Below are 42,269 nucleotides of genomic sequence, written 5' to 3'. Positions count from 1 at the left end.
TCTGAGCCATGATCAAACTCTTCAATTAAAAGTTTTGTTGAAACCCTTTACTAGAAAGTGTTTCGTGCTCATTGAATTCTGATTTTGATTTCTTTCGAAATCGAATTGACTGTGCTGAAACAAGTAAACTTGTTTCCGTTGGTCACTCAGTTTCTCCTAAGAGAAAATCAATTGAGACTCTAATTTTTTTGCGTCGCTTCAATCTAAGAAAGAAGGTTCGCTGTTAGAACTCAATCTGTACGAGTGCCCACACAGATGATTGCTTCATATTTTTAAAGAACGTTGCGATGATTAAGCGCTTTGCTTTATCTCGCTAGGGCTGCGCATGTTACGCTTTCCTATTTTTTTGTCAACACTTAATTTTAAACATTTTCTTAAGTGAAAAGCTAAACTAAGTTTTACTTGACGCTGACTCGTTTCAGTTTGCTTTTCAGCGTGTTGCTCCGTGTCAGTGGGGTCGCATTATAGGGAGATGGATAAAAAGCGCAAGCGTTTATTTGAAGAAAAGTGATAAAAACACTATTTAATGATAAAAACGTGTCGAAATGACCATTTATGACACTTTTACGTTCAAAAAACACTCAGAAACGTTATTTTAAAGACCAAGCAGCATCTTTTGAAACAAGAAGGCTGAACACAACCTACAGATTACTATGATAAATCATACGCCTTACGGCACCTTTTCACCTCATCCATATGACAGGTTAAATGAAAGGCAGAGAATGGCGCTTTACCTACCTTTCAATCAATGACTTATGATTTAATCTTTATAACCCCACGGTGCACTTGGGACCGTGATTGGCTTCGTTAAGTCAAAATCTACTCTAAACTCACGACCTTCACGTACAAGTCGATAAGTAAACTTTTCATCATATATGTACATTTGCCAAGTATTCCCCATTGATTGAGGGATCCCTTGACGAGCAAAAGACTCTTTTGAATACTGATCGGCAGGGAACGACTGTACATTCGCAAAACCTGCATCGATTGTGTGGCCACCATACATGGTTGAATCATCATCGGTCCCATCTTTATGACGATGGTCATGTTTAAGACTTAAGCCACTGCCTGTTTTAGTGATCAACCAAGTCCGTGACGCATCGCTACCGACATGAAAAGGCACTTGCAATTCACGTTCATTACATCGACGTACATGCATTACTAGCTTTTTGCCTGCAAATGAATTTGGACCCGTTACATTATCAACGGTGATTTTTCCTTCATACGCTTTACCACAGTGTGCTGCGATATTATCAAAGAATGCGTCATGAGAAGGAATAGAGACCAAAGGTGCAGGACGAGCGAAAGCCACACTGCTCACTAAGGACAGCGCTGTTGCAACCACAAATTTCATAGTAATGTTCCCAAAAATTAAAAACCAAAGGGTAGCTAGCCCTTTGGTTGTTTGCAATTAAATGCGCTTAACTCACCGCGCGATATGATGGGCCGCTTAAAGTAGTATTACTGCCAAGGACGTTCTGACCTCAATGTATGCTCAAATGCATTAATCGCCTCATTTAACTGCTCAGTTTCGCCAATAAAGTCTAAGCCACTTAATAGTCGTGCTTTAATGTCTGCGCGAACTTCAAAGTTAATTGCATCAAAATAAGGGCTGCGTAACTGTTGTTGCACCAAGTCCACTTCAATTTGAATATCATCATGTTGTTCAGCAATTACGAATAACGACTCTAACGTGTCAGCCTCTAGCGCAATACAGAGCATTTGATTGTTACCACAGTTATTAAAGAAAATATCGGCAAAGCTTTCAGCGAGTATAATACTGAAACCATATTGTTTTAGTGCCCATGGTGCATGCTCTCGAGAGGAGCCGCAGCCAAAGTTATCACGGGTTAGCAAAATTGATGCACCTTTATAGCAGGCTCGATTTAAAACAAAATCAGGGTTAGGGGCACCATCGTCTAAATAGCGCCAATCATAAAAAAGCGCTTTATCAAAACCATCACGGCTCGTCGATGTCAAAAACTGCTTAGGAATGATCTGATCGGTATCGACGTTATTTTTATCCAGTGGTGCTAACAGCCCTTGGTGATATGTGCTCATGATATCTCCCCTCTTATATCCGTGAAGTGACCAGCAATGGCCGCCGCGGCCGCCATCGCTGGACTGACCAAGTGTGTACGCCCACCACGACCTTGTCGCCCTTCAAAGTTTCGGTTTGACGTTGAGGCACACCGCTTACCAGCACCTAGTTTGTCATCATTCATTGCCAAACACATTGAACAACCAGGTTCTCGCCACTCAAAACCCGCCGCTTTGAAAATCTCTGCAAGACCTTCTTGCTCAGCTTGCTGTTTAACCAAGCCTGATCCCGGCACTATCAAAGCTTCAACACCGTGCGCAACTGTTTTACCTGCAACCACGGAGGCCGCAGCCCGTAAATCTTCAATACGGCTATTAGTACATGAACCAATAAATACTGTATCTACTTTTGCATCTGTTAATTTTTGCCCAGCTTCAAGCCCCATGTACTGCAAAGCACTGCGAATAGCATCTGCTTTAATTAAATCGCTCTCTTGCTCAGGGTTAGGGACAACTTCATCAATACCAATCACCTGTTCTGGGCTGGTGCCCCACGTCACTTGAGGCTGAATGTCTTGCGCATTCAGCTCAACCACTCTATCAAATTGCGCCCCTTCATCAGAGTGAAGCGTACGCCAATATGACACAGCTGCTTCAAACTCTTCTTCACTAGGGGCAAATGGACGACCTTTTAAATATGCATACGTGGTATCGTCTGGTGCAATTAAACCCGCCTTAGCACCCATTTCAATACTCATGTTGCACAACGTCATTCTCGCTTCCATCGACAAGGCTTCAATACCTTCCCCGCAAAATTCAGCCACATAGCCTGTGCCACCAGCAGTCCCTAACACACCAATGACTGCCATGATCAAATCTTTTGCTGTCACGGTTGGACGCAATACGCCGTTGATCTGTACCTTTAACGATTTAGCTTTTTTTTGCTGTAAAGTTTGCGTTGCTAATACGTGCTCAACCTCAGAAGTGCCAATACCATGTGCCAACGCGCCAAACGCGCCATGGGTAGAGGTGTGGCTGTCACCACAAACAATGGTCGTGCCAGGCAAAGTGATCCCTTGTTCAGGGCCCATAACATGGACAATCCCTTGGTTTATCGAATTTAAGTCATATAGCACAATGCCAAACTCTTTGCAGTTTTCGGCAAGAGCCATTAACTGATTTTTTGATACTTCACTGGCGGCATCTAAAGATCGGCTTTTAGTGGAAACATTGTGATCCATTGTTGCGAAGGTTTTTTCAGGGCAACGCACCGGACGGTTTTTCTCGCGTAAGCCTGAGAACGCTTGCGGTGACGTTACTTCATGGACTAAATGTCTGTCTATATAGAGTAAGTCTGTTTGTTTGTTGATCTGTGCAACCACATGCGATTGCCAAATTTTGTCATATAAGGTTTGAGCCACGTGCTACATCCTCAAATAAAGCGGTAACCTGACGGAAATCACCGCATTGGTTGCAATTAAATTCGCGATACGATGGCTTGTGCCACATCTTGCGTGGTGTAACCACCCTCAGGGTATATGTCCGGTGTACCGACACCTGCTGCAACAGCCTCAGCAACGGCCTTTTCTATTGCACGGGCAGCTTCATCTTGGCCTAGCGAATAACGTAACATTAAGGCGGCACTTAGAATTTGCGCTATTGGGTTAGCAATGCCTTTACCGGCAATATCCGGCGCAGAGCCACCAGCAGGCTCATATAAACCAAATCCTGATTGATTTAAGCTTGCAGAAGGCAGTAAACCCATGGAGCCTGTGATCATGGCGCACTCATCAGATAAGATATCGCCAAATAAGTTATCGCATAGCAGCACATCAAACTGACTTGGCTGTTTTACGAGCTGCATCGCCGCGTTATCAACATAAATATAATCTAGTTGTACTTCGGGGTAATCTTTACTCACTTCAGTGACCACTTCACGCCATAGCACGCTCGATGCCAAAACATTCGCCTTATCTACCGAGGTCACATGGCTGCTGCGTAATTTTGCAGCTTCAAATGCGAAACGCGCAATCCGCTCTATCTCTTTACGAGAATAACGCTGGGTATCAAATGCCGCTTCGTGCTCTCCTTCCCCTTCTCGGCCTTTTTCACCAAAATAAATTCCACCGGTTAACTCTCGCACACACAGAATATCAAAGCCTTGCTCACTAATATCTGCACGTAATGGAGATGCACCACTTAATGCGGGTAAGAGTTGTGCAGGACGTAAATTACAAAACAAGCCAAAATGTTTACGTAGCGGTAATAAAGAAGCACGCTCCGGTTGCTCGCTCGGGGGTAAGTGCTCCCACTTTGGCCCACCAACCGAACCAAACAAAATAGCATCTGCAGCTTCACACGCTTTAAGCGTTGCTTCAGGTAATGCTTCACCGCATTCATCAATGGCGGCACCGCCAATGGCGTGGGTTTGACGATTTAAGGTGAAGTCAAATTTTTCACTCACCGCATCGAGTACTCTATCTGCTGCGGCCATGACTTCTGGGCCAATGCCATCTCCGGCTAATACGGCAACTTGGTAACTTGCTTGGCTCATCCTGCTTTCCTTTGTTGTTTCAAATCAGAGACTTTTTGCGCTCTGTTAATAAGATTATAAACACGGACCATAGCCCGTACCGATGCTTCAACAACATCAGCAGCAAGACCTGCACCGTGATATTGCCGTCCGTTATATTTTGCGATGATATCGACTTGTCCCAGCGAGCTTGCCCCCTGACCGGTCGCATCTAAGTTGTATTCAATGACTTCAACAGACATCCCAATAATTCGCTCAATGGCTAAAAAAGAGGCCTCTACTGGCCCATTACCTGTTGCCGCTTCTTGCTTGGATTGTCCAGCGACCGTCATACCAATGGTAGAGCTGGCAACCGACTGTGAATTAGATGTTGAGTTAACAAATTCAAGTTTAAATTGGTCGTCCTCATCATCCATTTGATTAAAGTGGATCATCGCCTCAAGATCATAGTCATACACGGTGCCCTTTTGGTCTGCTAATGCTAAAAAGCTCGTGTATAAGCTATCCATATCGTAATCAGATTTTTGATAACCCAATTCAGATAAACGATGCTCTATGACATGGCGGCCTGAACGAGAGGTCATATTTAGTTGATTGTTTGGCACACCCACACTTTCTGGTGACATGATTTCATAAGTATTCTGCGCTTTTAAAACGCCATCTTGGTGGATCCCTGAGCTGTGAGCAAACGCATTTTCCCCCACAATCGCTTTGTTTGGCTGCACCGACATATTACAAATTTTTGCAACTTGGCGAGATGCTCGGTAGATTTCCTCACTGCGAATATCGGTATGTACTTTTAGGTAGTCTTGGCGCATCTTCATGATCATGGCCACTTCTTCTAATGAACAATTACCTGCGCGCTCTCCAATACCATTAATGGTACATTCGATTTGTCTTGCACCCGCCTGTACCGCGGCTACAGAGTTGGCGACCGCCAAGCCTAAATCATTGTGACAATGCACACTTAACCGTGCTTTATCTATGTTCGGCACATGGTTCATTAAATGACGGATCATGGCAGAGTATTCATCAGGCGTAACATACCCTACGGTGTCTGGTAAATTAATGGTTGATGCACCCGCGTTAATCGCCGATTCTACAATACGGCATAAATCTGCATGTGGCGTACGCCCCGCATCTTCACACGAAAACTCCACGTCATCAGTATAGTTACGCGCTAATTTAATTGATTTAACTGCCATGGTTGTCGCATCGTCTAAGCTCATACGTAGCTTATGCTCAAGGTGCAAAGGGCTGGTAGCAATAAAAGTATGAATACGACCGCGCTCAGCAGGGCGTAATGCCTCGCCACACGCCTCAATATCTTTGCTTACAGCGCGTGCCAAACCACAAATAACCGGATTACGTACTTCGGTCGCAATGCGCTGCACAGCTCTGAAGTCAGCCGGGCTCGATACTGGAAACCCAACTTCCATAACATCCACATTTAATCGGCTGATCGCATGCGCAAGTTGTAACTTATCATCTTCAGTGAGACTGGCCTTTAACGCTTGTTCACCATCTCGCAATGTCGTATCGAAAATCCAAACTTTATCCTGCATACCCTGTTCCTCGGCCCAAAAAATAAAAAACCCCGCAATGTGCGGGGTTGAAAAGTAGTTGCTCAGTTGCGCGCACTACACCCCGCTCTTACATTTAATAAGTAAGAGGTTAAGCAGTAGTGACAAACGTGTTATTTTTTTCATTGAGCAAAGTCGTCCTGTTGATGGATTAATTATGTTTTATCATGTTGGAACACCGTAATGCAAGAATAAAAATTCCAAAAACAATGATTGAAACGCAAGGTTATAGACTAAAAAATTCAAAAACGCACGATATATAGAATATAAAAAACAAAAAACCTGAGAAGTTCAGGATTAAAAACCAATCATCTCACCCATGCCTGATTAGAATAACTTTTTACCTATTTGTTACGAATGAGCATGAGGTTTGTGCACGACCTCCTGCACTCATGAATAAACAAGTCAGCAATAAAATTGTGTAGTAGAAGACTATAAAGAGGTGGCACTGCCACCTTCGCCGCCTGATATTATTTACTTATGAGCATTGTGCTAACCAAGGAGATGTCATACATACACTGCGAATACCTTCCATGTCACTTAACAAAATGGTCGCTCGCTCTACTTCCAATTGCGCAGCGTCAAGTTCACCGTCATTTGCAATCGCCAAAAATGCCCTCGCTCGCTCTAAACGCCTAACGGCTGCACCATATCGACTTTCTATTTTTTGCCAGATAAAGTCATATTGCGGTTCAGTTTTTATACTCTGGCTCTGTAAAGCATAGTGACCTGACTCTTCATAGGAACGTGTTGTAATCCCTCTTGGAGCCTTCTCCATTAATTTTAGGTCTTTGGCCAACCCTGAGTTTCCAAAAACATAATCAGACAAACGCTGCAACGTCGTTAAACATGGCGTAATATCACTCCCTCGACAATGCTGTGTATTGTTATTCAGCAAGCTGGTTAATTCTGCTGGTAAAGGCGCGCTTGAATTCGCGTCAATACTTAATACCGCATTCGCTGCATACTTCTCTATTAGCTTGACCTTGGTGATCGTTTTTTTGAAAAAGAGTAACCGTATCTTAATTTTCGTTACAAAACGTTTGTAGTCAGCCTCTGAGCGAAAATGTAATCGGGTATTGATAAACACATCTCGGCCATAATCAAGCTGATATATAAACGAATTACCACAGTCGTTATTTTCATACCCTGCCACTACCTGGCGATTTTCCAACGTGCTATACCCTTCATCGAATTTCAGGTGCAATTGTGACGTTAAGCTCAATTTATCGGTCGAATTACGGTGAGTGATCGATGTAGAAACACTGCCAGCAATAATAAATAAGTTAACACCGCCATGCACTTCACCAAACGTTCTGCGACGCACTTGCGTTGCATTTAACCGCTGTAAATAGTCAAGCTCACCTGACATTGCGCTATGATAACGGACTTGCCCTGTTACACATTTAGCATCAGGGGTATGCGACTGCTGGTTAAAGCCTCTCCCCAAATCGGCTTGAGTATACGACTCAGTATAATAACGCTGGGAAAACACACTAAATGAACAACACAGTATTAATAGGCTCACTAATATTCTCATGCCTACTCCTTAGCATGGGCCAAAGCCATTCACTTTGGCCCAAAATTGTTAGTAGTCAGATTAAAACGCTGTGCCATACGTGCTTAATGCACCTTCACACAAACGCCAGTTTAGAATACCAACCGCTGGGGTTTTGGCATTTATAAAAGTAGGTGCCCAGCGCATATTGCGATATTTAACACTCTCATCTTCAGCAATCACACCTGCTCTTACGGCTTCTTGACGTGCGAGCTCACACTGCTTCCAGTCAAGTCTGTCTGAAGAAGGCAATTGTAGTTGCGTTACATCATAACCTGCAGGGCACGTTTTGCCGCGGCGAGTACAATCATCTCTCATTTTTTGAACTTCAACCTCGCATGACGTACCAAATGGATTGTCACGACAAAATTGCGCTGCATTGAATAAGAACCATGCATTGTCATATGCCAGCTTTTGAATTTGCTCTACTGCATTACTCTGAGAGTCAGGTAAATAGGCGTAATAGCTGGTCAATAGGCTTGTTGCACGTTGCTCATCAAGTACCGCTTGTTTAAAATCATCTTCAAGCTCACTGATCAGCCACTTAGTCGCATTTCTAACGGGTTGATAATTGGCTACCAAAGGTCTCACAGCTAAAGAGGCACTGTCATAACGTGTCGTATAATACCTCACCACGTTATAGTCACTTAGTGAGTTTAACTGTGCTCTAAAACCATCTTTAGAATACTTAACAGCCTCATAAAACATATCAAAACATGGCTTGGGATTATCCAGTGAACACGTAATGATATTATTCGGAATAATGCTCAGTAACTGTTTTGGGTCGCCCCCATGCTGAATAGCGCGCACCGTGATCTTCACCGATGATTTGGTATCGTCTTGTAGGTATTTTAACTGACCACCCACGTTGAATATGCCACCATATAAATCCACATCAAGGTATCCACCAATTTCAGACTTGTCACGGTTACTGCCGTAATCGATTTTTAGGTTCACCATAATATTGGCGCCATACTCAATACCGCTGACAAACTCATCCCCAGCTAATTGCTGTAAACGGGCTTGATGTTTATTCGCAATTTCGCTTCCTGCGGGCGATAAGGTATAACCTATGTTGCTGTCCTCAGGTAAAAACAATCGTTTCTTCGGGGTACTGGTTGCACTGAATGTATATGAACTAGAGTAAGTACTTGAGGCCATCTCTTTTGCTAATGATGCACCCGCTGATACACGTACCACGGGAAAGTTTACATCAATATCGACACTGCCATTTAATGTGCTCAGCAAGTCGTCATAGCTCATGTCGATGCCCGTTTTAAACTTAACTTCTGTGTTACCAAAAGTTTCATCCACACGGCCCGCTATCGGCTGTACATTCAAAAATCGATTCGTCTGACTATCATACGCCGTGCCAATCGCCACGTGATCATTGATCAACCCGGAAATGGTAGAGCCTGAATTCGTAGACACTTGATTATCTACGCTTGGTGCTTTTGCTAGTGCGTAGTGACTAGCCATGCTCAGTAGGAGCACTGTAGAATATAATGGTTTCATAATTAGTCCTTAACGAATTGTCACCAGGTAGTCTTCAACTTCACCATAATGAATACGGTTACACGCATCATCAGAGCCCCCGCCTGCATCTGTCGCTACGCGCATTAACGTCACACCATCTAACTGCTCTGCAGGCACATTGACTGCAAATTTGAATATGCCGTCTGATGCTGACTTAAACACCATCTCAGATGTTGAGAACTGTCCATTTTGGTCCCAATCAATCCATACCCTCGCGGCAACAAATGATGGGTAATCAGGTTCTTTGTTTCCAGGAGTAATAGTCATTGATACCGTACGACCAGCAGGCAGAGTCACAACTTTGCCAGATACCGCCGTGTAGTCTCGGCCGACTGATTCATGAGTAAAGTTATCAATGGATACTTTAGATACCCATTCCCACTCATTATCAAATGCAGCATTTTCGCAGTATTGATGGGCCAATATCGTCGTTTTTAATGCAACAGGCACATATTCTGGCGGCATAGTGCTACAGGCATCTGTCGCACTATTACCAGCATGCCAATCATAAGGGTTGGTAAAGTCAGTATTCGCAAATGTCAGGTATTGTGCTTTGCCTTGTGCAAGGCGCTGCGGAGAAAGCCATAGCGCTTTAAGCTGGTTTAGCTTCTCTTCTTTACTGATAATTTGCGTGGTGTCGAACGCGCGCTCCCACACTTCCACTAACAAACCGTCGTAACACTTTTCTAGCCATGCGAAACGACCTTGTGCCTGCGAAGCCGTGAGTAAATCGCCTAATTCATTGTAATTTGCAGTCTGTTCAAGCTCCGTGTTTGCCAGTGCACTTGATGCAACGCACAACACAGACGATGCTGCTAATAATTGTTTTATCATGGTCATATCCTTATTTTAAAACTGCACTAAAGCTGCTGTAATCTCGGTAATAACTGAGGTTTTGTGCCTCATACTCAATACAGTAATTGCCTTCAGGATTTTGCTCACAATAATCCACCATGTCGGCAAATAAATTTGCATTACTGCGGCTTGATGTCTCAATTTCGCGAAGTTGTTCTAGTTCAGAGGTAGAAAACTGTGATGCGTAGTAACGCTGTAAATTTTTCGCTCTACGATAGGTAAGGCGCTCTTCAATCCAGCGACTGGTTAATTCTTTTACCACTAACTTTGTTAGGTAATTAACCGCAACGTAACCCTGAGCAGGCACAAGTTGTTGTAACTGCGGGCCAGAATCTTGGTAATCAGCTAAGTAGGTCTCTGTCACGTTATAATCATCTAGCGAGTTAAACTGATTGATGTAGTCTGTTTTAAGGTATTTAACAGCCGATTCAAATAATGCGAAGCAAGGTTCTGGGTTTAATAACGTACAGCGCATAATGCCATTAGGGATAATGCTTAATAGACGATTAGGATCGCCACCACTTTGATAACCACTCACAGAAATCTTTATCGACTGACGTTTACTGTCATCTAATTTCTGTAATTTACCATCCACCTTCACTTTACCGATCCAGTCAACACTTAAATACCCGCCAATGGTCCGCTTATCTGATTCGTTGCGATAATCAATCTTCATATTGATCACAACATTAGACCCATAAGCAAACCCATGCACAAATCCATCGCCTAGATTCTTCGCTTTATTGCCGGGCTGTGCCACAGCTAAGTCTAGCGCGGCCTGTGTTGGCAGGTACCCTGTCGTCGAAGACGGCATTAACATGCGCGCTTTGGGTTTTACCGATGAATAAACCGTATAAGTACCGGTATACTTATCAGCACTGATGTCTTTAGCATAATTCGCACCTGCATCAACCCGTACCGCAGGAAACTTAAAGCCTGCATCCACTTTACCATCGATCAGCTTTAACGCCTGCTCATAACCTAAATCAACACCGACTCTAAAGTCGATTTTAGAGTTACCTAAATCTTCAACTTCAGCCCCTATAACCGACTGCAAGCCAAGAAATACATTGCCTTTACTTTTATATGCCGTCCCCAGTGGTACCGTATCAACATTATCAGTTCCTTCAGATGAGATAGTTACATCCGTCGCTTTATCAAATGATGGGACCATGGTTGCAGCAAAACTTGATGTACTCATCAGTGCCAATAATATAGGGGTATAAACAAAAACTTTCATAATGTCCTCCTTGTACGGCCCCGTAGGGCCGCCATCATTTATCGAATGCTATTTAGGTAATCTTTGTGCCAAGGTTCTGGCAAACGATTTAAGACATCTTGTTGCGTTTCAACTTCATTCTTAAACTCATTATCACTTTGCATACCTAGATCACCGACTTGGATGCCATTGGCAAACATACTGAATGTTTCACCCTCTATTTGAACATCATCGCGTTTGCTACGTTTCAAGCGCAAGTTGTAAACCTTTCCGTCAAACTTTACTTCATCTATTTTGGTAATGAATTCTGTTTTACCCTTAGTATGAATACGCTCACCTAACTCTAAGTCTTTTGCCCAAACTGATTTACCTGACTGAGTAATGACTGGGTGAGACTCAGTTAACAGTAACTTCTTCCCCTCACGCGTGGTAAGTTGGATCATTGGAATCGCTTCAACCCCAATTGAGATGTCAGAAATCTCAAGGTCTAAGCGTTGCGCTGGATTAAATTGACTAGCCCCCACAACAGTGTCACCTACTTGTAACATTTCTATCGGTAATTGCTTACCTCCAGGCAGTGCTATCAGGCTACCTTCTGCCAAACAGCTATATACTACTTGCATTTGTGGGTAATCTGTTTTTTCCCAAGATGAATTGTGTCCAGATGATCCAATCACATGTACCTCTGGTCTTGGTGCTTGTCCTGGCCTTATTTGATTATCTAATGCAAGGTTCATGATCCAGTTAGCATCTTGGTACCGACCATATAATGAAGCATCACCAAAAACGCCTTGGTTACGCGGAATATTCCACGAAATTTTGGTTTTAGTGCTTCTTCCTGTACCAATATATTCAATATTTAAACTGTCCGCGAAAAAGTTTTTAATGTCAGTATATTGATGCCCAGAAATCGTTGATGCACCACCACCCTCTTTAGTTTGCACAAAGATATTTGTGCCAAAGTCAACAATAACTGGCTTATCAATTTTCCCTCCAGGAATCAATTTTGTAGTGCCATCACCGTTTTCTTGAATATCTAGCACCGTCCAATCTGGTCTATATATGCGTGAAACTTTACCGCGCATTACATACTCACCCACAAATGGAATCTTTAGTTTCAATTGATCATTTGGCGTATTGACTGGGTAAATATTTTCATAATCACAATCACCATAATTGCGATTCAAACACACAATTATTTTTTGGTCTGGTATAGTCGCACCAGCTTTAGAGCGCACATCTTTCGGGTGTACTATTGAGACACTATTACCAAACAAAATGCTACTGTCTGCCACTTTATCTGTACTTAGCTCTGCTTTTGATGAAAATTCAGGGGCAACATATCCGAGTAGTGCAAGTATTGCATCTTTAGAATATTCCACTTTGGAGTTGCGATCTTCAACGACTTCATTACCACTGGCATCAGTTGTTACCACCGTCACCCAAGCATCTGCATACACTCGCTCAACGGTTTTTAACTTAGCGAGAACATCCGCCACCTTCGCCGAGGAATAAATTGATTTCCGCTTATTTTCAGTCCCATCTCCGAAGTACTCGGCATAACGTGATAAGGTTAGTGCTGAGCCTTTCTCATCGACAAGCGTAATATCAATAAAGGTATAATCGGTCGCCGTAATTTCACTATTTAAAGCAGATATAACCAAATGTTCTTCGTTTGTGCCCGGCTTAGTTAACACTTCATAACCCATATGCTTGAAAAAAGTACAAAGACTCGTGTGATGTGCATCACAAACCGTCGCATTGACATCAGTCATCTTTTGACTTAACTGTGTATCAACTTGATAGCCTTTGTTTAACTGTTTACTTATGAGAGAAAACAAGTGCGGCCTATTATGCTTGTTTAAACCATATTTATTTAACCTGTCTTTTAAAGCTTGGTTGTTGCTTTTATCGGCTAAATTGGCTTTTTCAAACCCTTGAGCAATATTGAAAGGTGCAGCGGTTTGTGTACTTAACTCTGATTGAGTTGCATACGCTGAGATAGACGCACTCCCTAGTGCAAGCGCAATTGATAAACTGAGGACTTTCATCACTTTTCCTTATTATTTTGTAACTAATCAAATTGAATTTTGAGCACATGCCCAGGGTCCTCATATCTTTGATATGAGGACCTTACTGCTGTAAGTTGGTTAAAAACTAAATGGGTGGATTAACTGCCGTTGACTGTGAATTCAATATCTTCAACTTCGCCATAATCAAAGTTGCGACATCCATCGCCACCATGTTCTACGGTTGGGTGCTCTTCTAAACGTGCTCGCAGCACATATTTCCTACTTTTCCACCACGAGATCCATGGTAGGCGAATAGACTGACTGGCTTTAATACGGCACTCACCATTACGGCAGTCTTTAGTGTAATTACTATTCACATCGTAGTAATTCGCTTCACCGACTTGAAATGACTCATCACGGTCTCCATCGAGCCAAATTGTAAAACGCACATCACGGTTATCACGACTCAATAAATTATCAATTGTGCCTTCATCAAGTACATTACTGCGGATATCAACATTCAACTCAAGGCTATCTTCAAACTCTAGATTAGTTTGATGCTTCACATAGCCATTGCCATTGGTGCCCGCAGAGCCTGCATTAAAATGGCGTGAATGAATCGAGGTCCAAAGGTGCATTTCATCGATATAAATTGTTTGTGCATTAGCTTGGTTATTTATACCGATTTCACATTGTGCAGGAGCACTCAAAGTAATTTGCTGCGAAAGTTCATCAAAATGACCACTACCATCTTGATAATCAACGCGTAAATAGACGGTATAACTTCCATCCACAAGTGGGTATTGCACCTCATTAGGTTGCTCTTTTGAACTTCCTTGGTTATCGAAACCAAAACGCCATGTATAACTAGGCTGCCTAATGGCATTAACTTGTGAGGTATTGGTAAATGTAACGCGGTTATCGGCAGAGATTTGGTATGTAAAACCCGCTTCAAGTGGCAACTCTGGTATCTCTATCCTCGCTTTTAAATCAACTACCTGTGACGACTTCACATAACCACACGTATCATAAAATGCATATTGTCCGCCCAATGAAACCCGCATTAACCCAATACCCGCTGAGGTACTATCTTTGAGCTTAAATTTAACTTGCCCATTATTGATGGTTTGATTGGATACCATCATTTCACTTTCTGAGAACAAGCCATCTCGGTTATTATCTAATAGTACCGACACCAACTTACCATTGAGCGAACTATCAAACTTAATCACTTGCTGAACGTGTTTATTTAACACATGCGTGTCAGTTAGCACACTTTGATATGGCTGAGTGTTTAATGGTATTTGCTGATCATTCACCGTAATCGAAGACAAACTAGATTGCCCTTGAGCCTGTACTGGCGGGCACGCAGCTTGCACCGCTCGACTATAATAATGTCTGTACCCGACCAATTCAGTGTTGTCAGTTTTTAACACGGCCAGTTTAAACCGGATTAAGTCGTCAGTATTTACTAAGCGTTCTCGCTGTAAAAATGCATGAATTGCAGAGGCGCTATTGTTTTGCCAACGCTCAATTGTTCCATCCCCCCACTCAACAGTAATGGCTTTGATTTGATTTGCTGGAACAGAGCTTACCGTATAACTTACAACGTCATATTGAATAGAGCCGTCGAAATCGAGTGTCGACAATTGACTATTTTGCGCAATAATACCCACCGAATGTAGAGTCGTATCTATTTGCTGTTTGACTTCGTTTACACTGCCTATATGACTAAAATGGCTCGCCTGATCAAGCAAACACATCCCCGCATCTTGAACGGATATACCTTTGAAGAAACAATTGATGTTAGCACGTAGGAAGAGTTTAAACGCATCTTGAATAGACCAATTTTGAGTTTTAACTAACTCATAAAACGCTTTTCTAAATACACCCGCGGTTTCGTAAATTGATTGGCTTGGATTATATGATTTAAAATGATCAATACTTTTACCATCCCAAGATGGCATAGCAAAATATCGCGCACCAGTGTCCTCATACAATACATCCCAACCAAACCACCACTTCCGATTGCCTCTGTGGTTTGTGTCACTGTCTAACGATTTACGATTAAAAGCACTCGAGCTTTTGTAAGAACCTGACACGTTCTGCGATAAATAATCAAACACCGCAATACTGGCAATATCTGAAAATGCCTCATTCAAAGCACCATCTTGCCCATTAGCATTAAGTTGACTATTCCAATATGTCACCGCGTGGCTTGCTTCATGCGACACAATATCTAAGGTTGTATGGTAATAGTGCGTACCACCGTAGTTACCAGTACCATAGTTTACATAGGTGTCATCCCAGTTCGCCTGTGAATTACCATGGGTATTATTTCCCACATTTTGCACCAATTGCTTTAGACAGAACCCCTGCGGGTTACACTGAGTTTGTTGGCTAGGATATATTTCAGTCAATAGCTTATGGTAATACTGCATCACTAAGCCCGCATTAAAATGGGCTTCATTCACACCTGAATAACTAAAATAATCATAATATTGATTATCCACAGTTGTCCGCTCAAAGTGCTCATTGTTGTCCCCGCATTGATAACTTGATGCGCGTGTTTTATCTGCTAAATAGTCGATAGTTTTGACGTACGGGTTCTCTAGCGTACATACCCCTTGCTGTTTTGACACCACGAAAGGGTATCCAGAGAAGTCAGAAAACAAATGTGCTTGGGGGTCTGAAAAGGTTAATTCAGATGCAGCTGAATCTGATGGGTCGAATTTATAGGATAAGCAGTTCTGCATACTTGCAGGCGCAGGAGAATAACAAATAGCACCTAATTTTTCATTGCCACCTATACCGCCACCGGCAACAAAGCCTTGCTGAGCTGAGAACCCATCAATATCGCTTTCTTGGCGTAAAACTTTAAAGCTTTGCGCATCAACGATAAAATTAACACGGTCTGAGGGGGTGATTACGTTTGCAACAAACACTGCTTGCAAACCATCATCATTTAAAATAAATGCTTTGCTCAGTTTCGGCTCACTCACAAACGCAACGCCATCAGTGCGTAAACGATGAACCAGTTTTTCTGTTGTTTGTTGAGTACTAAGTGTGAATGACGCTGGGCGCGGGATACTAAAGTCTTTCTCTGCAAGCAATACATTGCCTAAACCTTGTTCAACATTCCCAGCCTTATCGACTAATAAAACAAATCTATTGTCTAGTACTGGAATATCACCAAGATAGACTTGGTAGTGCTGATAGCGGCTGCTGTCACCTCTTGTCTTGACAGCTCGATAATTAACTTTGAGCTGTGCATTAAGTGTTGACTTGCCAGTAACACGTCTCACAGTGTTAGGCTTTAGAAGGTGCGCTTGTATTTTAGGCCACACATGACTTTCATTGACTAAAGAATACTGTTCGATGGCATGACTGTTCAACGCCACTCCCATCAAACCGCTTAATGTTAACCACAACCGTTTTTTCATTCCGACTCCCTTGATGTACCCATTTTAGAATTTTTTAATTGCCACGGACCAAAAGTGTAAATATTCTATTTAGAGTAAGGGATCAAAATTAACAATCAAATAACAAAAAAGTCTTATATCGGCTCAAAAAGCAATCAACACATTGATATCAGTGAGTTAGAATAAAACAAAAAATTAACATTAGTGTTAGAGGGAAAATCTGGCGAAAATATGATAAATACGTACCAAAAAAGTACTAACGCCAATATTTTTTTAATTAATTACAATGAACTATAAAAAATTATTGAAAGTAAAATACAGTTAATGACTACCATAATGTGCAGACCCTCTTGCAATGTAACGAAGCTGCCATACTAATCGCTCTGTTAGCTCTTCTAATTGCTGACTATCTTGGTCTAATGCATCGGCCCCCGCATTAAACACCAAGATCACCATTGCCTCTGCTTGCATATATGCGTGATGTTTATCACATGGCGTTTCGGTTTCTAAATAATGCGCTAATTCCAAGGTAAAGTGCTTAATTTCGCGTGCCACGGCGGCACGAAACGCTTTCGATGTCCCAGAACGTTCACGTAATAAAAGACGAAATTGGTTGCTGGATGTATCAATAAACTCCATGAATGTCTGCACTGAGGTGTTAATCACGCTCCCCCCACTGGCAATACGACGTCTGGCTTGACGCATTAATTGACGCAGCGTCAGACCCGCTTCATCAACCATGGTCAAGCCCAATTCATTCATGTCTTTAAAATGTCGATAAAAAGAAGTCGGTGCTATTCCTGCTTCACGTGCCACTTCTCGTAAACTTATATTGGAAAAGCTATGTTCAGCGCTTAACTGATTAAAAGCGGCCTCGATAAGTGCTTGTCGAGTTTTTTGTTTTTGCTGTGCACGAACACCTGACATTTTTCATTCCATATATAATTAGATCAAACATTGTAGAGTCTAATACTTGACGGCAGCAGAATGAAATACTATTTTAGCGTACAAGTGTACGCTGAGATTTAAATAATGAAAAAACCGCCGATTATTTGGACAAATGTGCTGTTCTTTAGCCTGACTTTTCTGGCAGCCATCACATTAGTGCCTTGGTATGGCTATGAATATGGCTATACTGCTACGCATTGGGCTGTATTCACAGCTTGTATGTTCTATGCAGGATTATCAATTACTGCTGGTTACCACCGCTTGTGGGCCCACAAAGCCTACGATACACACCCTGCTGTACAATGGGTATTCGCCATTGGTGGAGCATTTGCATTACAAAATAGTGCCTTGCATTGGAGTAGCGACCACCGAGTTCATCATGGCCAAGTCGACGATCCAGTGAAAGACCCTTATGCTGCAACAAATGGCTTTTGGTATAGCCATATTGGGTGGATGTTACGAGACCATCAAGGCGAAAGCTATGGTGACTACAGTAATGCCCGAGACTTACAGCGCAACAAAATCGTGATGTTCCAGCATCGTCACTACCTAAAGCTCGTGCTAGCAACCAATATTGGCATTCCCTTACTACTTGGCCTATTAGTGGGTGATGTCATTGCCATGATGCTACTCGCTGGTTTACTGAGATTAGTACTGAGCCAACATTTCACTTTTTTCATTAATTCATTAGCGCATATTTGGGGCTCTCGCCCTTACACAGAAAAAAACACCGCGCGCGATAATGGCTTTTTAGCGCTCTTTACTTACGGTGAAGGGTATCATAACTTCCATCATATTTTTGCCAGCGATTATCGCAATGGCATCCGCTGGTATCATTACGATCCCACCAAATGGATGATCCGTGCCATGGCAGCTTTGGGTTTAGCGTATAAACTTAAACGTACGCCTGTAGAGCGCATTGAAAAAGCCAAAGCAGAAACCTTGCTCATTAAAACTAAAGTTCGCTTAGCAAAATTGCCTTTAGCGCAAGATAAGCTTACATTGTTACAACAAGAGTATGAATTGCTTCTAAAAAAGCTCCAAACATTTTGCTCTGTGCAAAAAGAATTACTAGAAGCAAAAAAAGACTCCATGCGCGAACAGTGTGATAAATCAACACTCGCAAAACAGTACCAAGAATTAGAAGCAGCTTGGCACGAGCAAAAACAAGCATGGTTGGCATTAAACGCGAGGCTGTTAAAACCGTCATTTAGTCTATAACTAAATTTCACAGCCTCTTAAGAGACAGATTGAGGAGAGGCTGTGACTAAACCCAAACAAACCCCTGAAAACCCACAAGCACCAAATTATCAATATGATGCAATTATAATTGGGACTGGCCCAGGTGGTGAAGGCGCAGCGATGAACTTGTCAAAGAGTCAAAAGCGCGTCGCGGTGATTGAGCGTCAACGAGCAGTTGGTGGTGGCTGTGTGCATTGGGGTACCATTCCTTCCAAAGCATTACGCCACTCAGTTAGCCGTCTTATCGAATACAAAGCCAACCCGCTATATCGCTTTACCGAAAAACCTCAACGTCATACATTTCAAGATATTTTGAATCACGCCAGCGCGGTTATCTCTAAGCAGTCGAATTTACGCAGTAGCTTTTACGATCGCAACCGTATTCACCTATACCAAGGTGATGCCAGTTTTGTCGATGCCCATACCATCAAAGTGCAACATGAAGATGGCTCCCAAGAATTACTCACTGCACACACCATCGTTATTGCAACTGGCTCTCGCCCCTATCGTCCCCCAGAAGTTGATTTCAGTCACCCTCGTGTGTACGACAGTGATACTATTTTAAGCCTGAAACATAACCCTCAACGGGTCATTATTTATGGTGCAGGGGTAATTGGCTGTGAATATGCGTCAATCTTTAAAGGACTTGGCGCAAAAGTAGATTTAATTAATACCCGAGATCGATTACTTGCCTTTATGGATGCAGAGATATCTGACGCGTTAAGTTATCACTTTTGGAACAGTGGTATTGTGATCAGGCACAACGAAGAGTTTTCTAAAGTAGAAGGCAGCCAAGAAGGCGTTATCTTACATCTTCAATCAGGCAAACGTGTAAAAGCAGATTGTATCTTGTTTGCCAATGGTCGAACGGGTAACACCAATGACCTAAACCTTGCTGCTGTTGGTTTAAAAGCGGATGGTCGAGGTCAACTTAAAGTCAATGAAAATTACCAAACTGAACTCGATAACGTCTATGCTGTAGGCGACGTAATAGGGTATCCCAGCCTAGCCAGTGCTGCATTTGATCAGGGTCGAATTGCCGCAGATGCGATTGTGCAAGGCAATAGCGCTGATAAACTCATTATTGATATACCCGCTGGCATTTATACGATTCCAGAAATGAGTTCAGTAGGTAAAACAGAGCAAGAGCTAACTGCTGCAAAAATTCCCTATGAAGTTGGCCGTGCACAATTCAAACATCTCGCCCGAGCGCAAATTACGGGCACTGAAGTTGGCAGTTTAAAACTGCTGTTTCACGCAGAAACAAAAGAGCTATTAGGCGTGCATTGCTTTGGGGAGCGAGCCTCTGAAATTGTTCACATTGGCCAAGCCATTATGGAACAAAAAGGGCCCGGCAATAACGTAGAGTACTTCGTTAATACCACATTTAATTACCCAACTATGGCAGAAGCATACCGGGTTGCGGCACTCAATGGCTTAAATAGGTTATGCGATTAAAATGAGTCACACATGATCAATCTTAGTCGCCCCTAAGCACGGCTAAGATTGATCATTGATTACTCTAGAATTGATATTTAGCAGTGAGCCGCCAGAGGTTTTCGTACGTATTTTCATCTCGACCTACAGGAGGTCTAAACGAAGCCTGTGTATCTAGATATTGCCATTCTGCGCCGACTTGCCAATGAGTAGAAAGCTGTTTCTTTAGATTAACAGTCACAGCGTTCGTCTGACTGGCATTTGGATCAAATTGCCAAACATCTTTGTCTATCACTTTAGATTGCTCTAAGCGAGTACTGATCCGATAGCGCTGCCAAGTATGGCTGAGCATCACAAACCAGCTATTAAAATCATTGTCTACACCCCGACGCTCTCCCATCGCAGTATTACCAAACATCGCTTGCATAATGAATTGCGTTTGACTCGACAACTTACTCCGCCACGCAATACTCCAGAACTTCGTATCCCATGCATATTGCCGTGTATTTTGATTAAGTACTGAGGGGTCACCGTTGTTATCATACCAATATAACCGTAGCGTATGCTTTTTTAAGTACTCAATATGTGTGCCTAAATAATAACCAAAGCGTCCATCCACTTCACTAAACGGCTCTACAAATTGCCCTTGCTGTGCTAATTGTGGTGCCATTAATGCGTATAATGGCGCAAATTGAATACGCTCATTGACCACTGATTGCCTATCATGAGGCGCAAAACCTCGCCACGCAAGTAAGGTCCCAGCCGGATCATTTCCCTTATATATGGCCCCTAAAAAACTCACATCATATTTGCTACGAAATCGTCTCGCAGGGCGTTTTAACTCAAATTCTGCACCAAACATGCGAACTTCTTCCCCAATCCATGCGTTAAGTGCTGAGTACTGGTAGGTGTATGGAGATGACCAAGCAAGCGCTGGATTCTCTAATGACATACGCGGGTAAAAGGCACCAATACGAGAACGAAACTGATATCGTTTTGCCAAAGGTTGATAACTTAAATATGCCTCTGTAAAACCCAACTTATGACTCGGATCGGGGACATATTGCGCTACAGCATGGCCCGACCAAGCTGAGCTTAAATCAAGCCTTCCTTCGAGGGTCGCCCTAGACACATTCAGTCCATCACTGTGTTTTCCAAACCGGCTCATACCCCAACCACCAGCAGTCCATGATGTTTGTTCACTGCGTTCATGGGCACTGATCTCTACCGTGCCATGTAATTGCCCTTCAAACGCACTCGCTTGATAAGCCAGACATGGCAATAAACACAGAGCCCATATCGTGCCATTTTTAATATCCATCTGTTTCGTCCGTTAAAAAGTCGATCTTTTCAAGCAAAGGCTGCTTTAACTGGTACTGTACTTTTTGTGACCCATCTTTAATTGTCAGTACCTGTGATTCTGGTTTATCCAAATCCTCAAATCGCTCATGCCATACATGTAAGTTTGCACTGCCTAGTTGTTCAGGGTTTAATGGTAAATCAATCTTGCCTTGTTTATCCGTTAATCCATACACGCCCGAATTAACCACCAATATATAACCCAACATCCAGTCATGAATATTACACCCTAATTCAACCACCCCAGATTGCGTGAACTTAATAGGGGCTTGTGGTTTATCGCGATAGAGCTTTAATTCAAACGCTTTTGGCTCAGAAAATGAGTACACATGATGTAAAATAGAATCAAAGTTAGGAAACTCAACCTGTGCACCTTGAGGTATGATCAACGCATGCGGTATAAAATTACGATCTTTTTGCCCCATATTATATTTTTTTAATAGTGTTGAGGGTTCTACGGGCCATAAATCACCTTCTAACCAAACAGCGGCACCAGCCAACGGCTGACCCAGTGTATCCTTCACCGTTACTTCCAAGGCTTGACAAGAAAACCCAAAAAAGCATGCTAACCCTATAAATTTTTTCATTTTTTACCAATCATACTATGTTAAACCGTATGTTTTTCAGTATAGATTACCTACTCAAAAACTCGCATTTTTACAGAGATATAAACAGACCGGTCTAACCAAATTAATCATTCACCATGAATACGTATGCAGCCTATTCACCCACTATTTCTAGCAACGTATGCTTAACCTTTCTCGTAAAATGATTATTAAAGAGGCTGTTATGTACTTACGCACCCTAATGTCAGTGGGTATCACCTTGTTTTCATCACTCGCATTTACTGCCAGTCACTCGGTCAGTTCACCGAATAAAGCAATTACAGTCACTGTCAGTGATGACAACGGACAACCAACGTATCAAGTCCGATTTAAAGATCAGCTCATCATTGATAACTCAAAGTTGGGGTTTGATTTTCAACGCCATCCTTCCATGCGTAATAACCTCACTTCTTCCAAAGCACACACTGCCACTCAACATAATCAGTGGCAGCAACCTTGGGGTGAAACGCGGTTGATCACGGACCACCATAACGAGTTAACCCTCTCATTCATCGACAAAGGCACTGAAGCCACGGCTTATAAATTACGTGTCAAAGTATTTAATGATGGCCTTGGGTTTAGATATGAACTCAATAAGCCTCATGCCCTTAATATTACTCGAGAGCTTACAGAGTTTGTCTTTGCTAATAGTGACAAAAGCACCGCGTGGTGGATCCCCGCGCGAGGTTGGAATCGATACGAATATACCTACAACACCACTGCGCTGCATGATGCAGCACATGTTCATACCCCTTTCACTTTAAAAAATGCAGCGGGTGTACACATCAGTATTCACGAAGCAGCACTCGTTGATTATGCAGCAATGACGCTAAATCAACGCCGACCAGGCACATTTATTGCTGATTTAACCCCATGGTCAGATGGCATCGCAGTCAAAACAAACGGCAGCTTTAACACCCCTTGGCGTACGATTCAGATTGGTGAAAATGCCACCGATTTACTCAATTCACACTTAATTTTGAATTTAAACGAGCCCAATAAGCTGGGTGACGTATCGTGGGTAAAACCGGGAAAATATTTAGGAATATGGTGGGGTATGCACATCGGAACACACACTTGGAGCAGTGGTGAAAAACATGGTGCTACCACTAAAAACACCAAAGAATATCTTAACTTTGCTGCACAATATGGCTTTGATGGGGTGCTCGTTGAAGGATGGAATACAGGGTGGGATGGAGACTGGTTTTTCAATGGCGATGTTTTTAATTTTGTCGAGAGTTACCCTGATTTTGATATAGACGCGATTAGTCAGCACAGCAAAAAAGTAGGTGCACAACTCATTGGTCATCATGAAACATCAGGGAATGTCAGTAATTATCGCACGCAAATGAAAGACGCTTTTGCCCTTTATCAACAAGCCGGTGTATCACAAGTCAAAACAGGATATGTCGCCGATGGTGGTAACATCAAGCGCATTGATGAGCGAGGTCATGCCCGCTTTGAATGGCATGACGGGCAATTTATGGTCAACGAATACTTAGATAATGTGATACTTGCAGCGAAATATAAACTCAGTATCAACACCCATGAACCCATCAAAGACACAGGACTTCGACGCACCTACCCAAACTGGCTTTCCCGCGAAGGTGCACGCGGACAAGAATTTAACGCATGGGGCACACCACCTAACCCTCCTGAGCACACCACATTACTACCTTATACACGTATGCTAGCTGGGCCAATGGATTTTACCCCTGGCATCTTCGATATGAGCTTTAATGGTTTGGGCGATAAAACAAACCGTCCACAAACCACGCTCGCCAAACAACTCGCTTTGTACGTTGTCTTATACAGTCCTATTCAAATGGCTGCTGATCTACCTGAGAATTACCTTGCCAAACCAGATGCCTTTCAATTTATCCAAGATGTGCCAACAGACTGGGAACAAAGCATCGCATTAGCAGGAGAAGTGGGTGATTACGTCGTATTTGCTCGTCAAGAACGACAACGTGAGAAGTACTCAGGAAAAGATTGGTACCTCGGTGCTATCACCGATGAGCACCCTCGAGTAACCACGATTAAATTAAATTTTTTGGATGAGCACACAGAATATGAAGCCCATATCTATCAAGATGGCGAAAAAGCGGGGTGGAAAAACAATCCATACGATATACACATTAGTAAAAAAAGAGTGAAAGCAACTGATTCACTGACTTTGAAGCTCGCATCAAGTGGCGGCACCGCGATTCGCTTTAAAGCGCTTTAGTCATTTGAGGATAAAAAAATATCAAAATTGTCAGTTTAACGAAAAGAGTTAAACTGACAAGGTATTAAAGCCAGTGTGAACTTATTGCTCTAGTTCACCACCATCAGCAGGAAAGCGATTGTCAGATTTAATATATAGACCCGTTGCACAGTGATTATTGTTTTCCCATGTGCCATCTTGATAAAGTACGCGTGTTACACACGCAGTTGCGTCAGCAAAGAACTCAACCTCTCCGCGGCCACTCTCACTAAAACTACAGTATGCTGAAGTATTACAGCGCCACTTTCCAGAGTTCGTCGCTTGATGACTCCAAGTCACTTCTTGCACAGGCTTATCTGCCACAAAACGAAACGAAACGCCCGGTCTTGGTGTATTTGTTTGCGCACTACACATGTCGGCTGTCCAGAACTGCTTAGTCGCAGTGCCGCTTATCAAGCATTCAACATGAGCCGCTTGTGCAACACCCGCATACGTTCCCATTGCTAAAACCGTAGAAATTATTAATTTTTTCATATTTTCAATCCTTGTTACTTTGTTAGAAACACCTTTATGTCACTATTATTACAATACGGCAACAAAAATAACGAATAAAAAGTAATCAAATGTAAACAAGGGAGGGGTGACGTTCCATTATTATCTTACAACGTCATGAAAGTGTTACTTTTACTTCAATGGATAAAGGATCGACCACGCTACATACTTAGCGTGGTGACATGATCGCAGATGCGCTGAAATACCATACACACTTAAAAAGTGCGTATGGTAAGGTATATGACTTTCAAACAGAACGCCTAGACTACCTCCAGCAGCCATACATACACCATAGGTAGATCGTTTTTATAAGTCACTTTAATATCAATCAGCTCACCGCTGACGATTTGATTCACGGAAAAGTAGCTATTGGATAAATAATAATGACCATTATCATAGCGAATATCTACCCCAGATAACACCTCAACCCCTTTTACCTTAGCTAACTCAATTAGCGCATCTTTAATGGCCAAATCTATTGCTGTACTGAGCAATGTGTCCGGGGTCATTTTGCCCCTTTCGCCAAAATTACCTAATGCAATCGTTCGACCTTGAAACTGCGGCTGTGTCTTCCAATTTTCGTGAAGTTGAAGTGGTATATCGTGGCGAGTCATGCTGTTTGGTAACGTAAACTGGGCAACTAGAGTATGCCCATACGAGCATGAACGAGTATGTAATAAAGGAGACTGCCACTCTGTTGCAGTCACGCTTCCTGAACGTGTTCGACTGATACTCTGATGCTCTGTACCACTTAAATTTTGGTATAACTCAGTCTGTGTATCCACGATATTTACATGCGATGTGTCTAATAAACTGGCAATGACCCCAGCATTTTTTTGCGCTTGCGCTAATTGCTGATGAGGTGCCACCGTTAAATAACTGACCGACGTGATTGTATTTGGTGTCGTATCACACAGCCAAGACGGTGTACATTGGCTAAAATCACATTGCAGCTCTGCGCATTGCGCCATTGGTGACTGTGATAGTCGCGCGATAGCATCTAAAGCGCCATCAAACACATAACTATAAATTACAGAATCAGTTACGTGCACTGGTAAGAATGTCACCGTGCGACCACTGTCGAGTGTAATTTCAGCGGTGTCTTGATTGGTAATATTACGTACATCCTGCTCTGTGAGTATAAGCGAGTAATACTGAGCCAGCTTATTTAATGCGACTTTTCGGCTGGCTTTGATGGCTTGTTGACCATACAGATCGAGTACAGGAGTGACGCCTATAAACCCTGTTCTTTCTTGTGAAACAGGGTTTTGCAGCCAGCATGGCAAGTGTGGCCCTTTTACATAGAACTCTTTTACGACCTCTTTTATTTGTGTTATTTCTTGCTGGTAGCGCTCAGTAGTAGTGTTGCAGCCCACCACTGATGCAATCATTCCCGCCCAAAAAATTGACCTTACAACTGAGGGACCCATTCGCTTTTTCCTTGCTTTTTTACGCCTTAAAAGGCCTTGAAACACATTTTCGCACAGCCTACATTTTATTCCCTATAAAAGCTACGCCCCATCGCTGGACAAAGCACACCAACGTTACGTCAAGCGCGCAAGCATAGTACGCATTTCATACGTAAAGCGACTGGAATACATACGACATTTAAAGATCTTTACCAGCCATAGATAGATCATTGCGCAATAACTGGCTTATATAACTCAAAAAACATAAGAATATCAGCAACAAACCCTAAAGAAATAACTTGTTAGCAAACGAAAAACAACACCCAACATGGAAACATAAAACACATACAACAACACAAAACACACATAAAAACATTAAACAAACAAACCAGCAACAAAACCAGATCACATAACGAGCAACTTAACAACCAAGCTGGTAATTCATGCAAATGTTACCAGTGAATACTTTCTCTGCGACTGGCTCTCACTGTCTATAAATTTAGCAAAAAAACGCGATCCGCCTTAGATCCACAGATTAAAATTGACGTCATCAACAACGTTCTTTTTTTAGACTCAAGAGGCGCACAAAATGTATACTAGCCAGCTATACTCACTCACACGTTTAATCGATTAAAAAGTCATACATACAACGTGGCAATAAAACAGATCCAAACAAAAAGTGGCCTGTATATTCACTACCAAGACGAAGGGAAGAAAAGTGCACCCGCTATTATTTTGATTATGGGATTAGGTGCGCAAATGACAGTGTGGCCTGATGTGTTTTATGATGCTTTAGTCAATAATAATTTTCGGGTAATACGATTTGATAACCGTGATGTTGGGTTATCTAGTCAGCTTAATGAGCGCGATGCGCCCAGCTTATTTTCAATCTGGCTTAACAAGCACTTTTCTTTGGGGAAACCTGCACCTTATTCACTTGAAGATATGGCAGAAGATGTGATCAGCCTGATGCAAGAACTAAAAATATCACAAGCCCACTTAGTCGGAGCATCTATGGGAGGCATGATCGCGCAAATCATTGCGGCGAAATACAAAAAGAAAGTCTTAAGCCTCACCTCTATCATGTCGACTCCCAATGTAATAAGCTTTTCTGCAACTACTTTAAAAACAATCGTAAAACTTGCTCCATTGAGCCAAAAGCCAGTTACACGTGATTCTGCAATTAATTACAACGTCAAGCTCAATCAAACAATAGGGAGTCCACTTTTTCAACCTCAAGAATCAGTATTAAAAGCGCAGGCAGCTGAACAAATAGATAGAGCACACAACCCCAGTGGCATAAAACGACAACTCTGTGCGATCACGGCCACAGGAAAAAGAACGCACTTAATCAAAAAAATTAAAGCACCCACCTTGGTCATCCATGGGGCTGCTGATCCACTTTTTCCTATTTCTGAAGGTATTAATACCGCTAAACTCATTCAAAAGTCCAAGCTTAAAATAGTCCCTGAGCTTGGCCATGATTTTCCGCCTAAGCTCATGGAAAAAATAGCGCACTGGATCAGCAAACATGTACGCAACGCGGAAAAAATACGCATCCAAAAAAAAATTAAAAAGCTCACAAAGTAACAAGCCATACAGAAATATGTCAGCTCGTTTTTAACTATAATTTAGTCATTATTACTATATTATAGTGTGTAAAATAAAAACAAAAAACCTAATCAATTGATATTAAACAATAAAATAAATGGTCTTAATATTGCTTGAAAATGTGTAGGTTCGCTCACCAGACAATAACGGAGAATATATGTCAGTCCCTATATCAGATAGACCCCTAGAAAAAGTAAAAGAAGAAGTCATTGATCAACTGATTCTAAATTATAGCCATGGTGAGATCTCGGCAGATGCTTTTGAACGCCGACTAGATCAAGCATATGCATGCGACGATCCAACCGATCTTACGGCACTAACAGCCGATCTTCCGCTGCAAACAGATCCACGCTATCAAGCAGAAAAACTATCTTGCGTACAACCTAAATTCACGGCTTCAACACAAAATAATGCCCAGCTAAATATTACCTCAATTTTGAGTTCTGATACCCGTTCTGGGGCATGGGTAGTACCTAAAGATATTTATATTAAAAATTATTCAGGCTCTGTCACACTCGACTTTAGAAATGCAGTATTTACACACCCTAACGTTACGATACATATCGATTGTATTTTGGGCAGTGATGAGTTCATCGTCCCTGATAATATAGACGTCACCACCAGCACTAAAAATATTTTAGGATCTGTTAACAGTGATAAGAGCTCACTTGAAAACGTCACTGTCACTGGGCAACGGCCGCATTTACATATTCAAGGCAGAGTGATTTTGGGCAGTGTTGATGTAACGATGAAGCAATCTATGAAGCAGTCGCTAAAACAGTTTGCTGATCATCTTAAAGATCTATTTAGTGATCAAAGTAATAGCAACAAATCACATTAATGTCATTGTATACAGTACAAAGAAAGGCGTTGTGACTGGGTGGCTAAAATCATAAAGAAAATTACTCATACGGTTATTCTGTATGAGTAACACACCTCAATAAGGGCTTGATTTTCCCCATTAGAATGATCAAGTTTATTTCAAAGCTCACATTACTGATATGTATACAGTACAAAGCAGAATAATATGCTTAAGGACGACAGATACCATAACTATAGGCATCTAACCGCTCACCCCCAATTAAAAAGTGAGATTTAAATACCCCCTCTCTTTGCATCTGCAGCTTTTCCATTAACCGCCATGAGGGCGTGTTATCAACAGCACATACCGCCACTATTTTCATAACCTCGAGCTGTGAAAATAACTGTGCAATGAAAGCATTAACGGCTTCAAATGCATACCCTTTGCCTATCACCTCTTTTTTTAGTCGATATCCTATCTCTCCGACTAAACTTGTCTTGTTGATATACTTAAACATCATCTCCCCGATCAGCTCATTCGATCCATTAAGTGTAATGGCCAGCGCCAATCTCTGGTTTTCTTCACCTAACCAAGGCTGACAATTTTCAGCTAAACGCTGCTTTGCCTGTGCCAAAGTGATCTGGTCGCTAATATAACGAGATGTTTGTGGGCAACTACGATGCGCAAAACTCGCTTGAAGATCTGCCATAGTCATCGGTCTTAGTGTTAATCTGGATGTACAAATTTTCATTCTCTATTCCCTACTACTTTGCGTGCTATATGCTGGAAAACATCATTAAAGAAAATCCTCTGGGGTAATAACTTAAGCCAAGCGAATAATAATAACGCAGCGGCTAACACCGTTATCCAGGCAAGGTCATCAAGCGAATGTATTAAGTAAGCATTGCAGCCCACAGCCAATAAAGTGAACCCCAATAGCTCAACAGCCCCCACCAATGCATTCGCACTGCCGGCTTGTGCAGCATAGTGCACACCAAGCAATTGCATATAAGCTGCAAAATACCCCCCAAAAACAACCATCATAAAACCATATCCGAGCAATGCATTGAATAGACTAAATGGGAGTAAGCTGTAACACATGGCACTTACCATCAATAAAGGCCAAAAAAACGCAAACAAGGCAAGTTCATTCATCGTTTTATGCAAACATTTACTGATAAATGCGCCGATCAACAACCCACTCATTGGCAACATCATCACCATGCCAAATTGCTGCTCAGTGAGTTGAAAATACTGTTGTAATAAAAACGGAAAATACAATTGCGTGGTTAAGTAGAGAAAAGTGGGCAACCATTTAAATGCTGCAATCGCAAGAAACTGACCTTCTTGTAACATTAGCCAATATTGTTGTAATAAATACTTAGGTCGAACAGATCTAATCGTTGGTACATGAGGATCTGTTGGCAATATCCACCAGCCAACGATTGCTGTGAAGCCAAAATAAGCAGCCAATACCCAAGCTAAAAACTGCCAACTAACCAACGAGCTAAGCGTGCCACCAATCAGAGGTGCAAAAACAGCCACACAACTTGATACTAAAGCTAATTTAGCCATCGCCATTTTTAACTGAGCTCCACTTAATGTAGCAACTAGTAATGTCCGGCTTATCAATAATGGTGACGCAGCCCCCACACCTTGCAATATACGGCCTAATGAAAATAGCGCCGCAGAGGTGGAAACAGCACACAACAATGTGCCTAAAATAAAAATACTTTGACCGATAAAGAATACCGGTCGGTCACCAAATTTATCCCGTAGCGGCCCCACAACCAACTGCGATATTCCCAGAAACATAAAGTATCCAGTGATCATTGCCTGACTTTGCGTAGCGCTTAACGCCAAACTTTCTGCTATTTGAGGCAGTGCAGGCAAAAAGATCTGGCTTGCCAGCTGTGAGCACGATAACAGCAAAATTGCTAATCCCAACATGTCCCCTAGCCTCTGTGGTTTAATTCTTAAACACTATATTCTTTACTTTGATGACAAAAAACACTGTAATTGGCAAAACATTATTTCTTAATGGGAATTAATATGGATTGGCTAACTGCAACCCGCAGCTTTACTGCACTCGTTGAGCATAAAAGCTTTACCGTAGCTGCTGAGCACCTAGAGATCTCAGCTTCAGCAATGAGTAAACGTATCGACTGGTTAGAAAAACAATTGGGTTTGAGCTTGTTTACACGTACTACTCGACAAGTAAATCTTACAGAGGAAGGGCATAGTTTTTTACCCAAAGCAAACGCACTTCTCAGTCAATTTGAGATAATGATAAATCACAGTCATGAGAGCACCAAAGTACCTACAGGTACCTTGAAGATTGCAGCAACACTTGCTGTAGGTAGTCGTGTGTTACTTCCGCACATTAGACAGTTCTTAAGCCTGTATCCACAAGTGAACGTGCAGCTTAATGTCCTTAATCCAGGGGCATTACCAGATTTACAAAACGATTTAGTGATCACTCGACAATATGACGAATTTGACTCATTAGCACATAAAGGAACACGGCTATTAAACTATCAAATGCAGTTGTTTGCCTCACCACATTACATTGATAAACACCCCCTAATAAAAAACCTCCAAGATCTGCAAGCACACAAAATGCTGCTCAGTAACTATTATCAAAAAAAAGGCCATATTGAGCTGAGTGATGGAACACGCTTCTTATTTCAGAATTATAACTTTGTGTCTGACAATTTAGACTCAATTTTAGAAGCGGCTATTCAAGGCATGGGACTCATTTTTATCTCTCCTACTTATATCAGCAAGCAACTTGATGAAGGCAGCTTAGTGCCTTTATTACCTTCTTTGCACTCCGCAACCAAACAGCTTTGGGCTTACTACCCTAAAAGCACCTTTGTGCCACTCAAAACCCGTTTATTTATCGATCATATAAAAGAAGGGCTAACGGCATTATAGCCGTTAGCAAAAAAAGCAAGATGCTCATCTGGTTATGATGAACTACGTAATGACAATTTATCTAAATGTGGTGTAACAAACTGACTGAGCAGTAAAGAGCACGCAGCAAGCCCTGCACCAAAATAAAAAACCAAGGCTTGGTCGTATAACCACACAACACCGAACGCTGCTGGAATAACCACAGCCGCAATATGATTAATGGTAAAACTCACACTGGCCGTCGCCGCAATATCCTCAGGATCTGCAATTTTTTGAAAGTATGTTTTTAACGCAATGGCCATCGCGAAAAACAAATGATCGATTAAATACAACGCCGCCGCAAACATAGCAGAGTCAACCACTGCATAACCAATAAAAACCAAAACAAGGCCAGCGTACTCAATAGTAAGCGTTTTCTGCTCACCTATTTTACTAATCATCTGTCCAATCTTTGGGGCCACAAAAATATTAATAAGATGATTAACCATATATAAAGCGGTGATCTGCGCCACGTCAAAACCAAATTTTTCAACCATCAAAAAACCCGCGAACACCATAAAAATCTGTCTACGTGCTCCAGAAAAAAATAGCAGTATGTAATACAAACTATATTTTTTACGTAAAATAATTTTTTTATGCTGGGTCGACGACATGGTAAAAGTAGGAAAAGCAATAATAAGGTATATCGTGAGCAATAACCCAACCCCACCAATTGATAAATATAACCATTGATAATCTGTCGCAAAAAAGGTAACAGATAACCAAATAGCAGCATAAGTCAACAATGAGGCCAATGACTTAATTGACATCAGCCGCCCTAGCTGTTGCGGGGCTTCATCTTTATTGAACCACTGTAAACTCAGTGATTGATTAATAGTTTCAAAGTAATGAAAGCCAATCGACATTAACACCGTTGTGGCATATAACCCATAAATACTGGGAAATAGGCCCGTGACAGCAACCCCGATTGACAATAAACACAAGCTGATCAAAGCAAAAGTTTGCTCTTTAAGCACTAAAAGTACAAAAACAGCCGTAAAAGCAAGTAAACCAGGGATCTCTCGCAAAGATTGCAGCATTCCCATATTTGCCCCAGTAAATTGAGCAGCTTCAATCGCAAAGTTATTCAGTAAAGCCATCCATCCAGCAAACGTGATTGCCATAATTGACGTAGCTATGGCCAAAAAACCAAATGGAGAACGCATAGTAACCAAACTCATTTTGTTATTCATATTTCCCTTCCAAAGCACAACAAAGTTTATGATCAATTCTATCGATTGTTTAAAGAACCTGGTTATTGTATGCTCAAAAAGAAATGACCAAAATTACCTAAAATGACAGATGATTTATCAGATCAGACACGAAGCCAGTGGCAAAGTGTTAAAGCTCGCATAAAACTTACAAAGATAGATAAACCCGTTTATCCACGACCAACAACTATGCCGCCTTGGCAACACGTTCAGACTCACCAACATACTTGGGGTCAATTAGCCTATACAAGCAATGGCGTATTGACGGTTGGGACCCCTGTCGGTCGTTTTGTCATTCCACCCGACCAAGCACTGTGGATCCCACCCAATTTGCCCCATGAGACATTCTGTCGCTACGGCGGGCATTTTCGAAGCGTCTATATTGAAAAGAAGTATGTTGATGTTTTAGGTGTCGACGCAAAAATACTGCATATTGATGATCTATTAAAAGCGATGATTTTAGAAGTGTGTCGGTGGCCAACTGATTATGCTTTAGACGACAGCACTCTGCGCTTTGTACAAGTATTCATAGACAGGCTTAAAATGGCACAAACCAGTGCATTCTTTCTCCCCACGGCTCAAGACAAACGCCTCATACCTATCATTAGTGAACTACACGCAAACCCAGGTAACCCCAACACATTAGAGCAATGGAGTGAACAAGTTGGCGCCTCAAGCCGCACACTAAATAGGCTGTTTAATAAAAGCTTTTCGATGAACTTTAGCCAATGGAAGCAAAAGCTCAGAGCATTGCGCGCAGTTGAAATGCTCGAGGCAGGTCATACTCAGCAAACAATTGCTGAACAACTCGGCTTTGAATCAAGCTCTGCGTTTAACACGGCATTTAAAAAAGCATTTAACTGCACACCTGGGCAATATTTAAAACGATGATTTGTCGTGTGTACCCTTTACCTATCGAGTTAGTGTTCGACTCAATATGTTTCATATTTTTTGGATACACCTTTCACAACATCATGACTTTTTTTCATAGCTTAATTATTTTGTTATATCTTTAATATTCAAAGTGAAAGGAAAAAAATAAACTTATATAGAAAAAATTATAAATTATAAATACTAGAAATAGAAACTTGTTAAATAATAAACCCCCTTCACACCTATTACATCGCACCAAAAAACTGAAAACAATTCATTTACATTTTGTTTGCATTTGTATGTCAGTCCCCATATTCTCGTTGGCTGATACAACACACAACATGGAAAAATTACAATGAACAAGCGAAATTCATTATTTAAAAAGGTGTCTCCAATCATCGCCAGTAGTGCTTTATTATTGAGCGCAACCTCAGGTGCAACCGAAATTACGCCAAACATCGTCGGTGGCCAACCTGCTGATACCAGCCAATGGCAATTTTACACCCAGATACTCAATTCAAATGGTTCAACCGCATTTTGTGGTGGTAGCTACATTGGTGATGGCTATGTATTAACAGCCGCGCATTGTGTTAAGAATAAAGCGACACGCTTTTTACACGTTAAAGTCGCTGGGTTTGTACTTGGCGGTAATGACGGTGACCGTATTCAAGTAGCTGAGAAGTTTGTCCACCCACAGTACAACTCAAACACGCTAAATCATGACGTCGCGCTTCTAAAGCTAGAGCGCACGCCAACATTAGGTCGTCAGGTTGCACTTGCACAAAGTAACATCAATCAATATGTACGTAATGGCGACTTCATTACCGTTGCTGGATTAGGCCGTTTAAGTGAAGGCGGCAGCCGCCCATCTAACCTACAAGAAGTCAGCGTGCCACTTGTGTCTGACCAAGTCTGTAATCAGTCTGGCGGCAGTTATGCCAATGTTGGTGATGTGGCATTCTGTGCGGGGTTTGCACAGGGTCAAAAAGATTCATGTAGTGGTGACAGTGGCGGCCCTATCGTTGTTAATTCTGGCGGTCAAACCGTTCAGCTAGGTATCGTAAGCTGGGGCGTAGGGTGTGCTCGCCCTGCAAAGTATGGCGTCTATGCCGATGTAGCAGCATTGGGGAGTTGGATTGATAGCGTTAAAGGCGGTGCACAGCCTATCTCTGTTTCTTACACACAATCACAAACTTTGCCTAACTTTAAGCTAGGTGAGCAAGTAGCTCATACATATACCATTAAAAATACTGGTACTAGCGCATTTACTTTTGCCAGCGTTGCACTAGAAAACAGTGGTGTTGCATCTACCCCGGTTAAATCTACCGACAGCTGTAGTGCCAGCACATTACAAGCAAATCAAAGCTGTCAGGTAAATGTTGAATTTACGGCAACCGCACCAGGTACTGCCAATGTTGCCCTTAAATTTAAGCTTGATGGAAGCCAAACAACTTACTCTGCAAAAATTACGGCCTTAGCAACAAGCTCTAACAGTAGCTGTAAGGGGACTTGGAACGCAAGCTCAGTATACGATAAGCCAGATCAAGTAACTTACTACGGTAAAGTATACGAAGCCCTATGGTGGACACAAGGTGACATTCCAGCAGACTCAGGAAAATGGGGTGTATGGCAAGAAATTGGCGTGGACAGTAGCTGTAAGCAATAAATAAACCACACTCTTTATTTCACAATACACTGGCTCAACGATTTCGTTGAGCCTTTTCGCTAAGGAATAACGGCGAATACCCTACATTTTATCAGCCGATAAGCCAGTTTATCGCACAAGATGTTCCCGCTCTCCCTTAACGCACTTTTACCTGTATCTATTTAAAGAGATTAGATAATATAGCGGCCATTAATCAGTCACTTCAATACCGAAGTAATTAAATATAAGTGAATATATGAACACCGCCTTTTCTCGACGTTTTTGCGAATTAGTAGAGCAATTTTCAGGGGGGAACAAGCGACAGTTTGCCGAACTTACCGGTAAGTCTCCCTCTCATATTTATCGTATTTGTAGGGGGTTAAGTCGCCCTTCCATGATGTACTTAGAACACCTGTACGGGCTATTTAAAATTGATTTAAATTGGCTACTCACTGGCGAACAACCCATCGATAAACCTTACCATAATTCCGATGAACAATTATTACTAGTCCCCAAACTGGATGTCGAGGCGAGTGCCGGTTTTGGTAGCATCAATGGCGCAGAAGATGTCACCGAGCAATTTGCACTGAACAAACGCTGGTTAAGCTCACAATTAGGCGTGCATGGAGAGCGATTAGCGTTTGTTTCAATTCGTGGTGACAGTATGCTACCCACATTGCATCATGATGATATGGTCCTCGTTGACTTAAGCCAACAACACCCCGCTCATGAAGGTGTATACATCATACAAACCAATGAGGGGTTGATGGCGAAACGATTAAAGAAAAAAACTGATTTAATTGATGTGATCAGTGACAACACTGACTACCCTAGTTGGCAAATAAACCATGAAAATGCTGAACATCATGCGGTTGCTGGCAGAATTGTATGGTGTGGCCGGAATATATAATAAGCAAGAGTTAAAGCCTTTATACCATGGCTTTAACTCGTGTCCACACGCTATTGTTATTAGCGTTTAACGACAAATATACCTTCGAATTGCGCAACCACCACATCTTCATCATAAACTGTGACCGGTACAATGTATTTCGCTTTGCCGTGTGTTTCTAATTCTATTAATTTACCCGTGCATTCACTGATACACACTGTAGCTCTTGGCGCAGTTGTTAGTGGTTTTAAATATTTTATATTGGCATCAGCTAGTACGATGTTACCCTCGAGGTTTAACTCTTTTAAAGCCAAGTAGGTTGCACCCCAGCCAGTCAACGTTGCCATACTATATACGGACCCCGCAAACATGGAGTTATGTAAATTCAAGTTTGCTTTAAGATCGGCACGCGTTGAAAACTGCCAATCAGTATAACTTTCTACTTTAATACCCATCGCATCACTGATCGGAATAGACTCCCGCCAAGTGTCTTGTAACACTTGTGTCCAATCAGGGTGACGAAACCAACCTGGCTCTGACGGATTTTGTTTGACCATTTTCCAATGTTGAATATCACCAAATGCCAAATGTGCTTTTTCAACCACTTTATAACCATGGCCTTCATAAAATGCCAATGCGCGCTCACGAGCATACAAGACCAACTCATCGGCATTCTGATTCCATGCTAACTTTTCTAATTCATGAAGTAACCGACCACCTAAACGCTTCCCTCTGTGCTGCTCAGAAACCGCCATATAGCGTACTTGAGCTTGTTGTTGCGTATTAAAATGTAACCGTGCAACTGCAAGCACGTCACCTTCATTATTTTTAATAAAGCGATGTTCCGATTCTTGTTCTAAATCGTCCTGTTCAGATCCTCGAGGTTGCTCCCAAGGGGCTCGAAGCACTTGCCAACGCAACTGATAATAATCTTGCCAATCTTCGCTACTTTGTGGTGCGGTTACTTGAAACATAAAAATTCCTGTTGTTGTCCATCTAAAGATGATTTTTATGACCCTCACCTTACTAAAAATTCACGTTACTGAATATAACATTTAAGTATTACCCGCTTTTCTTGCGTAAATATTACTTAACAAAGTGGCATTGTAGGAACGCTCTACTATGCTGATGTAATTATGATGAATTTTATGACTGCCGAGGGCACAGTCGCTAACCAATTTGTTAAACAAAGTCATGAATTGGGTCATCTACTTTATTGGCATAAGCATGGCAGTGTTAGCATACAAATAAGGCAAGACAAAACCTTACGCTGGTTACTGATCAACGACACCTTACAATCTGTTGTGGAAAGAAACCACCCAGAGAATCTACTGTTCCCACATTTACAGCAACTCGCCCGACTTTGGCATTTATACACACCACCCAATAAGGTCCTCGAACTCGGCCTTGGCGCTGGTGCAATCAGAGATTATCTACATACAACTTATCCAGAGTGTGATGTGCTGTCGGTTGATAACAACCCTGATATTATTCGCTGTTATAAACGCTACTTTAGCGGTGACCATACCTGCGCTGTAGCCTGTATGGATGTTGATGATGTACTGACCAATAATAATCAATACGATTGGATCATTCTCGATTTATTCAGTGAGTTTGATGCCCCGTTATTTTTATTTCAACATCAGTTCTATCAACAACTCAGAGCTTGCCTGCGCCCTGGTGGAAAGCTGTTTATTAATTTTTTAGCCGAACATGAATCACAGCTAAAGCAAGTCACACATTTACTTATTACCAATTTTGGTAAAAAGCCTCACATAGAGCAAGTGCCACTCTATGCCAATCATATTATTGTAGTCAGCCGCTAACTTTCTAGCATAAACGTCACAGGTCCATCGTTATTCAACGTCACCTGCATATCGGCACCAAATTGACCATTGGCGACTTTAATTCCGAGTAATTTAGCGCGTTCAGTAAAATAGTTATACAATGCTTCAGCTTGTACAGGCGTTGCAGCAGATGAGAAGCTCGGCCTCATCCCCTTTTTAGTATCTGCCGCCAATGTAAATTGCGATACGATCAGTAACTCACCTTGAATATTTTGCACACTTAAGTTCATTTTTCCCACTTCATCCGTGAATATTCGGTAATTGGCAATTTTGTGGAGTAATTTGTCTGCTGTTGTTTCATCATCGTGCTTTTCTACACCTAATAGCACTAAAACTCCTTGTTGGATCTCACCAACTGTTTGCCCCTCTACCACCACACTGGCATGTTTAACTCTTTGAATTAACCCTTTCATACACTTTTTTATTCGTAAAAAAATCATACACAAATGGTATATTAAAGCCCCTTCGCTGCCTATTCATTATCGGTATTAATGAGATAATTTGCATGCGAGTAAATCAGCAGCCCTTCGCACAGCCTCAACATACACATCATTAGCATTGCAGTGGCCTAATCCATCCAGTACAAATAATTGTGAGTGTGCTTGGTGTGCCAGCCGCTGTACAGGAGCAAATCGGCAAACTAAATCATGCCGACCATGAATAAACCAAGTGGGGATTTCTGTTAGATGCTCAGCAACCGATTGTAATGGACGAAGCTCAGACATAACCTCTGGACTAAAATAGTGGCACATCAACTTTGCTTGTTGCAGCACACTCTCGTTATCCTCTAAATGATAACGGCCGGCTAGTGCACCAAGCGTTAGCTGTCTATCCCAAGCATGCCAGCGCTGTGCTGCTTTATGCTGCGATAGCTCATCCTCACCAGTTAATGCGAGCAAATAGTGTTTTAAGATGTTTTCGGGATCAGATTTTTCATTTTTAAACATTTGATATTGCTCTGGGTAAAACTGCGCTCCAGCACTGTTCGGCCCATACAACCATTCAAGATCATGATCTGTGCCTAAAAAGCTCGCCCATAAAATCAACCCCTTCACTTTATGTGCAAAGTGGCACGTATATAACAGAGCTAAGGTTGCGCCCCAAGAGCCGCCAGCCAGAATGCATTGACCAATCGCCAAATGCTCTATTAAACGCGAGATATCATCGACTAAATAGCTCGGAGAGTTATGCGTAAGCTCTAAAGGAGTCGAGGCGCCACAGCCTCGTTGGCTAAACAAGATAATACGATATCGTTTAGGATTAAAGTATCCAGCACTTTCACGACATAGACCAGAACCTGGGCCACCATGGCATACTATGACAGGCTGCCCATGCACATCGCCATATTCTTCAACATGGATCTGATGACCTTCACCTACAGGTAAATGAAAGCTTCGTACTGGTTCACTCACGGCATAGCGTTGAGTCATATTACACACCTTTTTTGTTAAAGGTGCCTTTTAAGACTGCTTACTCTCCAGAAGAGAGCGTGTTTGGCGTTCCCCCAAACACACCGTAAATTCCGCACCAAGTAATACGACAATCCACGACAAATAAACCCAAACAAATAAAATAGGCACAGTTGCAACAGCGCCATAAATCACTTCATACGAAGGAAAGTGACTTATGTACATCGCAAATCCTTTTTTGGTTAATTCAAATAATAGCGCAGCAAATAATGCCCCGGGTATGGCAGCTCGAAAAGACACACGGGTATTAGGCACTAAAGTATAGAGCATAATAAAGCCGGCCATAGAAATTACATACGGTAAAAGTTTTAATAAGAAACCACTAAAACCAGGTATCCCCTGATCTGCAAAAGAAACTAAAGAAACAATGTAGGAGGTTACCCCAATACTCGCCCCTAATAATACTGGACCTAGCGTTAAGACCATCCAGTATATCGCAAATGAAATCATCATTGGTCGTTTCTCTTCTACTCGCCAAATCCGATTTAACGCACTATCCACATTCCTGATCAGTAGCAACGCAATTGCTGCTAAAAAGCCAATACCAACGGCTGTCATTTGGTTAGCATTACCAGTAAACGCACTAATATGCGCTTTAATAGAATCTGTTGAGGTTGGCACAAAATTTGTAAAAATAAAATTTTCAATCGCCAATCGCGTCTGCTCAAATCCAGGAAAAGCCGAAAAAATAGCCACACCTACCGCAATAAGAGGTACCAAAGACAGCAAGGTGACATAGGCTAAATAGCCTGCATTAACAGTAATTTGGTCTTCTTGACAACGCTTCAAATAAGAAAGCCACCATTCAGGCTGCCTTAACCCCCATGCTTTAATTTGAACTATACTTTGTTCAACATTTTTATTCATAATGTACTTAATTCTCAAAAACACTTTGCACATCATAACAATCAGCTACATAATTTACAGCAACATACTAAGAAAATAGGGTGAATATGAAACGCTTTACACTCGCAGCTGCCTTGTGTATTTCATTGGCTGGCTGCCAAACTGCATACTATTCGGCAATGGAAAAAGTCGGGGTTCATAAACGTGAAATTTTAGTAGATCGAGTCGAGGCGACCAAAGAGTCTCAACAAGAATCGCAAGAAGAATTTCAATCTGCGCTCGAGCGACTGACCACACTGATTAATTTTGATGGGGGGGAGTTACAATCTGCCTATGAACAACTTAATGATGACTATGAGTCAAGTTTATCAGCAGCCAATGATGTCAGTGGCAATATAAACAAAGTAGAAGACGTTGCCGAAGCGCTTTTTAGTGAATGGGAAGACGAACTAACCCAATATTCTAGTGCCGCCCTCAAAAGAGAGAGCGAGAAAAAACTAAAACAAACACAGCGCCAATTTAATAAATTACTCCGTTCTATGCGTAGTAGTGAAGATAAAATGCAACCTGTACTTTCATCTTTAAAAGATAATGTGTTGTACTTAAAGCATAATTTAAATGCGCAAGCGATAGCAGCCATACGGGGAGAGTTTAAGAGTTTAAAAAGTGATATTCAGTCTTTAATTGATGATATGAATCGTTCAATTGCAGATTCTAATAAGTTCATTGAACAAATGAATGCTTCAAATACTTAGCTGAAACTATTGAAATGTTTAGTGAGGTACTACGTACCTCATCTTTCTCCTACCTATTTACTCTGATCCTATTTCTACACGCCTGCTTTTGAATGCTATCAAATCAATTACTTTAATGACCAGCATTAGTAGATCAGGAAAATACGCAGCCAATTTAAGAAAAACCTCAACGTAGTTCAAATTAATGTGATTGGTATAAAGATAATTTTGATATTCAATATAAGTATATCAATAATGGATCCTGACCTTCGTCAGGAAGACAAAGTGTGAGGTGAATTCACTTCTCTGGATCCTGACCTGTGTCAGGAAGACGAAAGGGCCCGCGTAATAAAAAAGCCGCGTCTAAAGATAAAACTCCGTCTCCCTGAATTCATTTCAGGGTCCATGGCTTTTCACTACCCTTTCATCCCAAGTCCCTTTCCCTAAACCCCAAATGCAAAAAACCCGTCGCATCTCTGCAACGGGTTTCTCTAATTTAATGCCTGGCAATGTTCTACTTTCACATGGCAACTGCCACACTATCATCGACGCTGTTTCGTTTCACTTCTGAGTTCGGCATGGGGTCAGGTGGGTCCAAAACGCTATTGTCACCAAGCAAATCTGGTGTGTTAACTCGCAATCGCAAGCCAACTAAATCTGGAATTCTGATAAATATTAATCAATCTATAACTAATTCTGTAAAACGCTACTTTAGTAACACTAACTTCTGTCGCTTAAACCACTTTGGCGTTGTATGGTTAAGCCTCACGGGTAATTAGTACTGGTTAGCTTAACATGTCACCATGCTTCCACACCCAGCCTATCAACGTTGTAGTCTCCAACGGCCCTTCAGAGAGCTTATAGCTCTAGT

34 protein-coding genes and 2 rRNA genes are annotated in these 42,269 nt (G+C 41.9%); 11 read left to right on the top strand and 25 right to left on the bottom strand.

Going from position 1 to position 42,269, the window contains the following annotated elements:
* Window positions 1-760: 760 nt before the first annotated feature.
* The 12 genes from BGP78_RS15390 to fabR all read right to left on the bottom strand — a co-directional run bounded on the left by BGP78_RS15390 (window position 761) and on the right by fabR (window position 17,685).
* Window positions 761-1,354: a hypothetical protein gene (locus BGP78_RS15390; RefSeq protein ID WP_119862208.1), complete on the bottom strand. Its 594-nt coding sequence runs from the start codon at window positions 1,352-1,354 to the stop codon at window positions 761-763.
* A 107-nt stretch (window positions 1,355-1,461) separates the two neighbouring features.
* Window positions 1,462-2,061, bottom strand: a complete 600-nt coding sequence (gene leuD / locus BGP78_RS15385; protein ID WP_119862205.1) for a 3-isopropylmalate dehydratase small subunit — start codon at window positions 2,059-2,061, stop codon at window positions 1,462-1,464.
* Window positions 2,058-3,461, bottom strand: coding sequence for a 3-isopropylmalate dehydratase large subunit (gene leuC, locus BGP78_RS15380; protein ID WP_119862204.1), 1,404 nt, complete (start codon window positions 3,459-3,461; stop codon window positions 2,058-2,060). The genes leuD and leuC overlap by 4 nt, the downstream gene beginning before the upstream one ends.
* A gap of 56 nt (window positions 3,462-3,517) precedes the next feature.
* On the bottom strand, window positions 3,518-4,594 hold the full coding sequence (leuB, locus tag BGP78_RS15375) for a 3-isopropylmalate dehydrogenase (protein ID WP_119862203.1): 1,077 nt from the start codon (window positions 4,592-4,594) through the stop codon (window positions 3,518-3,520).
* Window positions 4,591-6,138, bottom strand: coding sequence for a 2-isopropylmalate synthase (gene leuA, locus BGP78_RS15370; protein ID WP_119862202.1), 1,548 nt, complete (start codon window positions 6,136-6,138; stop codon window positions 4,591-4,593). Before leuA ends, leuB begins: the two co-directional genes overlap by 4 nt.
* Window positions 6,139-6,634: 496 nt before the next feature.
* A complete protein-coding gene (locus BGP78_RS15365; protein ID WP_119862201.1) occupies window positions 6,635-7,696 on the bottom strand; it encodes a hypothetical protein in 1,062 nt (353 codons plus the stop codon).
* Between the two features lie 60 nt (window positions 7,697-7,756).
* Complete coding sequence (locus BGP78_RS15360; RefSeq protein ID WP_119862200.1) at window positions 7,757-9,229, bottom strand: internalin; 1,473 nt, start codon at window positions 9,227-9,229, stop codon at window positions 7,757-7,759.
* A 9-nt stretch (window positions 9,230-9,238) separates the two neighbouring features.
* Entirely contained in the window at window positions 9,239-10,084 is an 846-nt protein-coding gene (locus BGP78_RS15355) for a GEVED domain-containing protein (protein ID WP_119862199.1), read from the bottom strand.
* Between the two features lie 10 nt (window positions 10,085-10,094).
* Window positions 10,095-11,345, bottom strand: coding sequence for a hypothetical protein (locus tag BGP78_RS15350; protein WP_119862198.1), 1,251 nt, complete (start codon window positions 11,343-11,345; stop codon window positions 10,095-10,097).
* A 38-nt stretch (window positions 11,346-11,383) separates the two neighbouring features.
* Window positions 11,384-13,375: a Hint domain-containing protein gene (locus BGP78_RS15345; RefSeq protein ID WP_119862197.1), complete on the bottom strand. Its 1,992-nt coding sequence runs from the start codon at window positions 13,373-13,375 to the stop codon at window positions 11,384-11,386.
* Between the two features lie 119 nt (window positions 13,376-13,494).
* Complete coding sequence (locus tag BGP78_RS15340; protein ID WP_119862196.1) at window positions 13,495-16,779, bottom strand: M4 family metallopeptidase; 3,285 nt, start codon at window positions 16,777-16,779, stop codon at window positions 13,495-13,497.
* A 300-nt stretch (window positions 16,780-17,079) separates the two neighbouring features.
* A complete protein-coding gene (gene fabR, locus BGP78_RS15335; protein WP_119862195.1) occupies window positions 17,080-17,685 on the bottom strand; it encodes an HTH-type transcriptional repressor FabR in 606 nt (201 codons plus the stop codon).
* A gap of 105 nt (window positions 17,686-17,790) precedes the next feature.
* Here fabR and BGP78_RS15330 point away from each other — a divergent pair, with 105 nt between their 5' ends.
* Together BGP78_RS15330 and sthA are read left to right on the top strand one after the other, a co-directional pair.
* Entirely contained in the window at window positions 17,791-18,927 is a 1,137-nt protein-coding gene (locus tag BGP78_RS15330; RefSeq protein ID WP_119862194.1) for a fatty acid desaturase, read from the top strand.
* Window positions 18,928-18,969: 42 nt separating this feature from the next.
* Complete coding sequence (gene sthA / locus BGP78_RS15325; RefSeq protein ID WP_119862193.1) at window positions 18,970-20,406, top strand: Si-specific NAD(P)(+) transhydrogenase; 1,437 nt, start codon at window positions 18,970-18,972, stop codon at window positions 20,404-20,406.
* A gap of 64 nt (window positions 20,407-20,470) precedes the next feature.
* Here the strand turns inward: sthA and BGP78_RS15320 are convergent, their stop codons facing one another.
* Both BGP78_RS15320 and BGP78_RS15315 read right to left on the bottom strand, forming a co-directional pair.
* Window positions 20,471-21,706: a hypothetical protein gene (locus BGP78_RS15320; RefSeq protein ID WP_119862192.1), complete on the bottom strand. Its 1,236-nt coding sequence runs from the start codon at window positions 21,704-21,706 to the stop codon at window positions 20,471-20,473.
* Window positions 21,696-22,331: a methylamine utilization protein gene (locus BGP78_RS15315; protein WP_119862191.1), complete on the bottom strand. Its 636-nt coding sequence runs from the start codon at window positions 22,329-22,331 to the stop codon at window positions 21,696-21,698. The genes BGP78_RS15320 and BGP78_RS15315 overlap by 11 nt, the downstream gene beginning before the upstream one ends.
* Before the next feature lie 202 nt (window positions 22,332-22,533).
* Here BGP78_RS15315 and BGP78_RS15310 point away from each other — a divergent pair, with 202 nt between their 5' ends.
* Complete coding sequence (locus tag BGP78_RS15310; RefSeq protein ID WP_119862190.1) at window positions 22,534-24,576, top strand: glycoside hydrolase family 97 protein; 2,043 nt, start codon at window positions 22,534-22,536, stop codon at window positions 24,574-24,576.
* 81 nt (window positions 24,577-24,657) lie between these two features.
* Here BGP78_RS15310 and BGP78_RS15305 read toward each other — a convergent pair whose 3' ends face one another.
* Both BGP78_RS15305 and BGP78_RS15300 read right to left on the bottom strand, forming a co-directional pair.
* Window positions 24,658-25,089: a hypothetical protein gene (locus BGP78_RS15305; RefSeq protein ID WP_119862189.1), complete on the bottom strand. Its 432-nt coding sequence runs from the start codon at window positions 25,087-25,089 to the stop codon at window positions 24,658-24,660.
* A 278-nt stretch (window positions 25,090-25,367) separates the two neighbouring features.
* The gene (locus BGP78_RS15300; protein WP_119862188.1) at window positions 25,368-26,537 is read right to left on the bottom strand and encodes a hypothetical protein; all 1,170 of its coding nucleotides are present in this window, start codon (window positions 26,535-26,537) and stop codon (window positions 25,368-25,370) included.
* Window positions 26,538-27,167: 630 nt separating this feature from the next.
* Here BGP78_RS15300 and BGP78_RS15295 point away from each other — a divergent pair.
* Both BGP78_RS15295 and BGP78_RS15290 read left to right on the top strand, forming a co-directional pair.
* Window positions 27,168-28,106 (top strand): alpha/beta fold hydrolase, encoded by a 939-nt coding sequence (locus BGP78_RS15295; protein ID WP_119862187.1) that lies wholly within the window; start codon window positions 27,168-27,170, stop codon window positions 28,104-28,106.
* Window positions 28,107-28,284: 178 nt separating this feature from the next.
* Entirely contained in the window at window positions 28,285-28,968 is a 684-nt protein-coding gene (locus tag BGP78_RS15290; protein ID WP_119862186.1) for a LiaF domain-containing protein, read from the top strand.
* A gap of 190 nt (window positions 28,969-29,158) precedes the next feature.
* Here the strand turns inward: BGP78_RS15290 and BGP78_RS15285 are convergent, their stop codons facing one another.
* Both BGP78_RS15285 and BGP78_RS15280 read right to left on the bottom strand, forming a co-directional pair.
* Window positions 29,159-29,680, bottom strand: coding sequence for a GNAT family N-acetyltransferase (locus tag BGP78_RS15285; protein ID WP_119862185.1), 522 nt, complete (start codon window positions 29,678-29,680; stop codon window positions 29,159-29,161).
* Window positions 29,677-30,879, bottom strand: a complete 1,203-nt coding sequence (locus tag BGP78_RS15280; protein WP_119862184.1) for an MFS transporter — start codon at window positions 30,877-30,879, stop codon at window positions 29,677-29,679. The genes BGP78_RS15285 and BGP78_RS15280 overlap by 4 nt, the downstream gene beginning before the upstream one ends.
* 102 nt (window positions 30,880-30,981) lie before the next feature.
* Here BGP78_RS15280 and BGP78_RS15275 point away from each other — a divergent pair, with 102 nt between their 5' ends.
* Window positions 30,982-31,866 (top strand): LysR family transcriptional regulator, encoded by an 885-nt coding sequence (locus BGP78_RS15275; protein ID WP_119862183.1) that lies wholly within the window; start codon window positions 30,982-30,984, stop codon window positions 31,864-31,866.
* A gap of 32 nt (window positions 31,867-31,898) precedes the next feature.
* Here BGP78_RS15275 and BGP78_RS15270 read toward each other — a convergent pair whose 3' ends face one another.
* The gene (locus tag BGP78_RS15270) at window positions 31,899-33,065 is read right to left on the bottom strand and encodes an MFS transporter (protein WP_119862207.1); all 1,167 of its coding nucleotides are present in this window, start codon (window positions 33,063-33,065) and stop codon (window positions 31,899-31,901) included.
* A 114-nt stretch (window positions 33,066-33,179) separates the two neighbouring features.
* Here BGP78_RS15270 and BGP78_RS15265 point away from each other — a divergent pair, with 114 nt between their 5' ends.
* The 3 genes from BGP78_RS15265 (at window position 33,180) to BGP78_RS15255 (ending at window position 36,523) form a co-directional block, all read left to right on the top strand.
* Window positions 33,180-33,986 (top strand): helix-turn-helix domain-containing protein, encoded by an 807-nt coding sequence (locus BGP78_RS15265; protein ID WP_119862182.1) that lies wholly within the window; start codon window positions 33,180-33,182, stop codon window positions 33,984-33,986.
* Between the two features lie 337 nt (window positions 33,987-34,323).
* Window positions 34,324-35,634: a trypsin-like serine protease gene (locus tag BGP78_RS15260; RefSeq protein WP_119862181.1), complete on the top strand. Its 1,311-nt coding sequence runs from the start codon at window positions 34,324-34,326 to the stop codon at window positions 35,632-35,634.
* 235 nt (window positions 35,635-35,869) lie between these two features.
* Window positions 35,870-36,523 (top strand): XRE family transcriptional regulator, encoded by a 654-nt coding sequence (locus tag BGP78_RS15255; RefSeq protein WP_119862180.1) that lies wholly within the window; start codon window positions 35,870-35,872, stop codon window positions 36,521-36,523.
* Window positions 36,524-36,582: 59 nt separating this feature from the next.
* Here BGP78_RS15255 and BGP78_RS15250 read toward each other — a convergent pair whose 3' ends face one another.
* Complete coding sequence (locus tag BGP78_RS15250; RefSeq protein ID WP_119862179.1) at window positions 36,583-37,476, bottom strand: bifunctional GNAT family N-acetyltransferase/hotdog fold thioesterase; 894 nt, start codon at window positions 37,474-37,476, stop codon at window positions 36,583-36,585.
* Window positions 37,477-37,638: 162 nt separating this feature from the next.
* Between BGP78_RS15250 and BGP78_RS15245 the strand changes: the two genes are divergently transcribed.
* A complete protein-coding gene (locus tag BGP78_RS15245) occupies window positions 37,639-38,328 on the top strand; it encodes a spermidine synthase (protein ID WP_119862178.1) in 690 nt (229 codons plus the stop codon).
* Here BGP78_RS15245 and dtd read toward each other — a convergent pair.
* The 3 genes from dtd to BGP78_RS15230 form a co-directional block, all read right to left on the bottom strand.
* A complete protein-coding gene (gene dtd, locus BGP78_RS15240) occupies window positions 38,325-38,762 on the bottom strand; it encodes a D-aminoacyl-tRNA deacylase (protein WP_119862206.1) in 438 nt (145 codons plus the stop codon). The two genes, BGP78_RS15245 and dtd, sit on opposite strands and share 4 nt — an antisense overlap.
* Before the next feature lie 75 nt (window positions 38,763-38,837).
* Entirely contained in the window at window positions 38,838-39,779 is a 942-nt protein-coding gene (locus tag BGP78_RS15235; RefSeq protein WP_119862177.1) for an alpha/beta fold hydrolase, read from the bottom strand.
* Window positions 39,780-39,809: 30 nt separating this feature from the next.
* Window positions 39,810-40,685 (bottom strand): virulence factor BrkB family protein, encoded by an 876-nt coding sequence (locus BGP78_RS15230; protein ID WP_119862176.1) that lies wholly within the window; start codon window positions 40,683-40,685, stop codon window positions 39,810-39,812.
* A gap of 86 nt (window positions 40,686-40,771) precedes the next feature.
* Between BGP78_RS15230 and BGP78_RS15225 the strand changes: the two genes are divergently transcribed.
* Complete coding sequence (locus tag BGP78_RS15225) at window positions 40,772-41,419, top strand: DUF2959 domain-containing protein (protein ID WP_119862175.1); 648 nt, start codon at window positions 40,772-40,774, stop codon at window positions 41,417-41,419.
* A 480-nt stretch (window positions 41,420-41,899) separates the two neighbouring features.
* Here BGP78_RS15225 and rrf read toward each other — a convergent pair.
* Both rrf and BGP78_RS15215 read right to left on the bottom strand, forming a co-directional pair.
* Window positions 41,900-42,014 (bottom strand): 5S ribosomal RNA (rrf, locus tag BGP78_RS15220).
* 138 nt (window positions 42,015-42,152) lie between these two features.
* A 23S ribosomal RNA gene (locus tag BGP78_RS15215) occupies window positions 42,153-42,269 on the bottom strand; the annotation flags it as partial.

This window comes from Pseudoalteromonas sp. MSK9-3 (genome assembly GCF_003590335.1).
Lineage (GTDB): Bacteria > Pseudomonadota > Gammaproteobacteria > Enterobacterales > Alteromonadaceae > Pseudoalteromonas.
This window is presented reverse-complemented; position numbering and strand designations above follow the sequence as displayed.

Bases quoted from the DNA above. Each gene is read 5' to 3' on its own strand.
- BGP78_RS15390 (WP_119862208.1), bottom strand. From the start codon at position 1,354: ATGAAATTTGTGGTTGCAACAGCGCTGTCCTTAGTGAGCAGTGTGGCT.
- leuD (WP_119862205.1), bottom strand. From the start codon at position 2,061: ATGAGCACATATCACCAAGGGCTGTTAGCACCACTGGATAAAAATAAC.
- leuB (WP_119862203.1), bottom strand. From the start codon at position 4,594: ATGAGCCAAGCAAGTTACCAAGTTGCCGTATTAGCCGGAGATGGCATT.
- leuA (WP_119862202.1), bottom strand. From the start codon at position 6,138: ATGCAGGATAAAGTTTGGATTTTCGATACGACATTGCGAGATGGTGAA.
- BGP78_RS15365 (WP_119862201.1), bottom strand. From the start codon at position 7,696: ATGAGAATATTAGTGAGCCTATTAATACTGTGTTGTTCATTTAGTGTG.
- BGP78_RS15360 (WP_119862200.1), bottom strand. From the start codon at position 9,229: ATGAAACCATTATATTCTACAGTGCTCCTACTGAGCATGGCTAGTCAC.
- BGP78_RS15355 (WP_119862199.1), bottom strand. From the start codon at position 10,084: ATGATAAAACAATTATTAGCAGCATCGTCTGTGTTGTGCGTTGCATCA.
- BGP78_RS15350 (WP_119862198.1), bottom strand. From the start codon at position 11,345: ATGAAAGTTTTTGTTTATACCCCTATATTATTGGCACTGATGAGTACA.
- BGP78_RS15345 (WP_119862197.1), bottom strand. From the start codon at position 13,375: ATGAAAGTCCTCAGTTTATCAATTGCGCTTGCACTAGGGAGTGCGTCT.
- BGP78_RS15340 (WP_119862196.1), bottom strand. From the start codon at position 16,779: ATGAAAAAACGGTTGTGGTTAACATTAAGCGGTTTGATGGGAGTGGCG.
- fabR (WP_119862195.1), bottom strand. From the start codon at position 17,685: ATGTCAGGTGTTCGTGCACAGCAAAAACAAAAAACTCGACAAGCACTT.
- BGP78_RS15330 (WP_119862194.1), top strand. From the start codon at position 17,791: ATGAAAAAACCGCCGATTATTTGGACAAATGTGCTGTTCTTTAGCCTG.
- BGP78_RS15320 (WP_119862192.1), bottom strand. From the start codon at position 21,706: ATGGATATTAAAAATGGCACGATATGGGCTCTGTGTTTATTGCCATGT.
- BGP78_RS15315 (WP_119862191.1), bottom strand. From the start codon at position 22,331: ATGAAAAAATTTATAGGGTTAGCATGCTTTTTTGGGTTTTCTTGTCAA.
- BGP78_RS15310 (WP_119862190.1), top strand. From the start codon at position 22,534: ATGTACTTACGCACCCTAATGTCAGTGGGTATCACCTTGTTTTCATCA.
- BGP78_RS15305 (WP_119862189.1), bottom strand. From the start codon at position 25,089: ATGAAAAAATTAATAATTTCTACGGTTTTAGCAATGGGAACGTATGCG.
- BGP78_RS15300 (WP_119862188.1), bottom strand. From the start codon at position 26,537: ATGGGTCCCTCAGTTGTAAGGTCAATTTTTTGGGCGGGAATGATTGCA.
- BGP78_RS15290 (WP_119862186.1), top strand. From the start codon at position 28,285: ATGTCAGTCCCTATATCAGATAGACCCCTAGAAAAAGTAAAAGAAGAA.
- BGP78_RS15285 (WP_119862185.1), bottom strand. From the start codon at position 29,680: ATGAAAATTTGTACATCCAGATTAACACTAAGACCGATGACTATGGCA.
- BGP78_RS15280 (WP_119862184.1), bottom strand. From the start codon at position 30,879: ATGTTGGGATTAGCAATTTTGCTGTTATCGTGCTCACAGCTGGCAAGC.
- BGP78_RS15275 (WP_119862183.1), top strand. From the start codon at position 30,982: ATGGATTGGCTAACTGCAACCCGCAGCTTTACTGCACTCGTTGAGCAT.
- BGP78_RS15270 (WP_119862207.1), bottom strand. From the start codon at position 33,065: ATGAGTTTGGTTACTATGCGTTCTCCATTTGGTTTTTTGGCCATAGCT.
- BGP78_RS15265 (WP_119862182.1), top strand. From the start codon at position 33,180: ATGACAGATGATTTATCAGATCAGACACGAAGCCAGTGGCAAAGTGTT.
- BGP78_RS15260 (WP_119862181.1), top strand. From the start codon at position 34,324: ATGAACAAGCGAAATTCATTATTTAAAAAGGTGTCTCCAATCATCGCC.
- BGP78_RS15255 (WP_119862180.1), top strand. From the start codon at position 35,870: ATGAACACCGCCTTTTCTCGACGTTTTTGCGAATTAGTAGAGCAATTT.
- BGP78_RS15250 (WP_119862179.1), bottom strand. From the start codon at position 37,476: ATGTTTCAAGTAACCGCACCACAAAGTAGCGAAGATTGGCAAGATTAT.
- BGP78_RS15245 (WP_119862178.1), top strand. From the start codon at position 37,639: ATGATGAATTTTATGACTGCCGAGGGCACAGTCGCTAACCAATTTGTT.
- dtd (WP_119862206.1), bottom strand. From the start codon at position 38,762: ATGAAAGGGTTAATTCAAAGAGTTAAACATGCCAGTGTGGTGGTAGAG.
- BGP78_RS15235 (WP_119862177.1), bottom strand. From the start codon at position 39,779: ATGACTCAACGCTATGCCGTGAGTGAACCAGTACGAAGCTTTCATTTA.
- BGP78_RS15230 (WP_119862176.1), bottom strand. From the start codon at position 40,685: ATGAATAAAAATGTTGAACAAAGTATAGTTCAAATTAAAGCATGGGGG.
- BGP78_RS15225 (WP_119862175.1), top strand. From the start codon at position 40,772: ATGAAACGCTTTACACTCGCAGCTGCCTTGTGTATTTCATTGGCTGGC.